At 72.3% G+C, this 56,437-nt stretch carries 56 protein-coding genes and 1 pseudogene (1 of these 57 only partly in view); 49 read left to right on the top strand and 8 right to left on the bottom strand.

Features of this window, described 5'->3' with window-relative positions:
- The first annotated feature begins 39 nt into the window (after positions 1–39).
- Positions 40–999 (top strand): thiamine-phosphate kinase, encoded by a 960-nt coding sequence (locus OG937_15450; protein WUD72992.1) that lies wholly within the window; start codon positions 40–42, stop codon positions 997–999.
- Between the two features lie 23 nt (positions 1,000–1,022).
- Positions 1,023–1,811, top strand: coding sequence for a bifunctional hydroxymethylpyrimidine kinase/phosphomethylpyrimidine kinase (gene thiD, locus OG937_15445; GenBank protein WUD72991.1), 789 nt, complete (start codon positions 1,023–1,025; stop codon positions 1,809–1,811).
- Positions 1,812–1,905: 94 nt separating this feature from the next.
- On the opposite strand, the gene rpmB is transcribed toward thiD, so the two are convergent.
- Positions 1,906–2,091 carry a 50S ribosomal protein L28 gene (gene rpmB, locus OG937_15440; protein ID WUD72990.1) on the bottom strand — a complete coding sequence of 62 codons (186 nt, stop codon included), beginning with the start codon at positions 2,089–2,091 and terminating at the stop codon, positions 1,906–1,908.
- A gap of 268 nt (positions 2,092–2,359) precedes the next feature.
- Here rpmB and OG937_15435 point away from each other — a divergent pair, with 268 nt between their 5' ends.
- The 10 genes from OG937_15435 (at position 2,360) to mutM (ending at position 12,051) form a co-directional block, all read left to right on the top strand.
- Entirely contained in the window at positions 2,360–4,036 is a 1,677-nt protein-coding gene (locus tag OG937_15435) for a DAK2 domain-containing protein (GenBank protein WUD72989.1), read from the top strand.
- A gap of 301 nt (positions 4,037–4,337) precedes the next feature.
- Positions 4,338–6,536 carry an ATP-dependent DNA helicase RecG gene (gene recG / locus OG937_15430; protein WUD72988.1) on the top strand — a complete coding sequence of 733 codons (2,199 nt, stop codon included), beginning with the start codon at positions 4,338–4,340 and terminating at the stop codon, positions 6,534–6,536.
- 95 nt (positions 6,537–6,631) lie between these two features.
- Entirely contained in the window at positions 6,632–7,150 is a 519-nt protein-coding gene (locus OG937_15425) for a hypothetical protein (GenBank protein WUD72987.1), read from the top strand.
- Between the two features lie 69 nt (positions 7,151–7,219).
- Positions 7,220–7,801, top strand: coding sequence for a 16S rRNA (guanine(966)-N(2))-methyltransferase RsmD (gene rsmD, locus OG937_15420; GenBank protein ID WUD72986.1), 582 nt, complete (start codon positions 7,220–7,222; stop codon positions 7,799–7,801).
- 35 nt (positions 7,802–7,836) lie between these two features.
- Positions 7,837–8,316, top strand: coding sequence for a pantetheine-phosphate adenylyltransferase (gene coaD, locus OG937_15415; GenBank protein WUD72985.1), 480 nt, complete (start codon positions 7,837–7,839; stop codon positions 8,314–8,316).
- Between the two features lie 10 nt (positions 8,317–8,326).
- On the top strand, positions 8,327–9,394 hold the full coding sequence (locus tag OG937_15410) for a cell division initiation protein (GenBank protein ID WUD72984.1): 1,068 nt from the start codon (positions 8,327–8,329) through the stop codon (positions 9,392–9,394).
- Positions 9,395–9,572: 178 nt separating this feature from the next.
- On the top strand, positions 9,573–10,112 hold the full coding sequence (locus OG937_15405; GenBank protein ID WUD72983.1) for a DUF177 domain-containing protein: 540 nt from the start codon (positions 9,573–9,575) through the stop codon (positions 10,110–10,112).
- 2 nt (positions 10,113–10,114) lie between these two features.
- Positions 10,115–10,288, top strand: a complete 174-nt coding sequence (gene rpmF, locus OG937_15400) for a 50S ribosomal protein L32 (protein WUD72982.1) — start codon at positions 10,115–10,117, stop codon at positions 10,286–10,288.
- 19 nt (positions 10,289–10,307) lie between these two features.
- Positions 10,308–11,057, top strand: a complete 750-nt coding sequence (gene rnc, locus OG937_15395; protein WUD72981.1) for a ribonuclease III — start codon at positions 10,308–10,310, stop codon at positions 11,055–11,057.
- Between the two features lie 94 nt (positions 11,058–11,151).
- Positions 11,152–12,051, top strand: a complete 900-nt coding sequence (mutM, locus tag OG937_15390) for a bifunctional DNA-formamidopyrimidine glycosylase/DNA-(apurinic or apyrimidinic site) lyase (GenBank protein ID WUD72980.1) — start codon at positions 11,152–11,154, stop codon at positions 12,049–12,051.
- Here the strand turns inward: mutM and OG937_15385 are convergent.
- Entirely contained in the window at positions 11,994–12,452 is a 459-nt protein-coding gene (locus OG937_15385; protein ID WUD72979.1) for a helix-turn-helix transcriptional regulator, read from the bottom strand. The two genes, mutM and OG937_15385, sit on opposite strands and share 58 nt — an antisense overlap.
- Positions 12,453–12,563: 111 nt before the next feature.
- On the opposite strand from OG937_15385, the gene OG937_15380 reads away from it, so the two are divergent.
- Positions 12,564–13,442: an aminoglycoside phosphotransferase family protein gene (locus tag OG937_15380; GenBank protein ID WUD72978.1), complete on the top strand. Its 879-nt coding sequence runs from the start codon at positions 12,564–12,566 to the stop codon at positions 13,440–13,442.
- Positions 13,443–13,648: 206 nt separating this feature from the next.
- On the opposite strand, the gene OG937_15375 is transcribed toward OG937_15380, so the two are convergent.
- On the bottom strand, positions 13,649–14,560 hold the full coding sequence (locus OG937_15375; protein ID WUD72977.1) for a CAP domain-containing protein: 912 nt from the start codon (positions 14,558–14,560) through the stop codon (positions 13,649–13,651).
- 124 nt (positions 14,561–14,684) lie between these two features.
- Here OG937_15375 and OG937_15370 point away from each other — a divergent pair, with 124 nt between their 5' ends.
- The 4 genes and pseudogenes from OG937_15370 to OG937_15355 all read left to right on the top strand — a co-directional run bounded on the left by OG937_15370 (position 14,685) and on the right by OG937_15355 (position 20,757).
- Positions 14,685–14,966, top strand: a complete 282-nt coding sequence (locus tag OG937_15370) for an acylphosphatase (GenBank protein WUD72976.1) — start codon at positions 14,685–14,687, stop codon at positions 14,964–14,966.
- Between the two features lie 412 nt (positions 14,967–15,378).
- Entirely contained in the window at positions 15,379–15,567 is a 189-nt protein-coding gene (locus tag OG937_15365; protein ID WUD72975.1) for a hypothetical protein, read from the top strand.
- 175 nt (positions 15,568–15,742) lie between these two features.
- Positions 15,743–19,300 carry a chromosome segregation protein SMC gene (gene smc, locus OG937_15360; protein ID WUD72974.1) on the top strand — a complete coding sequence of 1,186 codons (3,558 nt, stop codon included), beginning with the start codon at positions 15,743–15,745 and terminating at the stop codon, positions 19,298–19,300.
- A gap of 30 nt (positions 19,301–19,330) precedes the next feature.
- Positions 19,331–20,757 (top strand): annotated as a pseudogene (locus OG937_15355) (sugar porter family MFS transporter).
- Between the two features lie 93 nt (positions 20,758–20,850).
- Here the strand turns inward: OG937_15355 and OG937_15350 are convergent.
- Complete coding sequence (locus tag OG937_15350) at positions 20,851–21,840, bottom strand: LLM class flavin-dependent oxidoreductase (protein ID WUD72973.1); 990 nt, start codon at positions 21,838–21,840, stop codon at positions 20,851–20,853.
- A gap of 100 nt (positions 21,841–21,940) precedes the next feature.
- Between OG937_15350 and ftsY the strand changes: the two genes are divergently transcribed.
- Complete coding sequence (ftsY, locus tag OG937_15345; GenBank protein ID WUD72972.1) at positions 21,941–23,167, top strand: signal recognition particle-docking protein FtsY; 1,227 nt, start codon at positions 21,941–21,943, stop codon at positions 23,165–23,167.
- A gap of 73 nt (positions 23,168–23,240) precedes the next feature.
- On the opposite strand, the gene OG937_15340 is transcribed toward ftsY, so the two are convergent.
- Entirely contained in the window at positions 23,241–23,915 is a 675-nt protein-coding gene (locus OG937_15340; GenBank protein WUD72971.1) for a bifunctional DNA primase/polymerase, read from the bottom strand.
- A 299-nt stretch (positions 23,916–24,214) separates the two neighbouring features.
- Here OG937_15340 and OG937_15335 point away from each other — a divergent pair, with 299 nt between their 5' ends.
- From OG937_15335 to ftsH, 7 genes are all read left to right on the top strand, one after another.
- Entirely contained in the window at positions 24,215–25,663 is a 1,449-nt protein-coding gene (locus OG937_15335; GenBank protein WUD72970.1) for a hypothetical protein, read from the top strand.
- Positions 25,664–26,056: 393 nt separating this feature from the next.
- Entirely contained in the window at positions 26,057–27,415 is a 1,359-nt protein-coding gene (locus OG937_15330) for an ammonium transporter (GenBank protein ID WUD72969.1), read from the top strand.
- Positions 27,412–27,750, top strand: coding sequence for a P-II family nitrogen regulator (locus OG937_15325; protein ID WUD72968.1), 339 nt, complete (start codon positions 27,412–27,414; stop codon positions 27,748–27,750). Before OG937_15330 ends, OG937_15325 begins: the two co-directional genes overlap by 4 nt.
- 91 nt (positions 27,751–27,841) lie before the next feature.
- Positions 27,842–30,322: a [protein-PII] uridylyltransferase gene (locus OG937_15320; GenBank protein WUD72967.1), complete on the top strand. Its 2,481-nt coding sequence runs from the start codon at positions 27,842–27,844 to the stop codon at positions 30,320–30,322.
- Between the two features lie 84 nt (positions 30,323–30,406).
- Positions 30,407–31,948, top strand: a complete 1,542-nt coding sequence (ffh, locus tag OG937_15315) for a signal recognition particle protein (protein WUD72966.1) — start codon at positions 30,407–30,409, stop codon at positions 31,946–31,948.
- 74 nt (positions 31,949–32,022) lie between these two features.
- Positions 32,023–32,538 (top strand): GNAT family N-acetyltransferase, encoded by a 516-nt coding sequence (locus OG937_15310; protein ID WUD72965.1) that lies wholly within the window; start codon positions 32,023–32,025, stop codon positions 32,536–32,538.
- A gap of 36 nt (positions 32,539–32,574) precedes the next feature.
- Entirely contained in the window at positions 32,575–34,509 is a 1,935-nt protein-coding gene (ftsH, locus tag OG937_15305; GenBank protein ID WUD72964.1) for an ATP-dependent zinc metalloprotease FtsH, read from the top strand.
- Between the two features lie 30 nt (positions 34,510–34,539).
- Here the strand turns inward: ftsH and OG937_15300 are convergent, their stop codons facing one another.
- The gene (locus OG937_15300; protein ID WUD72963.1) at positions 34,540–35,370 is read right to left on the bottom strand and encodes an SAM-dependent methyltransferase; all 831 of its coding nucleotides are present in this window, start codon (positions 35,368–35,370) and stop codon (positions 34,540–34,542) included.
- Positions 35,371–35,586: 216 nt separating this feature from the next.
- Here OG937_15300 and proS point away from each other — a divergent pair, with 216 nt between their 5' ends.
- From proS to OG937_15210, 18 genes are all read left to right on the top strand, one after another.
- The gene (proS, locus tag OG937_15295; protein ID WUD72962.1) at positions 35,587–36,999 is read left to right on the top strand and encodes a proline--tRNA ligase; all 1,413 of its coding nucleotides are present in this window, start codon (positions 35,587–35,589) and stop codon (positions 36,997–36,999) included.
- Positions 37,000–37,189: 190 nt separating this feature from the next.
- Positions 37,190–37,780 carry a hypothetical protein gene (locus OG937_15290; protein ID WUD72961.1) on the top strand — a complete coding sequence of 197 codons (591 nt, stop codon included), beginning with the start codon at positions 37,190–37,192 and terminating at the stop codon, positions 37,778–37,780.
- Positions 37,781–38,006: 226 nt separating this feature from the next.
- Positions 38,007–38,438: a 30S ribosomal protein S16 gene (rpsP, locus tag OG937_15285; GenBank protein ID WUD72960.1), complete on the top strand. Its 432-nt coding sequence runs from the start codon at positions 38,007–38,009 to the stop codon at positions 38,436–38,438.
- Between the two features lie 2 nt (positions 38,439–38,440).
- Positions 38,441–38,680: an RNA-binding protein gene (locus OG937_15280; GenBank protein WUD72959.1), complete on the top strand. Its 240-nt coding sequence runs from the start codon at positions 38,441–38,443 to the stop codon at positions 38,678–38,680.
- A 91-nt stretch (positions 38,681–38,771) separates the two neighbouring features.
- Positions 38,772–39,296 carry a ribosome maturation factor RimM gene (rimM, locus tag OG937_15275; GenBank protein ID WUD72958.1) on the top strand — a complete coding sequence of 175 codons (525 nt, stop codon included), beginning with the start codon at positions 38,772–38,774 and terminating at the stop codon, positions 39,294–39,296.
- 4 nt (positions 39,297–39,300) lie between these two features.
- Positions 39,301–40,110 (top strand): tRNA (guanosine(37)-N1)-methyltransferase TrmD, encoded by an 810-nt coding sequence (gene trmD / locus OG937_15270; protein WUD72957.1) that lies wholly within the window; start codon positions 39,301–39,303, stop codon positions 40,108–40,110.
- A gap of 133 nt (positions 40,111–40,243) precedes the next feature.
- Complete coding sequence (gene rplS / locus OG937_15265; protein WUD72956.1) at positions 40,244–40,594, top strand: 50S ribosomal protein L19; 351 nt, start codon at positions 40,244–40,246, stop codon at positions 40,592–40,594.
- 41 nt (positions 40,595–40,635) lie between these two features.
- On the top strand, positions 40,636–41,274 hold the full coding sequence (gene lepB / locus OG937_15260; protein ID WUD72955.1) for a signal peptidase I: 639 nt from the start codon (positions 40,636–40,638) through the stop codon (positions 41,272–41,274).
- Positions 41,267–42,400 carry a signal peptidase I gene (gene lepB / locus OG937_15255; GenBank protein WUD72954.1) on the top strand — a complete coding sequence of 378 codons (1,134 nt, stop codon included), beginning with the start codon at positions 41,267–41,269 and terminating at the stop codon, positions 42,398–42,400. The genes lepB (OG937_15260) and lepB (OG937_15255) overlap by 8 nt, the downstream gene beginning before the upstream one ends.
- 61 nt (positions 42,401–42,461) lie before the next feature.
- On the top strand, positions 42,462–43,199 hold the full coding sequence (lepB, locus tag OG937_15250; GenBank protein WUD78750.1) for a signal peptidase I: 738 nt from the start codon (positions 42,462–42,464) through the stop codon (positions 43,197–43,199).
- 43 nt (positions 43,200–43,242) lie between these two features.
- Positions 43,243–44,007, top strand: a complete 765-nt coding sequence (gene lepB / locus OG937_15245; GenBank protein ID WUD72953.1) for a signal peptidase I — start codon at positions 43,243–43,245, stop codon at positions 44,005–44,007.
- Positions 44,008–44,009: 2 nt separating this feature from the next.
- Positions 44,010–44,489: an NUDIX hydrolase gene (locus tag OG937_15240; protein WUD72952.1), complete on the top strand. Its 480-nt coding sequence runs from the start codon at positions 44,010–44,012 to the stop codon at positions 44,487–44,489.
- A gap of 39 nt (positions 44,490–44,528) precedes the next feature.
- Entirely contained in the window at positions 44,529–44,855 is a 327-nt protein-coding gene (locus tag OG937_15235; GenBank protein ID WUD72951.1) for a DUF2469 domain-containing protein, read from the top strand.
- A 92-nt stretch (positions 44,856–44,947) separates the two neighbouring features.
- Positions 44,948–45,319: a YraN family protein gene (locus tag OG937_15230; GenBank protein ID WUD72950.1), complete on the top strand. Its 372-nt coding sequence runs from the start codon at positions 44,948–44,950 to the stop codon at positions 45,317–45,319.
- Positions 45,319–46,929 (top strand): YifB family Mg chelatase-like AAA ATPase, encoded by a 1,611-nt coding sequence (locus OG937_15225; protein WUD72949.1) that lies wholly within the window; start codon positions 45,319–45,321, stop codon positions 46,927–46,929. The genes OG937_15230 and OG937_15225 overlap by 1 nt, the downstream gene beginning before the upstream one ends.
- Before the next feature lie 17 nt (positions 46,930–46,946).
- Complete coding sequence (gene dprA, locus OG937_15220) at positions 46,947–48,161, top strand: DNA-processing protein DprA (protein ID WUD78749.1); 1,215 nt, start codon at positions 46,947–46,949, stop codon at positions 48,159–48,161.
- Between the two features lie 165 nt (positions 48,162–48,326).
- Complete coding sequence (gene whiG / locus OG937_15215; protein WUD72948.1) at positions 48,327–49,163, top strand: RNA polymerase sigma factor WhiG; 837 nt, start codon at positions 48,327–48,329, stop codon at positions 49,161–49,163.
- 80 nt (positions 49,164–49,243) lie between these two features.
- Positions 49,244–49,801 (top strand): TetR/AcrR family transcriptional regulator, encoded by a 558-nt coding sequence (locus tag OG937_15210; GenBank protein WUD78748.1) that lies wholly within the window; start codon positions 49,244–49,246, stop codon positions 49,799–49,801.
- Here the strand turns inward: OG937_15210 and OG937_15205 are convergent.
- A complete protein-coding gene (locus tag OG937_15205) occupies positions 49,770–50,399 on the bottom strand; it encodes a M23 family metallopeptidase (protein WUD78747.1) in 630 nt (209 codons plus the stop codon). The genes OG937_15210 and OG937_15205 overlap by 32 nt on opposite strands.
- Positions 50,400–50,699: 300 nt before the next feature.
- Between OG937_15205 and rpsB the strand changes: the two genes are divergently transcribed.
- The 5 genes from rpsB to OG937_15180 all read left to right on the top strand — a co-directional run bounded on the left by rpsB (position 50,700) and on the right by OG937_15180 (position 55,318).
- Complete coding sequence (rpsB, locus tag OG937_15200; GenBank protein WUD72947.1) at positions 50,700–51,632, top strand: 30S ribosomal protein S2; 933 nt, start codon at positions 50,700–50,702, stop codon at positions 51,630–51,632.
- 115 nt (positions 51,633–51,747) lie between these two features.
- Positions 51,748–52,584, top strand: coding sequence for a translation elongation factor Ts (gene tsf / locus OG937_15195; protein ID WUD72946.1), 837 nt, complete (start codon positions 51,748–51,750; stop codon positions 52,582–52,584).
- A 160-nt stretch (positions 52,585–52,744) separates the two neighbouring features.
- Entirely contained in the window at positions 52,745–53,509 is a 765-nt protein-coding gene (gene pyrH / locus OG937_15190; protein ID WUD72945.1) for a UMP kinase, read from the top strand.
- A gap of 134 nt (positions 53,510–53,643) precedes the next feature.
- Complete coding sequence (gene frr / locus OG937_15185) at positions 53,644–54,201, top strand: ribosome recycling factor (protein WUD78746.1); 558 nt, start codon at positions 53,644–53,646, stop codon at positions 54,199–54,201.
- A gap of 187 nt (positions 54,202–54,388) precedes the next feature.
- Positions 54,389–55,318: a phosphatidate cytidylyltransferase gene (locus OG937_15180; protein WUD72944.1), complete on the top strand. Its 930-nt coding sequence runs from the start codon at positions 54,389–54,391 to the stop codon at positions 55,316–55,318.
- Between the two features lie 26 nt (positions 55,319–55,344).
- Here the strand turns inward: OG937_15180 and OG937_15175 are convergent, their stop codons facing one another.
- The gene (locus OG937_15175; protein ID WUD72943.1) at positions 55,345–56,184 is read right to left on the bottom strand and encodes a sulfurtransferase; all 840 of its coding nucleotides are present in this window, start codon (positions 56,182–56,184) and stop codon (positions 55,345–55,347) included.
- A gap of 187 nt (positions 56,185–56,371) precedes the next feature.
- On the opposite strand from OG937_15175, the gene OG937_15170 reads away from it, so the two are divergent.
- On the top strand, positions 56,372–56,437 hold the 5' portion of the coding sequence (locus OG937_15170) for a DUF6233 domain-containing protein (protein WUD72942.1). Its footprint extends 300 nt past the window's final position; the window shows 66 of its 366 coding nt (coding positions 1–66); the start codon lies at positions 56,372–56,374; its stop codon lies beyond the right edge, outside the window.

The raw sequence follows: 56,437 nt of genomic DNA, 5'->3' as shown, positions 1-56,437 counted from the left end.
CACACAGAAGGGGACCGGCCAGGTGAAGGGGACAGTCAGATGAAGGGCACCGTGGGCGAACTGGGGGAGTTCGGGCTCATCAGGGAGTTGACCGCCCGGCTCACCTCCAGCCCCGCCGTCCGGCTCGGACCGGGTGACGACGCCGCCGTGGTCGCCGCCCCGGACCGGCGGGTGGTGGCCACCACCGACGCGCTCGTGGAGGGGCGGCACTTCCGCCGTGACTGGTCCACCGCCTACGACGTGGGCCGCAAGGCCGCCGCGCAGAACCTCGCCGACATCGCCGCCATGGGTGCCGTCCCGACCGCGGTGCTGCTCGCCCTGGTCGTCCCGGCCGACCTGCCGGTGACCTGGCCGGTCGAGCTGATGGACGGCATCCGGGACGAGTGCCAGGTGGCCGGCGCGGCCGTGGTCGGCGGCGACGTCGTCCGCGGTGACACGATCATGGTCTCCATCACCGCACTGGGTGACCTGCGCGACCGTGAACCCGTCACCCGATCCGGTGCCCGCCCCGGCGACGTCGTCGCCGTCACCGGCTGGCTGGGCTGGTCCGCGGCGGGACTCGCCGTCCTCTCCCGGGGATTCCGCTCCCCACGGGCCTTCGTCGAGGCCCACCGCCGTCCCGAACCGCCGTACCACGCCGGTCCCGCCGCCGCGGAACTCGGCGCGACGGCCATGACCGACGTCAGCGACGGGCTCGTCGCCGACCTCGGCCACATCGCCGCCGCCAGTGGCGTCGCCATAGACCTGTCCTCCGCCGACATCGACATCCCCGCGCAGATGGCCGACATCGGCCAGGCCGTCGGGGTCGACCCGCTGCACTGGGTGCTGACCGGGGGAGAGGACCACGCGATAGTCGCCGCCTTCCCCCCGGACACGAAGCTGCCCGCCCGCTGGCGGGTCATCGGCCGGGTGGTGAAGGCCACCACGGCACCCCAGGTCACCGTGGACGGCGCCCCCTGGGACAAGGCGGGCGGCTGGGACCACTTCGGATCCGAGTAGCGGACGGCGACTAGATTCGCCGTATGACGATCCCACCGCGTGTGCTCACCGTCGCCGGCTCCGACTCCGGCGGCGGCGCGGGCATCCAGGCCGACCTGAAGACCATGCTCGCCCTCGGCGTCCACGGGATGAGCGTGGTCACGGCCGTCACGGCCCAGAACTCACTGGGTGTCCAGGGCGCCTGGGACCTGCCGGTGGACGCCGTACGGGCCCAGTTCCGCAGCGTCGTGGACGACATCGGCGTCCAGGCGGTCAAGACCGGGATGCTCTCCTCGGCGGAACTCGTCACCGCCGTCGCCGAACTCCTCGCCCCGCTCGACGTCCCCGTGGTCGTCGACCCCGTCGGCGTCTCCAAGCACGGCGACCCGCTGCTCGCCGCCGACGCCGTCGACGTCGTACGGACCCGCCTGCTGCCGCTCGCCACCGTCGCCACCCCCAACCTGGACGAGGTGCGCCAGATCACAGGAGTCGTCGTGGACGGCGAGCCCGCCATGCGCGAGGCCGCGGCGGCCGTCCTCAAGTGCGGCCCCCGCTGGGTCCTGATCAAGGGCGGCCACCTCAGCGGCGCCGCCGTCGACCTGCTCACCGACGGCAGCCGCGAGCACTGGCTGCGCGCCACGCGCCACGACAACCGGCACACCCACGGCACCGGCTGCACCTTGGCGTCCGCCGTCGCCTCGTTCCTGGCGCGAGGTCTGGACGTCCCCGAGGCGGCCCACGCCGCCAAGGAGTACGTCACCGGCGCCATCGCGGCGGGCTTCCCCCTGGGCGGCGGCATCGGCCCCGTGGACCACGCCTGGCGGCAGCGCTGAGGTGAACCGGCGGGAGGGCACAGCAGAAAGCCGGTCCACCACGAGGGTGGACCGGCTCCGGTAGCCGCAAGGCTGCGCTACGACGTCCTATGCGTCAGCGCGCGACCTTGCCGGCCTTGATGCACGAGGTGCAGACGTTGAGGCGCTTCGGCGTCCGACCGACCACAGCACGCACCGTCTGGATGTTGGGGTTCCAACGACGGCGAGTACGGCGGTGCGAGTGCGAGATGTTGTTGCCGAAGCCCGGCCCCTTGCCGCAGACGTCGCAGTTGGCAGCCACGGGTCACTCCAAAGACTTCAGATGCACTAACGGATAAATCCCGACGGCATCCGGCGTCCGTCAAAATGATTGAAGGAAGACCAGTGATGCCGAGGGACGGCCCGGGACAGCCCCAGGCAACCGGAGCAGCATACTACGTCCGCTCCTGTCCCTCGAAATTACCATGGTCAGCGGTACGGGCGGTCGCCCGGAGGGCCCCGGCGCTCAGTACGCTGCGTGCGGACACCTCCCCACCCCAGGTCCCCGGCCGCCCCCGCAGGAGGAACACGTGCCGCCGACGCTCGACCCTCCCGCGGTGCGCGCATGGTGCCGGCTGTCCCTCCAGGCGCTCGGGCGGGCACGCGAGGAGATCGACGCGATCAACGTCTACCCCGTCGCCGACGGGGACACCGGCACGAACCTGTTCCTGACCGTGGAGTCCGCCGCCCAGTCCGTGGACGCCGTCTTCGAGGGCCACGCCGCCTCGGGCGGCATCCCGGACCTCACCTCGTGCCTGCGCTCCATGGCGCACGGCGCGCTCATAGGAGCACGCGGCAACTCCGGCACGATCCTCGCCCAACTGCTGCGCGGCATGGCCGAGGTCCTCGCCGAGGACGCCGGCGACCTGCGGCCGGCCCTGCGCCGGGCCGCGGAGTCCGCGTACCAGGCCGTCGCGCATCCGGTCGAGGGCACGATGCTCACCGTCGCCACGGCGGCGGCGGAGGCGGCCGCCGCCGTGACCGGCGACGTCCACGAGGTCTCCCGGGCCGCGTACGAGGCGGCGCGCCTCGCGCTGGCGGCAACTCCGCGGCAACTGGCCGTCCTCGGCGACGCCGGTGTCGTCGACGCCGGTGGCCGCGGCCTCGTCGCCGTCCTGGGCGCCCTGGCGGACGCGGTCTCGGGACAGGCCCCGATGGGCCCGCTCGACGACGCTGTGCGGGTGCCGTTGCCCAGGGGCGCGTCCCAGGTCGTGCCCTACGGCTGCGCGACCGGCGGCGGGGACGGCGCGGACCCGCACGCGGTGCCCGGCGGTCCGGACTTCGAGGTCATCTACCTCCTGGAGGCACCCGACCGCGCCGTCCCCGCGCTGCGCACCCGGCTGGACCGGCTCGGCGACTCCCTCGTCGTCGTCGGCGGGGACGGGCTGTGGAACGTCCACGTCCACGTCGACGACGTGGGCGCCGCCATCGAGGCCGGGATCGAGGCGGGACGGCCGTACCGCATCAAGGTGACGCACTTCGGCGACCAGGCCCGCGCGCTCGAACAGGGCCGCCGCGGGGGCACCGGAGGGCGGGGCGAGCGCACGCTCCGGGCCGTCGTCGCCGTGGTGCGGGGCGACGGCCTCGCCGAGCTGTGCGCCCAGGCCGGGGCCACCGTGGTCGCCGTCCGGCCCGGGGAGCCGCCCGCGAGCGGCGACATCGCGGAGGCCATCCGCCGTGCGCACGCCCGCGAGGTCGTCCTGCTGCCCAACGACGTCGAACTGCGGCACGCGGTGGGCGCCGCGGCCGAACAGGCGCGCACGGAGGGCGTCCGCGTGGCGCTCATCCCCACCCGGTCCGCGGTGCAGGGCATCGCCGCCCTCGCCGTCCACGAGCCCACCCGGCGCTTCGACGAGGACGTCGTCGCCATGACCTCCGCCGCCGGCGCCACGCGCTACGCCGAGCTCGCCGTCGCGGAGGCCCAGTCCTGGACCATGGCCGGCGTCTGCCAGGCCGGGGACGTCCTCGGCCTCATCGACGGGGACGTCGCGGTGATCGGCGGCAACCTCGTCGAGACCGGGATCATCGTCCTGGACCGCATGCTCGCCGCGGGCGGGGAGATGGTCACGCTCGTCATCGGGTCCGACGCGCCCGCGGACCTGGCGGACCGGCTCGAGGCGCACGTCCGTGACAGTCACCTCGCGGTCGACGCGGTCGTCTACGACGGCGGCCAGGAAACGTGCCCCCTCCTCATCGGCGTCGAGTAGCCGACCCCGTGTCGCCGCGTGCGGCGCCGTTGTGGTTGCTGTTGGGGGTTTCCTCGCCGCCCGCCGCATTGCCCGGCCGAGGTGGGGGTCGCCCCGGCCGAAGGCTGGGGGTGTACCCCGGCGCGGCACCGACCCACAACGTACGCAGCGAGGCGGTCACTGACCGCGCCGGGCAATCGGGCGGGCGGGCGGGGGATGCCCGCCGCAGGCGCAACGGAGCCGCACGCAACGACCCGGGCAGCCCGGCGCAGCCGCAGCACCCCGGGCCGCAACACAAACATTGTCGGCCCCGTGCGCAAAGATGGACGCGATGTCTGCTGCCCTTGACGAACCGCTCGCAAAATCCGTCGGCGGCCGCACCGCAAAGGTGTTCGCCGACCACCTCGACCTGCGCACCGTCGGCGACCTGCTGCACCACTACCCCCGCCGCTACGCGGAACGCGGCGAGCTGACGCGCCTGTCCGACCTCCCGCTGGACGAACACGTCACCGTCGTCGCGCGCGTCGCCAAGGCGACGAAGAAGACCTACGGCCCGGGTAAGTCGCGCCTCGAGGTGGTCGTCACGGACGGCAGCGGCTCGTTGACCCTGGTCTTCTTCGGCCGGGGGGTGTTCAAGCCGGAGCACGACCTCCTCCCGGGCCGCCGCGGCATGTTCGCCGGCAAGGTGTCCGTGTTCAACCGGGCCCTGCAGTTGGCGCACCCCGAGTACCAGTTGCTGGACGCCGAGGACGGCAAGGAGGCCGTGGACGCCTTCGCCGGCCGGCTGATCCCGATCTACCCGGCGTGCAAGCAGGTCAACTCCTGGACGATCGCCAAGACCGTGGACACCGTGCTGACCTCCCTCGGTGCCACGCAGTGGTCCGGCACGGGCGAGCCGCTGCCCGCCGCGCTGCGGGAGTCGCGAGGGCTCGTGGCGCTGCCGGAGGCGCTGGAGAAGATCCACCGCCCGCGGTCCAAGGCCGACATCATGATCGCCAAGGAGCGCCTGAAGTGGGACGAGGCGTTCGTGCTGCAGGTGGCTCTCGCGCGGCGCCGGGCGGCCGACGACGCGCTGCCCGCCGTGCCGCGCGTGCCGGCGGAGGACGGACTGCTGAAGGCCTTCGACGCGCGGCTGCCGTTCACGCTCACCGAGGGCCAGGAGCAGGTGTCGGCCGAGATCTTCGCGGACCTGGCGACGGACCACCCGATGCACCGGCTGCTCCAGGGCGAGGTGGGTTCCGGCAAGACGATGGTGGCGCTGCGCGCCATGCTCGGCGTGGTCGACACGGGCGGCCAGGCCGCGATGCTGGCGCCGACGGAGGTGCTGGCGCAGCAGCACCACCGGTCGATCACGGAGATGATGGGCGACCTCGCCGAGGGCGGCATGCTCGGCGGCTCGGACCTGGGCACGAAGGTCGTGCTGCTGACGGGTTCCATGGGGGCCGCCGCCCGCCGCCAGGCTCTGCTGGACCTGGTGACCGGCGAGGCCGGGATCGTCGTGGGCACGCACGCGCTGATCGAGGACAAGGTGGGGTTCCACGACCTGGGGCTGGTCGTGGTCGACGAGCAGCACCGCTTCGGTGTCGAGCAGCGCGACGCGCTGCGGGGCAAGGCCAAGCAGCCGCCGCACCTGCTGGTGATGACGGCGACGCCGATCCCGCGCACCGTCGCGATGACGGTCTTCGGCGACCTGGAGACCTCCGTGCTGGACCAGTTGCCGGCCGGCCGTTCGCCGATCGCCACGCACGTCGTGCCGGCGAAGGACAAGCCGCACTTCCTGTCGCGCGCCTGGGAGCGGGTGCGCGAGGAGGTCGAGAACGGGCACCAGGCGTACGTGGTGTGCCCGCGGATCGGCGACGAGGAGCCGGACCCGAAGAAGAAGTCCGCGGAGGACGAGGCGGAGCGGCGGCCGCCGCTGGCGGTGCTGGAGATCGCCGAGCAGTTGGTCAAGGGTCCGCTGGCGGGGCTGCGCGTGGAGGTGCTGCACGGGCGGATGCAGGCGGAGGCGAAGGACGACGTGATGCGCCGCTTCGCCGCCGGCGAGGTCGACGTGCTGGTGGCGACCACGGTGATCGAGGTCGGCGTCAACGTGCCGAACGCCACCGCCATGGTGATCATGGACGCGGACCGCTTCGGCGTCTCGCAGCTGCACCAGTTGCGCGGCCGGGTCGGCCGTGGTGCGGCGGCCGGTCTGTGCCTGCTGGTGTCCGAGATGCCGGAGGCGACCTCGGCCCGCGCCCGGCTGGACGCCGTGGCCGGGACGCTGGACGGCTTCGAGCTGTCCCGCATCGACCTGGAACAGCGGCGTGAGGGCGACGTCCTGGGACAGGCCCAGTCCGGGACGCGTTCGTCGCTGCGCATGCTGACGGTGATCGACGACGAGGACGTGATCGCGGCGGCCCGGGAGGAGGCCACCATGCTGGTCGCCGCGGACCCCGGACTGGAGGGTCAGCCGGACCTGCGCAGCGCGCTGGAGAGCCTGGTCGACGCGGACCGCGAGCAGTACCTCGACAAGGGCTGACGGACCGTCATTGTCAGTGCCCCCTGGGAGAATGGACACAGTCCGCGCCGATCCGCTCGGGAATAGGCGTAGTTGGACCTTAGGGGGCTGATTTCATGTCGTTCCGTCATCTCAACGAACTGCCGCTCGGTGAGAAGGTCTTCCGGATCGAGCTCTCCAGCGACGACGACACCACCGTCACCCTGACCCTGGCCGGCTGGTCCGAGGACGACCCGGACACCCTCCTCGCCTCCGGCACGCTCACGCTGCCGCTGACCGACGTCCCGTCCCTGCGCATCGCCCTCAACCGCGCCCTGCGCGCCCTCGCCCTCGTGGCCGACGTGGCCGAGCCCATACCCGACCGCGACGTGCTGCGCGAGCTGTTCCCGGGGCACGGCGCGCCCTGGGTGCCGCAGCACGAGGAGGAACTGGTCCGCCGGTTCCACGACGGCGAGTCCATCGCCCGCGTGGCCGCGCGCTTCGGCCGCACGCCCGACTCCGTCCGGACGAAGCTGCGTGAGCTCGGTCACGACCCGCGCCGCCCCGAGTTCTGCCCGCCCGACGGCTGCCTGTCCTGGTCGCGCTACGCTTCGCCGGCGCTCGTCGGGGCCGTGGAAGAGCAGGGCCGGGACTGACCTACGTATCGTGGGGGAGCGGCGCCGCGCCGGCGCCGTTCCCCCGCCCACGAGACGAATGAGCCGCAGATGACCCGCGTGATCGCCGGAGCCGCCGGTGGCCGTCGCCTGGCGGTGCCGCCGGGCAACGGAACCCGACCCACCTCGGACCGGGCGAAGGAGGGGCTGTTCTCCACCTGGGAGTCGCTGCGCGGCGTTCTGCACGGGGCACGGGTCATCGACCTGTACGGGGGATCGGGCGCCGTCGGCCTGGAGGCGCTCTCACGTGGCGCGGCGCACGTGCTGCTGGTCGAGTCCGACCCCCGCGCCGCCCGCGTCATCCGGGAGAACGTCCGCGTGCTCGGGCTGCCCGGCGCCGAGGTGCGGGCCGGAAAGGCCGAGAAGGTGGTCGCGGGACCGCCTCCGGCGGAACCGTACGACCTGGTGTTCCTGGACCCGCCGTACGCCGTCACCGACGACGAGCTGCGCGAGATCCTGCTCACACTCCGTACGCAGGGCTGGCTCGACGCGGACGCCGTCGCCACCGTGGAGAGGAGCACCCGAGGCGGGGAATTCCGCTGGCCCGAGGGGTACGAAGGGATCAGGGCCCGGCGGTACGGCGAAGGGACGCTTTGGTACGGTCGCGCCGCCGACGTCACCGACGCGTCATGAACCACCCGCAGAACCCTCAGAGCGAGGAGTCACCGTTGCGCCGCGCAGTCTGTCCGGGGTCCTTCGACCCCGTCACCAATGGACACCTCGACATCATCGCCCGAGCCTCGCGCCTGTACGACGAGGTCTATGTGGCCGTGATGATCAACAAGTCGAAGAAGGGCCTCTTCTCGATCGAGGAGCGCATCGCCCTCATCGAGGAGGTCACCGCCGGGTACGGCAACGTGCGCGTGGAGGCCTTCCACGGCCTGCTGGTGGACTTCTGCAAGCAGCGCGACATCCCCGCCATCGTGAAGGGCCTGCGCGCGGTCAGCGACTTCGACTACGAGCTGCAGATGGCTCAGATGAACAACGGGCTGTCCGGCGTGGAGACCCTTTTCGTCCCCACCAACCCCACCTACAGCTTCCTGTCCTCCAGCCTCGTCAAGGAGGTGGCGCAATGGGGCGGCGACGTCGCGCACTTGCTGCCCCCCGTCGTGCTGGAGGCCCTCAAGAAGAAGCTCGCGCAGCAGTAGAGTCTGGAACGTGGACGTCCAGAAGAAGCTCGACGAGATCGTGGCCGCCGTGGAGGCCGCCCGGTCCATGCCGATGTCGGCCTCCTGCGTGGTCAACCGTGCCGAGTTGCTCGCCATGCTCGAAGACGTACGGTCGGCGCTGCCCGACTCGCTCTCCCAGGCCCAGCAGCTGCTGGGCGGGCGGGAGCAGATGGTCGAGGAGGCCCGGGCCGAGGCCGGCCGGATCATCGGCGCCGCGCACGCGGAACGCGGTTCGCTGATCTCCGACACCGAGATCGCGCGCCGCTCGCAGCAGGAGGCCGAGCGCATCGTCACGGAGGCGCAGCGCGAGGCCACCGAGATCCGGGCCGAGGCCGACGACTACGTCGACAGCAAGCTCGCCAACTTCGAGGTCGTGCTGACCAAGACCATCGGCTCGGTGGACCGCGGCCGCGAGAAGCTGCTGGGCCACGGCCCGGCCCTCGACGAGAACGGCTACCCGTACGCGGACGAGGACGACGCGCCGGAGCGCAGCGCCGACCCCGAGACTCTGCGCCGCCGCGCGGACGAGTACGTGGACGCCAAGCTGGGCGCCTTCGAGGCGGTGCTCAGCAAGACCCTGGAGGCCGTCGGACGGGGCCGTCTGAAGCTGACCGGCCACCGCCCCATGGACGAGCTGGGCGCCCACGACGCGGACCCCGAGGGCCAGGTCCCCGGGCAGTCCGACGCCGAGTACCTCGCGGGCCTGGCCGCCCCCGTGGCCCCCGGCGACTACCAGTACGACCCGAACGCGGTCCAGCAGCCCGACTACGGCTACCAGCAGCACGACCCGTACCAGCAGCAGGCCCAGCAGCCGGACCCGTACCAGCAGCAGGGCCAGTACGCCGACCCGTACGCCGCCCAGCCGCAGCAGGCGTACTACGACCCGAACTACGGCTGGCAGCAGCCGCAGCAGACCGGTTACGAGCAGCAGCAGTACATCCCGCAGCAGCACGAGCAGGGTCAGGGCGCGGCGCTGGACGAGACGAGCTTCTTCGACACCAGCATGATCGACCTGAACCGGCTGCGTGAGCTGGAGCAGGAGCGCGGTTTGGGCTGAGCCCGGGGGACCGGTATCCTGATCCCTCAGCCGTGTGATCCCCGGCGCTTTGGCGTGCCCGCCGTCGTGGCGACGGGCACGCGCCGAACCGAAGAAAGCAGGAGCCCTGAACACCCGCCTCGACCACCGCAACCCGCTCGTGTTCGACACGCATGAGCTGGGTCGTCGTCCTGGGGCGATGAAGAAGGTCTCCCGTTCGGTGCCGGCCCCCAAGGACATGGGCATCGAGGTCATCGGTGTCCGCGAGGGCACGGAGATCGAGCTGGACCTCCGCCTGGAGTCGGTGATGGAGGGGGTGCTCGTCACGGGCACCGCCCGCGCACCGCTCTCGGGGGAGTGCGTAAGGTGTCTGGAGCCGCTCGAGCGCGAGCTCGAGACGGAGTTCCAGGAGTTGTACTCCTACCCCGACGCCGACACCCGGACCGGTGGGCACCACGGTGCCGCCGATGCCGGTGACGACGCCGAGGAGGAGGACACTCTCTTCCTCGAGGGCGACTTGTTCGACCTCGAGCCCGTGCTGCGCGACGCGGTGGTTCTCGAACTGCCGCTGCAGCCGGTGTGCCAGGACGACTGTGCCGGTCTGTGCTCCGATTGTGGGGCGCGGCTGGCGGACGACCCGGACCACCACCACGAGGTCACCGACATCCGTTGGGCGGCCCTGCAGGAAATCCAGCTGAGCGGTGCCGAGGACGGCGCCGACGAGAACCAGGAGAAGTAGCCGTGGCTGTTCCCAAGCGGAAGATGTCGCGCAGCAACACGCGCCACCGCCGTTCGCAGTGGAAGGCTGCGCCCGTGAGCCTGGTGGCGTGCGAGCGCTGCCACGAGCCGAAGCAGCAGCACATCGCGTGCCCGAGCTGCGGCACCTACAACCGTCGTCAGGTCCTCGAGGTCTGATCGGCGGGTGAGGGGCTCCATGTCGTCAGACGGCGCAACGTCGACGGACGCCGGTAAGGCAGCCTCGTCCCCCGCGGTTCTGGAAGGGCGGCTCGGGTACACACTCGAACCCGCCCTTCTGGTGCGTGCGCTGACCCATCGCTCGTACGCGTACGAGAACGGCGGTCTGCCCACCAACGAGCGTCTGGAGTTCCTCGGGGACTCCGTGCTCGGCCTGGTGGTCACGGACACGCTCTACCGCACCCACCCGGACCTCCCGGAGGGCACGCTCGCCAAGCTGCGGGCCGCGGTGGTCAACTCCCGAGCCCTGGCCGATGTCGGCCGTGGCCTCGACCTGGGCAGCTTCGTCCGCCTCGGCCGGGGCGAGGAGGGCACGGGAGGCCGGGACAAGGCGTCGATCCTCGCGGACACCCTCGAGGCGGTGATCGGGGCGGTCTACCTGGACCAGGGCCTGGACGCCGCGTCGGAGTTGGTGCACCGGCTCTTCGATCCACTGATCGAGAAGTCCTCCAACCTCGGGGCGGGACTGGACTGGAAGACCAGCCTCCAGGAACTCACCGCGGGCGAGGGCCTCGGTGTCCCGGAGTACGTGGTCTCCGAGACCGGACCGGACCACGAGAAGACCTTCACGGCTGCCGCCCGCGTCGGTGGTGTCGAGTACGGCACCGGCACCGGCCGCAGCAAGAAGGAAGCAGAGCAGCAGGCCGCCGAGGCCGCTTGGCGCGGGATCCGCGCCAAGCGCGACGCGAACGGCACTGTCGCGAGCTGAACCCGTCAGGCCCGTCCGGCCGGCCCCCGAGGCCGACCGGGCGGGCCTTCCGGTTCCCCGGGCGGGGAACCGTCTTCCGAGAGGAGCGCACCGCGTGCCGGAGCTGCCCGAGGTCGAAGTCGTACGCCGTGGTCTGGACCGCTGGGTCAGCGGCCGCACCGTCGCCCGGGCCGAGGTGCTGCACGCCCGTGCCGTGCGCCGCCACCTCGCCGGCGGCGCGGACTTCGCCGACCGGCTGGAGGCGCAGACCTTCGGTCCCGCCCTGCGCCGCGGCAAGTACCTGTGGCTGCCGCTCCAGGACTCCCCGCTCGCGCTCCTCGGGCACCTCGGCATGAGCGGCCAGCTGCTCGTCCAGCCGGAGGACGCGCCCGCCGAGACCCACCTGCGGATCCGGATCCGCTTCGAGGACGACCTCGGCACGGAGCTGCGCTTCGTCGACCAGCGCACCTTCGGCGGCCTGTCGCTGCACGAGTGCGTGCCCGGCGACCCCGAGCGGCTGCCGGTACCCCTGTCGCACATCGCCCGCGACCCGCTCGACCCCCGCTTCGACGACGCGGCCTTCCACACCGCGCTGCGCCGCCGCCGCACCACGATCAAGCGGGCGCTGCTCGACCAGTCGCTGATCAGCGGGGTCGGCAACATCTACGCGGACGAGGCGCTGTGGCGCACCAGGCTGCACTACGAGCGGCCGACCGCGACCCTGACCCGGCCGGTCACCACCGAACTGCTCACCCACGTCCGCGAGGTCATGACCGACGCCCTCGCCGCCGGCGGCACGAGCTTCGACAGCCTGTACGTCAACGTCAACGGGGAGTCCGGCTACTTCGACCGCTCCCTGGACGCCTACGGCCGCGAGGACGAGCCCTGCCGCCGCTGCGGCACCCCGATCCGCCGCCGTCCCTGGATGAACCGGTCGAGCTACTTCTGCCCGCGCTGTCAGCGACCGCCGCGCGGGCCGGGCGGCACGTCCGCCGTCACCGTCCGCTCGTCGTAGCGCCGCTGCGCCGCCAGCACCTCCGGCATCCGCGACTCCACGAGCCCGATCAGGGCGAGCAGCCGATCGGCCGTGTCCCGGCCCAGCGGTGTGAGGCTGTAGTCGACCCGCGGCGGGTTGGTGGGCCGCGCCTCGCGGTGCACCAGCCCGTCCCGTTCCAGCGCGTGCAGGGTCTGGGAGAGCATCTTCTCGCTCACTCCGTCGACGCGGCGGCGCAGCTCGTTGAACCGCAGTGCCCCGTCGACCAGCGCGCCCAGCGTCAGCGAGCCCCAGCGGCCGGTCACGTGCTCCAGCGTGGGGCGCGACGGGCACGAGCGGGCGAACACGTCGAACTCCCGGGTCGCCGCCCCGGCACCACCGCTGCCGCCGGTGGCGTCGCCGGCACGCGCGGACGTCTCCATGGGCGTGAGCGTACTCGTCCACAGCGCCACCCGCGGGGTTGCGCTTTCCCTCGGTGAGTTCCGGCCCCGAACCCCCGGCGTGGTGGGGCCCGTACGGCGCACAATGGGCGAATGCTTCCCGACGGCCCGCCCGCTCCGCCCGCCCCCGCCGCCACGTACGCCGAGACCGCCGAGCCGCAGCCGGAGATCTCCCTGATCGGCGGTGACGTGACCGAGGGCGTCGTCCGCGTCGGCGACACGGTCCGCCGTCCGACCGGCGCCCACAGCCCCCTGGTGCACGCCCTGCTCCGTCACCTGGAGGACGTCGGTTTCCCCGGTGCGCCGCGCCTCCTCGGCATCGACGCCGCCGGCCGGGAGGTGCTGACCTACGTGGCGGGGGAGGTCGCCGGACGGCCGCGGCCCGCCTGGATCGCGGACGAGGACCGCCTCGTCTCGGTCGGCCGCCTGGTCCGTGCCTACGACGACGCGGTCGCCGGCTTCACCCCACCCGACGGCGTCCAGGCCCCTGCCGGTCCCGCCCCGCACCCGGACACGCCTCCCGCGCCCGCGCATCCCGCCGAGGTGATCGGGCACATGGACTTCACGCCCGACAACATCGTCTTCCGGGCCGGCCGGGCCGCGGCGCTCATCGACTTCGACCTGGCCAGGCCGGTCCCCAGGGTCGAGGAGATCCACAACGCGATGCTCTACTGGGCCCCCATCGGCGACCCCGCCGACGCCGACCCCCGCCTGCGCGACGTGGACGTCCCCCGGCGCTGCCGCCTCCTCGCCGACGCGTACGGCATGTCCGGCAGGGACCGCGGCCGCCTGCTGGAGGTCGCCGTGCTCCGCACCCGCCGCGCGTGGTTCTCCATGAAGGGGATGGCCGAGACCGAGGGCGGCGGCTGGGCCCGCATGTGGCACGAGGGGGTCGGCGACCAGATCAAACGCCGCGAGGCCTGGCTGGAGCGCCACGGCTCCTCGATCGAGGGGGCACTCACCGCTCCTTAGGACGGGAGGAGCGCTGCTCGGTCCTTCCCGCCCCCCGGCCCCCGCTTGCGGCCGGGCAGGACGCGCACCGCGCGTGAATCGCGGGTTTTGCCTGCTCCGGGAGGCTGCCGGGCCGCCCTCCGGCGGCGTGTCCTTCTCGACCACGCCCACCTGTACGTGCCACCGTCCGTCGGCGCTCAACGGAGCGCCGACGGACGGTGGCCGGCTCAGTAGCCGAAGTCCTGCGTCCACCAGGGGCCGCCGTCGCCGAAGACGGCGCCGACACCGATCGTCTTGTAGTCGCAGTTGAGGATGTTGGCGCGGTGCCCCTCGCTGTTCATCCAGGCGTCCATGACCTCCTGGGCCGTGGCCTGGCCGCGGGCGATGTTCTCGCCGCCGAGGTCCTTGACGCCGGCCTGCGCGGCGCGGTCCCAGGGGTCGTCGCCGTCGGGGTCGGTGTGGTCGAAGAAGGCCCGGGCGGCCATGTCGGCGCTGAAGTCGGAGGCGAGCTCGGAGAGCTTCTTGTCGTCGCGCAGCGGCTGGCAGCCGGCGGTGGCCCGGACGGTGTTCACCAGGGCGAGGACGGAGACCTCGGCGACGCTCTGGTCGCCGTCCTGCGCCTTGTCGCCGCCGCCCGGCACGAGGGTGGCCGCGGGCGGGGAGGGGACGGTGGCCGGCGCGGAGGACGCGGAGGGCTGCGGAGCGGTGGGGGTCGCAGCGCCGTCGTCCGGGGCGGAGGTGGAGGCGGAGGGGGTCGGCGTCGCGGTGGTCGCCGGTGCCGAGGGGGCCGCGGGGGGCGCGGTCGTACGGGCGTTGCCGCGGCTGGCGGGTGCGGAGGTGTCCCGGTCGGCGGGGATGGCGCCGACGTCCTGGGGGCTCGCGGTGTTCGGCAGCCCGGCGGCCTGGACCTGGCCGGGAGCGTCGTCGTGGTACGAGAACCCGCCGGAGCCGTCCGGCGAGGGCAGCAGCCCGCTGGAGACGCCGATCGCACCCACGGCCAGCGCGGCGGACGAGGCCAGCAGCCCGGTGCGCACCGGGTTCTGCTTGCGCCGCCGGGCCCTGCTGCTCTGCCCGCGGTGGCGCGGCGCCTCCTCCGAGAACGGCGCCGGCTCAAAGGCTTTACGGCTGTGGCGGCCCATCCGGTGCAGTCCTTTATGTCGACGGTGTTCACCCGAACGGGTGAGTCCTGTTGCGGCGCGACTGTACCGAAAGACAGGCGGGGCAGGTGTGAACCCTGGGCAACTGACGGGTTAGCGTGCTTTCATGAACGACGCTGTCCGACTCACCGCCTGGGTGCGAGGCCGTGTGCACCAAGTGGGTTTCCGCTGGTGGACGCGGGTGAACGCACTGGAGATCGGCGGACTCGACGGGTATGTGAGCAATCTCTCGGACGGCCGCGTGCAGATCGTGGCCGAAGGCGAGCGGTCGCGCTGCGACGGTCTGCTCGACTGGCTGCGGACCGGCGACACGCCCGGACGCGTCGACGGCGTCACCGAAATCTGGGGCGAGCCGCGCGGCGGTTACGACGGCTTCGCGATCCGCTGATCCACCGACCCGCACACCGCCCCGTCCTCGCAGGTGAGGGGTGAGGTGACAGATCAACGGCAATCTCACGTGGCAAGAGCGACAAGGAGGTTGCCATTTCGCGCACCGCGTGCGAGGCTGCCGACATCGAGGACGCGGTGATCTTCGGGGAGCGGTCGACGGCCCCGTCCTCCACGCCACGCGGGACGCCCGCGGCGCCCTCTCGCGCCGTGTTTTCTTAGGCGCACCCGACGACCGGGCTGTGATCGTGTTGACCGTCTAACTATTTGGTGAGACGCTGGAAGCCCCGCGCACCGCAGCTGTAGGCATGGCAAAGGGCAGCTTCGGCGCACACGGCGCGGGTGCCTATAACCCCTCACTCACGACCCACACCGCTCCCCGGTCGGTCACTCAGCGTGGAGGACCATCCATCATGGCAAAGGCGCTTCTCGGTTACGTCGGCGGCCCCGACCCTCGACTCCTCGCCGAGATGCGAAGGCTGCAGCAGCGTGTCCAGGACCTGGAAACCGAGCTCGTACGGATCCAGGCCGAGAACGATGCGCTGGCCGCTGCCTCGCACGAGCTCGTCGACGTACCTCACGCGGAGCCGGTTCTCGCCTGACCCGGCCTTTCGGCCGGTCAGGGGAAACGACTCCGTTTGGGAATGTGCAAGGGACGCCCCGGCGTCCCTTCGTCGTTTGCCGCCCCGTTCGCCCTCCCATGATCTCCGCCCTTGCATTGCATGTGCCCCCCGCATTCCTCGGTGAAACCGGGAGCGGGAGGTAGAGTCCAGCGGCGTGCACCTGAAGAGCCTGACCCTGCGCGGGTTCAAGTCATTCGCCTCGGCGACGACCCTGCGATTCGAACCCGGAATCACCTGTGTCGTCGGCCCGAACGGTTCCGGCAAGTCCAACGTCGTGGACGCGCTGTCCTGGGTCATGGGCGAACAGGGCGCCAAGTCGCTGCGCGGCGGCAAGATGGAGGACGTCATCTTCGCCGGCACGACGGGACGGCCGCCGCTCGGCCGGGCCGAGGTGTCGCTCACGATCGACAACAGCGACGGTGCCCTCCCGATCGATTACGCCGAGGTCACCATCACGCGGATCATGTTCCGCAACGGCGGCAGCGAATACCAGATCAACGGCGACACCTGCCGGTTGCTGGACATCCAGGAACTGCTCTCCGACTCCGGTATCGGCCGTGAAATGCACGTCATCGTCGGCCAGGGACAACTGGATTCGGTGCTGCACGCCGATCCGATGGGCCGCCGTGCCTTCATCGAGGAGGCGGCCGGGGTCCTCAAGCACCGCAAGCGCAAGGAAAAGGCGCTGCGCAAGCTGGACGCCATGCAGGCGAACCTGGCCCGCGTCCAGGACCTGACCGGTGAGCTGCGCCGTCAGCTCAAACCGCTGGGCCGGCAGGCACAAGTCGCCCGCCGGGCGGTGGTCATCCAGGCCGACCTGCGCGACGCCCGGCTGCGACTGCTCGCCGACGACCTGGTCACCCTGCGGAAGGCGTTGCACGCCGAGGTCGCCGACGAGGCCGCGCTCAAGGAGCGCCGCGACGCCGTCGAGTCGGAGCTGGCGGCCGCGGTACAACGCGAGGCGCGCCTGGAGGAGCAGGTCAGGGCTCTCGCGCCGCGGCTCGCCGACGCCCGGGCCACCTGGTACGGGCTGTCGCAACTGGCCGAGCGGGTGCGCGGCACCATCGGCCTGGCCGAGCAGCGCGTACGTCATGCCACCGCGCAGCCCGCCGAGGAGCGGCGCGGCCGCGACCCGGAGGACATGGAGCGCGAGGCCGCCCGCATCCGCGAACAGGAGGCGGAACTCACCGACGCCCTGGAGGCCGCCCAGCGCGCCCTGGACGACACGGTCGACCACCGGGCCGAGCTGGAACGCCGCCTCGCGGAGGAGGACAAGGCGCTCAAGGCCGCCGCCCGCGCCATCGCCGACCGCCGCGAGGGCCTGGCCCGGCTGCAGGGTCAGGTCAACGCCGCCCGCTCCAAGGCCGGATCCGCCGAGGCCGAGATCGGCCGGCTGACCGCCGCCCGCGACGAGGCGCGCGAGCGTGCCGAGTCCGCGCAGGAGGAGTACGAGGAACTCCGCGCCCGGGTCGAGGACCTGGACGCCGACGACTCCGAGCTCGACGAGCGCCTCGAGGCGGCCAAGGACGAGCAGGCCCGCGCCGACGAGGCCCACTCCGCCGCCCGCGAGGCCGCCACCACCGCCGAACGCCGGCGGGCCGCCCTCGCCGCGCGCCACGACGCACTCGCCCTCGGCCTGCGCCGCAAGGACGGCACCGGTGCCCTGCTCGCCGCGGGCGACCGCCTGGCCGGGCTGCTCGGGCCCGCCGCCGAACTCCTCACCGTCGCCCCGGGCCACGAGGTGCCGGTCGCGGCCGCGCTGGGTGCCGCCGCCGACGCGGTCGCCGTCTCGGGCCCGTCCGCCGCCGCCGAGGCGCTGCGGCTGCTGCGCAAGGACGACGCGGGACGCGCGGCGCTGCTCGTCGCCGGTGACGCCGCCCCGCAGGAGACCGCCGAGGTGCCCCCGGGCGCGCGTGCGGCGGCCGCGCTCGTCGGCGGCCCCGACGAACTACTCCCGGCCGTGCGCCGTCTGCTGCGGGACTACGTCGTCGTGGAGAGCCTCGCCGACGCCGAGTCACTGGTCGCCGCCCACCCGCGGTTGACCGCGGTGACCGCGGAAGGCGACGTCCTCGGTGCCCACTTCGCGCACGGCGGCTCGGCCGGTGCCCCCAGCCTGCTGGAGGTGCAGGCCGCCGTCGACGAGGCCGCCGCGGAGCTGGAGGCACTGGCCGGGCGCTGCGAGGCGCTGGCGGAGGAGCAGGCCGCCGCCAGGGAACGCCGGTCGGCCGCCGCCCGGGTGGTCGACGAGCTGACGCAGCGTCGGCGGGCCGCGGAGAAGGAGAAGTCGGCCGTGGCCCAGCAGCTGGGCCGGCTGGGCGGCCAGGCACGGGCCGCGGCGGGGGAGGCGGAACGTTCTGCCGCCGCCGTGGGCCGCGCCGAGGAGTCCCTGGCGGCCGCCATAGAGGAGTTCGAGGAGCTCTCGTTCCGGCTGAGCGAGGCGGAGGCCGCCCCCGCCGAGGAGGAGCCGGACACCTCCGTGCGGGACCGGCTGGCCGCCGACGGCGCCAACGCCCGTCAGACCGAGATGGAGGCGCGGCTCCAGGTCCGTACCCACGAGGAGCGGGTCAAGGGCCTGGCCGGCCGCGCCGACGGCCTGGACCGTGCCGCCCGCGCCGAGCGCGAGGCCAGGCAGCGGGCCGCCCGGCGCAAGGCACGTCTGGAGTACGAGGCGCAGGTCGCCTCGGCGGTGCTGAAGGGCTCGCACGGCCTGCTGGCCTGCGTCCAGGTCTCGCTGGGGCGCGCGGACGAGGAACGCGGCGCGGCCGAGCGCGCCAAGGCCGAGCGCGAGGCGGAGCTGGACACCGCGCGCCGTCAGGGCCGGGAGCTGAAGTCCGAACGGGACCGGCTGACCGACTCCGTCCACAAGGGCGAGGTGCTGGGCGCCGAGAAGCGGATGCGGGTCGAGCAACTGGAGGGCAAGGCGCTGGAGGAGTACGGCGTCGAGCCCGAGGGCCTGGTCGCGGAGTACGGGCCGGACCAGCTCGTGCCGCCGTCCCCGCCCGCCGAGGGCGAGGTGCTGCCGGAGGACCCGGAGCACCCGCGCAACACGCCGCGCCCGTACCACCGGGGCGAGCAGGAGAAGCGGCTGAAGGCGGCGGAGAGGGCGTACCAGCAGCTGGGCAAGGTCAACCCGCTGGCGCTGGAGGAGTTCGCGGCGCTGGAGGAGCGGCACAAGTTCCTCTCGGAACAGCTGGAGGACCTGAGGAAGACCCGGGCCGACCTGCTGCAGGTGGTGAAGGAGGTGGACGAGCGGGTCGAGCAGGTCTTCACCTCCGCGTACCACGACACGGCGCGCGAGTTCGAGGGCGTGTTCTCCCGGCTCTTCCCCGGCGGCGAGGGCCGGCTGATCCTCACCGACCCCGAGAACATGCTCACCACCGGTGTGGAGGTGGAGGCCCGGCCGCCGGGCAAGAAGGTCAAGCGGCTGTCGCTGCTGTCGGGCGGCGAGCGCTCGCTGACCGCCGTGGCGATGCTGGTGTCGATCTTCAAGGCCCGGCCGAGCCCGTTCTACGTGATGGACGAGGTCGAGGCCGCGCTGGACGACACCAACCTGCAGCGGCTCATCCGCATCATGCGTGAGCTGCAGGAGAGCTCGCAGCTGATCGTCATCACCCACCAGAAGCGGACCATGGAGGTCGCCGACGCGCTGTACGGCGTGTCCATGCAGGGCGACGGTGTGTCGAAGGTCATCAGTCAGCGCCTCAAAGACTGACTGCAAGTTGTGAACGAGTAGAGGGGATCCCTGGGGGATCCTCTGCTTCGTTGCGCCAACGGCCGCTCCGGCGGCCATGCCGACCACCTCGGGCACGTCATCTTCATCACCGCGGCCGCCGCCATGGGCGGCTTCCTCTTCGGCTACGACAGCTCCGTCATCAACGGCGCCGTCGAGGGCATCCGCGGGAAGTACGACATCGGCTCGGCCGTGCTCGCCCAGGTCGTCGCCATCGCGCTGATCGGCTGTGCGATCGGCGCCGCCACCGCGGGCCGCGTCGCCGACCGCATCGGGCGCATCCGCGTCATGCGGATCGCCGCCGCGCTCTTCACGGTCAGCGCCGTGGGCTCCGCCCTTCCCTTCAGCCTCTGGGACCTGGCGCTGTGGCGCGTGGTGGCGGCTTCGCCATCGGCATGGCGTCGGTGATCGGCCCCGCCTACATCGCCGAGGTCGCGCCCGCCGCGTACCGCGGCCGGCTCGGCTCCTTCCAGCAGGCCGCGATCGTGATCGGCATCGCCGTCTCCCAGCTCGTCAACTGGGGCCTGCTCCAGGCCGCCGACGGCGACCAGCGCGGTGACCTGCTGGGCGTCGAGGCGTGGCAGGTCATGCTCGGCGTGATGGTCGTGCCCGCCGTCCTGTACGGCCTGCTGTCCTTCGCGATCCCCGAGTCGCCCCGCTTCCTGATCTCCGCCGGCCGGATCCCCGACGCCGAGAAGGTGCTGCGCGACGTCGAGGGCGAGCACACCGACGCGGACGCACGGGTCGCCGAGATCCGCGAGCACATGCGCAGCGAGCACCGCTCCCGCTTCAAGGACCTGCTCGGCGGGCGCTTCGGCTTCGCCCCGATCGTGTGGGTCGGCATCGGGCTGTCGGTGTTCCAGCAGCTCGTCGGCATCAACGTGATCTTCTACTATTCGGCCACCCTCTGGCAGTCCGTGGGCGTCGACCCGAGCAGCTCGTTCTTCCACTCCTTCACCACGTCGATCATCAACATCATCGGCACCGTGATCGCGATGCTGTTCGTCGACAGGATCGGCCGCAAGCCTCTCGCCCTCGTCGGTTCCTTCGGCATGGCGGTCTCGCTGGGCCTGGTCGCCTGGGCCTTCTCCCACAAGACCGGCACCGGCGGCCACATCAGCCTCCCCGGCACCGAGGGCGCCGTGGCACTCGTCGGCGCGCACGCCTTCGTGCTCTTCTTCGCCCTGTCGTGGGGCGTCGTGGTGTGGGTCTTCCTCGGCGAGATGTTCCCGAGCCGGATCCGCGCCGCCGCGCTCGGCGTCGCCGCCCGCGCGCGGTGGATCGCCAACTGGGTGATCACGGCCGGCTTCCCCAGCCTGTCGGACTGGAACCTGTCGCTGACCTACGTGATCTACACGGCCTTCGCCGCGCTCTCCATCCCCTTCGTCGTGACGTTCGTCCCGGAGACGAAGGGCAAGACCCTGGAGGAGATGGGCTGACCGGCCCCACCCGCTTCCGCAGCGCCGCCCCCGTGGTGCCCCTCCGGGCCCGGGGGCGGCGCCGTGCGCCGGGCCGCTCGCGGCCGGGCCCGGTCAGTCCTTGAGCCGGGGCAGCACCTGCTCCGCGAACAGGCGCAGGCTCCGCCAGCCCTCCTCGACCGGCATGCCCCCGCACAACGGGTGCAGCACGAGGGCGGCGGCCGGGTCGGTGCTCGCCTCCGCGAAGGCGACGCACTCGTCGGGGGTGACCACGCGGTAGACGCCCTCGCGGCGCAGTTCGTCCGGGGAGGCCGCGCTGGAGCGCACCGCCGAGCGGATGCCGGCGGACTGCCAGGAGGCGTAGGTGGCGGCCTCGTGGAACAGGTGCCGCCCGTACTCGGCCCAGGTGCGGTCGGGGTCCTTCGACAGGTGGAGCAGCGGCACCTGCGGCGGGGGCATCAGGCACCAGCCCTCGGTGCCGTGCTCGGCGAGCTGCTCCCGGTAGTACGTCTCCAGTTCCGGGAGGTGGGCGCTGGGGAAGAACGGCAGGCCGAACCGTGCCGCCCGGCGCGCCGCGGCGCGCGAGCTGCCGCCGACGATCAGCAGCGGGTGCGGGGAGCTGTGGGGGCGGGGCGTGACCCGGACGGTCCGGCCGCGGAAGACGAAGGGCTCACCGGTCCACGCCGTGAGCAGCGTCTCCAGCAGCTCGTCCTGGAGGGCGCCGCGCCGGTGCCAGTCCACCCCGAGGGCCTCGTACTCCTCCGGGCGGTAGCCGATGCCGGCGACGGTGACCAGCCGGCCGCCGCCGACGTGGTCGAGCACCGCGAGGTCCTCCGCCAGCCGCAGCGGGTCGTACAGCGGCCCGATCAGCGCGGAGACGGTGACCGCGATGCGGCGGGTCGCGCCGAGGACGGCCCCCGCGAAGGTCAGGGGCGAGGGCAGCCAGCCGTCGGGGGAGCCGTGGTGCTCCTCGGTCTGGAGGGTGGCGACGCCGTGTTCGTCGGCGTACGCGGCCATCTCCAGGGCGGCCCGGTAGCGGTGGCTCAGCGCCCCGGGCGCGGCCGCGGGGTCGACGAGGTTGAAACGTACGACAGTGGCGGGCATGCGCCGACGTTAGCTGACGAACCGTCAGATGAACAGAGTCGCGGACGCCCGCCGGGTGGCTCCCGGGAGGGCGCGCCGCGTGACCGATACTGGACGGGTTATGGAAACCGTCATTCTTGCCGTAGTCATCGCCCTGGTCGTGATCCTGGCGGCCGGCGGGCTGGTGGTGGGCAGCCGCCGCAGGAAGCAGCTGCCCCCCGCACCGCCCACCGAGCAGCCGACGATCACCGCGCCCCCCGCCGAACCGCAGATCGGCGACGAGGCGGAGGCCCCGCGGGACGAACCCCGCCGGACCATCGAAGAGGTCGAGCTCCCCGAGTCGGAAGACGCCTCCGCCGGCGGCGTCCTCGTCGAGGAGCGCCCGGCCGCCCCCGAGATCGAGCGGCCCGAGCCCACCGCCGGCCGTCTGGTGCGGCTGCGCTCCCGGCTGTCGCGCTCGCAGAACGCGCTCGGCAAGGGGCTGCTCACGCTGCTCGCGCGCGAGCACCTCGACGAGGACACGTGGGAGGAGGTCGAGGACACCCTGCTCACCGCGGACGTCGGGGTCGCCCCCACCCAGGAACTCGTGGAGCGGCTGCGCACCCGGGTGAAGGTGCTCGGCACCCGCACCCCCGCCGACCTGCGGCAGCTGCTGCGCGAGGAACTCCTGGCCCTGATCGGCACGGATCTGGACCGCACGCTCCACACGGACGGGCTGCCGAACGGGGACGGGGCCGACCAGCCGGCCGTGCTGATGGTCGTCGGCGTCAACGGCACCGGCAAGACCACCACCACCGGCAAGCTCGCCCGTGTCCTGGTGGCCGACGGCCGCAGCGTCGTGCTGGGCGCCGCCGACACCTTCCGTGCCGCCGCCGCGGACCAGCTGCAGACCTGGGGCGAGCGGGTCGGCGCCCGCACCGTGCGCGGTCCCGAGGGCGGCGACCCGGCGTCGGTCGCCTTCGACGCGGTGAAGGAGGGCATCGCCGAGGGTGCGGACGTCGTGCTCATCGACACCGCGGGCCGGCTGCACACCAAGACCGGCCTGATGGACGAGCTCGGCAAGGTCAAGCGCGTCGTGGAGAAGCACGGCCCGGTGGACGAGGTCCTGCTGGTCCTGGACGCCACGACGGGTCAGAACGGACTGGTCCAGGCCCGGGTCTTCGCCGAGGTCGTCGACATCACCGGCATCGTGCTCACCAAGCTCGACGGCACCGCCAAGGGCGGCATCGTCGTCGCCGTCCAGCGCGAGCTGGGCGTTCCGGTCAAGCTGATCGGCCTGGGCGAGGGGGCGGACGACCTCGCGCCGTTCGAGCCCGAGGCCTTCGTGGACGCGCTGATCGGCTCGTAGCCGGCGGCGTCCGCGGACAAGCGGACACGTGGACAAGGGGCGCACTCCCACGAGTGCGCCCCTTGCTCGTCGTTCACGCGTACGCGCGGTCCCGGTGGCAGACGTACGCCAGCGTGCCGAGCAGCAGCCGGGCCTCCGGCGGCTGGCGGGCGGCGTCCAGCGCCGGCGGCCGCAGCCAGCGGACCGGGCCGAGGCCGCCGAGGTCGGAGGGCGGGGCGGTCACGTGGTCGCCCGGCCCGAGGCAGCGCAGGTCGAGGTCGGCGTCGTCCCAGCCCATGCGGTACAGCAGGTGCGGGAGCTCGGCGGCGGCACCCGGTGCGACGAAGAACTGCGCCCTGCCGTCCGGGGTGGCGATGACCGGCCCGAGACGCAGCCCCATGCGCTCCAGGCGCACCAGGGCGCGTACGCCGGATCGTTCCGCCACGTCGATCACGTCGAAGGCGCGGCCCACGGGGAGCATCAGCGCCGCGCCCGGCACGCGCTCCCAGGCGGCCACGGCCTCCTCGAGGGTGGCCCCGGCCGGCACCTCGCCGGCGAACTCCAGTGCGTGGGCGCCCGGTGCCTTGCACCCCGGGTCACCGCAGGAGCACTGCCCGCCCCCGCGCGTGGCGCGCGCACCCGGCGCCACCGCCCATCCGCACAACCCGGTGTACTCCGCCACGGTGGTGCACGCCGAGGCGTGCGTCCGGCGGCGCGCGCCGGAGCGGATGTGTCGCATCTCCCGCATGCTGCCGATCGTGAAGCCCATGACACCCCCAACGGGTCGTAGTTGCCGATGGTTACGCCCGTGCCTGATCGGCATGTGTCAAGTGAATCGCGCCGTGTGCACATGTAGTTCATTCGAAGGGGTGGCGAATGGTGGCGTTTTCGCTGGAGGCATCGCCGGATGGGTGATCGTAGGATTACTTTCGGTTTGCAAGCCCCGGAAGTGTGCGGGCCGGCGGGTATGCCGGAGGCAAGACTCGTAGGACACTGAGGCACATGGGGGCCAGGCAGGCAACGGCCCTCATCCCCGGAGGTGTTGGGCGACGGAATGGGGGCGTCACGGTGGGCGGCACACAGGACAAGCAGCCCAACGCGCAGTTGACCTCTTGGTTTGTGCGCAGCGGCTGGTCCAAGGGCGAACTCGCCCGTCAGGTGAACCGCAGAGCACGCCAGATGGGCGCGCTGCACGTCAGCACGGACACCTCACGGGTGCGCCGCTGGCTGGACGGCGAGCAGCCGCGCGAACCCATCCCGCGCATCCTGTCCGAGCTGTTCTCCGAACGCTTCGGCACCGTCGTCCCGGTGGAGGACCTCGGCCTGCGCCCCGCCCACCAGCCGCCCGCCGCGACCGGCGTGGACCTGCCGTGGGCCGGGCCGCAGACGGTCCAGCTGATCAACGAGTTCTCCCGCAGCGACCTGATGCTCGGCCGTCGCGGCTTCCTCGGGACCTCCCTGGCGCTGGCCGCCGGCCCCGCCCTCGTCGAGCCGATGCAGCGCTGGCTGGTGCCCACCCCCGCGTCCGGCGCCGACGTCCCCCCGCCGCGCGAGTCCGGGGGCAGGGTCCGGCTCTCCGAGCCCGAGCTGGAGCTGCTGGAGGCCACCACGGTGATGTTCCGGCAGTGGGACAACCAGTGCGGCGGCGGCCTGCGCCGCAAGGCCGTGGTGGGCCAGCTGCACGAGGTCACCGACCTGCTCCAGGAGTCCCATCCGCAGTCCGTCGCCAAGCGGCTCTACCGCGTCACCGCCGAGCTCGCCGCGCTCGCCGGCTGGATGTCCTACGACGTCGGCCTGCACCCCACGGCGCAGAAGTACCTGGTCCTGGCCCTGCACGCGGCCAAGGAGGCGGACGACCGCCCGCTGGGTGCCTTCGTCCTGTCCAGCATGAGCCGCCAGATGATCCACCTGGACCGGCCCGACGACGCACTGGAACTCATCCACCTGGCGCAGTACGGCAGCAGGGACAGCGCGACCGCCACCACCCAGGCGATGCTGTACGCGATGGAGGCCCGCGCCTACGCCAACATGGGCCAGGTCAGCAAGTGCCACCGCGCCGTGCGGATGGCCGAGGACTCCTACACCGACTCCCGCCCCACCGAGGACCCGGACTGGATCAGCTTCTTCAACGAGGCCGAGCTCAACGCCGAGAACGCCCACTCCTACCGCGACCTGGCGTACGTGGCCGGCCGCAGCCCCACGTACGCCTCGCTGGCCCACCCGGTGATGCAGCGGGCCGTCGAGCTCTTCTCCAAGGACACCGTCCACCAGCGCGCCTACGCCCTCAACCTGATCGGCATGGCCACCGTGCACCTGCTCCAGCGCAGCCCGGAGGAGGCCGCGGGCCTCACCGTCCAGGCCATCGACGTCGCCAAGCACGTGCGCTCCGAGCGGGTGAACACCCGCATCCGCAAGACCGCCGACACCGCGCTGCGCGACTACGGCAAGGTCGCCGAGGTCGCCCAGCTCAGCGAGCGCCTGGCGTCCGACCTCCCCGAGGTCGCCGGGACCGCCTGACCCGGCGGTCCACCCCGCACCCCGGCCGCGGCCGGCCATCCCGACAGCCCGACTCGGCTCCCCCATGCCAGGTCAACCGGGTGGCCCGCCGCGGCCGGTCCTCGTTCACCGACCCGTCCGTTCGACGGCGTGGCGAGGTTTGTACACCCCGGCCCGCGCGGCACGTATACAGCTCGTCGGCCCGCCCGAGGGGTCACGGAGTCGTGACGGCGTCGTCATGGCGGCGCCCGCTGGGGTGGCGGTTCATCCCGACGTAACACGGACGACTTCTTCGTCACGGTTCCGAAACACCCGATGGCGTCGACGGAAACCCGGCTGGGACAACCTCATGGCGAAAACCGGCCCATCGAGCCCGCTTCCCGCACGGGCCGTTCGGATGACGAGGAGACGCCGATGGCAGCAGGCTTCTTGACGCTTGCCGCAGATACGCCCACGCTCGACAGCGGTAGCACGGCGTTCATGCTGCTGAGCGCAGCGTTGGTGCTCGTGATGACCCCCGGCCTCGCCTTCTTCTACGGCGGCATGGTGCGGGTCAAGAGCGTGCTGAACATGCTGATGATGAGCTTCATCGCCATCGGCATCGTCACCGTGCTGTGGACGCTCTACGGCTTCACCGTCGCATTCGACTCCGGCAACGCCTTCTTCGGCGGCTTCGACTGGGCCGGCATGCGCAACATCGGGATCTCCCAGCTGTGGGACGGCTACACCATCCCGGTCTACGTCTTCGCCGTCTTCCAGCTGATGTTCGCGATCATCACGCCCGCCCTGATCAGCGGCGCCCTGGCGGACCGGGTGAAGTTCACCGCCTGGTCGCTCTTCGTGGCCCTGTGGGCGACGGTCGTGTACTTCCCGGTCGCCCACATGGTCTGGGCGTCGGACGGCTTCCTCTTCACCCGCGGCGTGATCGACTTCGCCGGCGGTACGGCGGTGCACATCAACGCCGGTGCCGCGGCGCTCGGCGTGATCCTCGTCATCCGCAAGCGCGTGGGCTTCAAGAAGGACCCGTTCCGCCCGCACAACCTGCCGCTGGTCATGCTCGGCGCCGGCCTGCTGTGGTTCGGCTGGTTCGGGTTCAACGCCGGCTCCTGGCTCGCCTCCGACGGCGTCGCGGCCGTGGCCTTCACCAACACCCAGGTCGCCACCGCCTCCGCGATGCTCGGCTGGCTCGCCTACGAGAAGATCAAGCACGGCTCCTTCACCACCCTGGGCGCCGCCTCCGGCGCGGTCGCCGGTCTGGTCGCCATCACCCCGGCCTGCGGTTCGGTCAGCCCGCTCGGCGCGATCGCGGTCGGTGTCATCGCCGGTGTGGCCTGCGCCGCGGCGGTCGGTCTGAAGTACAAGTTCGGCTACGACGACTCCCTCGACGTGGTCGGCGTCCACATGGTCGGCGGCATCGTCGGCTCCCTGCTCATCGGCTTCTTCGCCACCGGCGGGGTCGGCCAGACCGCCAAGGGCGTCTTCTACGGCGGCGGCTTCGACCAGCTGTGGAAGCAGTTCCTGGGCGTCGGCGTGGTCCTGTTCTACTCGCTGATCGCCTCGGCGATCCTTGCCAAGCTCATCGACCTGGTGATCGGATTCACCGTCAGCGAGGACACCGAGGTCGCGGGCATCGACCAGGCCGAGCACGCGGAGACCGGCTACGACTTCGCGGGCGTGGCCGGCGCGGTCCGCTCCGCCCTCTCCTCCCTGGACAGCAGCAGTGGCAGCGGCACCCAGGTGACCGACGCCCCGTCGAAGAAGGTGGACGCGTGAAGCTCATCACCGCGGTCGTGAAGCCGCACCGGCTGGACGAGATCAAGGAGGCGCTGCAGGCCTTCGGCGTCCAGGGCCTGACGGTCACCGAGGCCAGTGGCTACGGCCGTCAGCGGGGCCACACCGAGGTCTACCGTGGTGCCGAGTACACCGTGGACCTGGTGCCCAAGATCCGCATCGAGGTGCTCGTCGAGGACGGCGACGCCGACCAGCTGATCGACGTCATCGTCAAGGCCGCCCGCACCGGCAAGATCGGTGACGGCAAGGTCTGGAGCATCCCGGTCGAGACCGCCGTACGGGTCAGGACCGGGGAGCGCGGCCCGGACGCGCTCTGAGGACGCGGGGGCGCGGCCGGTACTCCGGCCGCGCCCTTTCGCACCACCGAACCCGAGCAGTTCCACCGCACGGCCTGCGACTGGAGACAGTGTGACGGAGAACGTCGACGCGAAAGCCCACGACGGACACGCCCCTGCAGGCTATGCGGCGGCCCGGCTGGCCCTCCTGAACGGCGAGGGTCCGTCCGGGCCGCCGCGGCGCAAGGCGCTGGCCTCCCTGACCGACGCCTGGCTCGCCGACCTCGCCCGCGGTGCGGCCGACCGGACCGGGGCGCGGGGCTGGTCGCTGGTCGCCGTCGGCGGCTACGGCAGGGGGGAGCTCTCCCCGCGCAGCGACCTGGACCTGCTGCTGCTCCACGACGGCTCCGCCGGGCCCGCGGACGTCGCCGGCCTCGCCGACGGGATCTGGTACCCGGTCTGGGACCTGGGCGTCGCCCTCGACCACTCCGTCCGCACCCCCGCGGAGGCCCGCAGGACCGCCGCCGAGGACCTCAAGGTCCAGCTCGGCCTCCTCGACGCCCGCCACATCGTCGGCGACGCCGCCCTCACGGCCTCCCTGCGCACCGCGGTCCTCGCCGACTGGCGCAACCAGGCGCCCAAGCGGCTCCCCGCGCTCCACGAGCTGTGCCTGGAGCGCGCCGAGCGCCACGGCGAGCTCTCGTACCTGCTGGAGCCCGACCTCAAGGAGGCCCGCGGCGGGCTGCGCGACGCCACCGCCCTGCGCGCCGTCGCCGCCTCCTGGCTCGCCGACGCGCCCCGCGAGGGCCTGGAGGACGCCAGGACCCGGCTGCTCGACGCCCGGGACGCCCTCCACCTGGTGACCGGCCGCGCCACCGACCGGCTGGCCCTGCAGGAGCAGGACCAGGTGGCCGGCGCACTCGGCCTGCTCGACGCCGACACGCTGCTGCGCCAGGTGTACGAGGCCGCCCGGACCGTCGGCTACGCCTTCGACGTCACCTGGCGCGAGGTCGGCCGGGTCCTGCGCTCCCGCCAGATGCGGCCCCGCCGCCGCGGGCTGCTCGGCCGCTCCCGCCCGGAGCAGGGCGCGAACGCGCCCGAGCGCACCCCGCTCGCCGACGGCGTCGTGGAGCACGAGGGCGAGGCCGTCCTCGCGCTCACGGCCAGGCCCGAGCGCGACCCGGTGCTGCCGCTGCGCGCCGCCGCGGCCGCCGCCGAGCACGGTGTACCGCTGTCGCTGCACGCGGTCCGCCGGCTGAGCGTGGCCCAGGCCACCCGGCCGCTGCCGGTGCCGTGGCCCGCCGAGGCCCGCGAACAACTCGTGACGCTGCTCGGCGCGGGGGAGTCCACCGTGCAGGTGTGGGAGGCACTGGAGGCCGCGGGCATGATCACGCGGCTGCTCCCCGACTGGGAACGGGTCCGCTGCCGCCCGCAGCGCAACGCCGTGCACATCTGGACCGTCGACCGGCACCTCATCGAGTGCGCGGTGCGCGCCTCGCGCCTGACCCGCCGGGTGGGCCGCCCCGACCTGCTGCTCATCGCCGCCCTGCTGCACGACATCGGCAAGGGCTGGCCCGGCGACCACTCCGAGGCCGGCGAGGTCATCGCCCGCGACGTCGCGGCCCGCTTCGGCTTCGGCCGCGCCGACGTGGAGACGCTGGCCCTGCTGGTCCGGCACCACCTGCTGCTGATCGAGACCGCGACCCGGCGCGACCTGGACGACCCCGCCACCGTGCAGAGCGTCGCCGAGGCCGTCCGCGACTCCGAGACGCTGGAGCTGCTCCACGCGCTGACCGAGGCGGACGCCCTCGCCACCGGTCCGGCCGCCTGGAGCGCCTGGCGGTCCTCACTCGTCGGCGACCTGGTCAAGCGGGTCGCCGCCGTGCTGGTGAGCGGGGCGGTGCCCGGGCCCGCCGACCCCGAGCCCACCGCCGAGGAGGAGCGTCTGGCGGTCGAGGCGGCGCGCACCGGGGGCCCGGTCATCGCGCTGCACGCCCACGCCGAGCCCGACCCCGACGGGGCCGCCCCGCGGACCGCGGACGACGAACCCGAGCCCGTCGGCGTGGAGCTGCTGCTCGCCGTCCCCGACCGGCCAGGGCTGCTGGCGGCGGCGGCGGGCGTGCTCGCCCTGCACCGGCTCACCGTCCGGGCCGCCGACCTGCGCGCGGTCGACCCCATCCACCAGGGCCCGGTGACCCTCCTGCGCTGGCGGGTGGCCGCCGAATACGGCTCGCTGCCCGAGGCGGCACGCCTGCGCAACGACTTCGCCCGGGCCTTCGCGGGCTCCCTCGACATCGAGGCACGGCTGGCGGAGCGGGAGTCCGCGTACCCCCGCCGTCGCGGGGTCACGCCTCCGCCGCCCCGTGTCACCGTCGCCCCCGGCAGCTCCAGCGCCGCGACCGTCATCGAGGTCCGCGCCCACGACGCCCCGGGGCTGCTGCACCGCATCGGCCGGGCCCTGGAGTCCACCGGCGTGAACGTCAGGTCCGCCCGGATCAGTACGCTCGGCGCCAACGCGGTGGACGCGTTCTACGTCACGGACACCGCGGGCGATCCGCTTCCCGACGTACGGGCGGCCGAGGTCGCCGACGAGGTGGAGCGGGCCCTGCGCTGACGCGGTGGAGACCATTCGCGGCCCGGGCGGATACCCTTGAGGACGACCTATCACCCGCCCCCGACCTGAGGATCCGCGACCGACGTGTTCGACACCCTTTCCGACCGCCTCGCAGCGACGTTCAAGAACCTCCGGGGCAAGGGCCGCCTTTCCGAGGCGGACATCGACGCCACCGCGCGCGAGATCCGCATCGCGCTGCTGGAGGCGGACGTCGCGCTGCCGGTGGTGCGCGCCTTCATCAAGCAGGTCAAGGAGCGGGCGTCCGGGGCCGAGGTCTCCCAGGCGCTGAACCCCGCCCAGCAGGTCATCAAGATCGTCAACGACGAGCTCGTCGGCATCCTCGGCGGTGAGACCCGCCGGCTGCGGTTCGCCAAGCAGCCGCCGACCGTGATCATGCTCGCCGGTCTGCAGGGTGCCGGCAAGACGACGCTGGCCGGCAAGCTCGGCCGCTGGCTGCAGGGCCAGGGCCACGCCCCGCTGCTGGTCGCCGCGGACCTCCAGCGTCCCAACGCCGTCAACCAGCTGCAGGTCGTCGCGGAGCGGGCGGGCGTCGCGGTCTTCGCGCCGGAGCCCGGCAACGGCGTGGGCGATCCGGTCCAGGTCGCCAAGGACTCCCTCGACCACGCCCGTACCAAGCAGTACGACGTCGTCATCGTCGACACCGCCGGCCGCCTCGGCATCGACGCCGAGATGATGCAGCAGGCCGCGGACATCCGCGACGCCGTGCAGCCCGACGAGATCCTCTTCGTCGTCGACGCCATGATCGGCCAGGACGCGGTCAACACCGCCGAGGCCTTCCGCGACGGCGTCGGCTTCGACGGCGTGGTGCTCTCCAAGCTCGACGGCGACGCCCGCGGTGGTGCGGCGCTCTCCATCGCGCACGTCACCGGCCGTCAGATCATGTTCGCCTCCAACGGCGAGAAGCTGGACGACTTCGACGCCTTCCACCCCGACCGGATGGCCTCGCGCATCCTGGGCATGGGTGACGTCCTCAGCCTGATCGAGAAGGCCGAGCAGACCTTCAGCCAGGCCGAGGCCCAGAAGATGGCCGAGAAGCTGGCCAAGGGTCCCAAGGAGTTCACCCTCGACGACTTCCTCCAGCAGATGGAGCAGGTCCGCAAGATGGGCTCGATCTCCAAGCTGCTCGGCATGCTCCCGGGCATGGGCCAGATCAAGGACCAGATCAACAACCTCGACGAGCGCGACGTGGACCGCACGGCCGCGATCATCAAGTCGATGACCCCGGGTGAGCGCCAGGACCCCACGATCATCAACGGCTCCCGCCGCGCCCGCATCGCCCGCGGTTCCGGTGTGGACGTCAGCGCCGTGAAGAGCCTGGTGGAGCGGTTCTTCGAGGCCCGCAAGATGATGTCGCGGATGGCCCAGGGCGGTATCCCGGGGATGCCCGGCATGCCGGGCATGGGCGGCGGCGCACGTCAGAAGAAGCAGCAGAAGAAGGCCAAGGGCAAGCGGCAGAGCGGCAACCCGCTCAAGCGCGCCGAGCAGGAGAAGGCCGACGCCGCCCGTCGCGAGCAGCAGCAGGCCGGTGGCGCCTTCGGCCTGCCGGCCGGCCAGGAGGGTCAGAACTTCGAACTGCCCGACGAGTTCAAGAAGTTCATGGGCTGACCCAGGTCCGCGTCCGTACGGCGGCGGCGCCCCCCGCGCAGGGGGCGCCGCCGCCGCGCGTGCATCATGGACCCATGCGCGTACACATCCGTCCCCCGGAGCCGGCCGACGCCCCCGCCTACCGGGAGGCGGTGCTGCGCTCCGCCGAGCACGTCGGCCGGTGGAACCCGGTCGAACCGGACGGGCTGCCCGAACTGCTGCGGCGCCAGGGGCCCGTGCTGCGGACGTTCCTGATCCTCGACGAGGAGAGCGGCGGGATCGTCGGCAAGTGCAACGTGGCCAACATCGTCATGGGGCGCTTCCGCAACGGCAGCCTGGGCTACGACAGCTACGTGCCCTTCGCCGGGACCGGGCGGATGAGCGAGGGACTGCGGCTGGTCGTCGACCGCTGCTTCGCCCCCGAGCCGCGGGGCCTGGGCCTGCACCGGCTGGAGATCAACGTGCAGCCGGAGAACGAACGGTCCGTCGCCATGGCCAAGCGCCTCGGTTTCCGCCACGAGGGCTTCACGCCCCGGATGCTCTACCTGAACGACGCCTGGCGCGACCACGAGCGCTTCGCGCTCACCGCCGAGGAGTGGCCGGGAGTCTGAGGGGCGCCGGAGCGGCACTGTCCTTATTGTCAGGATATGGGCAATCCCGTACCGCCCCGGCAGAATCCGGACGACCCATGGCGGACGGAGGGCGCGCCAGCCTCGCCGCCCACTCGGCGACGGCGCCGCATGGGCGGCTGGGGCGGCATGATCCTGACGGCGCTCGTCGTCTTCCTCATCACCGACCTGGTGCTCTCGTTCTTCACCGGGTCCCGGCCGACCACGATCTCGTACACCGAGTTCAACCGGCAGCTGGCCACGGACAACATCTCGAAGATCTACTCCAAGGGCGACTCCATCGAGGGGCAGCTCAAGAAGAAGCAGGACGTGCCGGGGGCGGACGAGGGCACGTACATGCAGTTCAAGACCCAGCGGCCGGTCTTCGCCGACGACGACCTGTGGGCGACCCTGACGAAGAACAAGGTCACCGTCACCGCCGAACCCGTGGTCCAGCAGCGCGGCCTGCTCTACAACCTGCTGCTCTCGCTCGCCCCGGTGCTGCTGCTGGTCCTGCTCTGGCTCTACGTCTCCCGCCGGATGAGCAAGCTCGCGGGCGGGCTCGGCGGCCTGGGCGGCCTCGGCCGCAGGGCCCCGCCGACGCCGGTCGTCCCGGAGGCGGGCCGCCGCACCACCTTCGCCGACGTGGCGGGCATCGACGAGGTGGAGGCCGAGCTCAACGAGGTCGTCGACTTCCTCAAGCGCCCGCAGGCCTACCGGGCGCTCGGGGCGCGGATGCCGCGCGGCGTGCTGCTCGCCGGACCGCCCGGCACGGGCAAGACCCTGCTCGCCCGGGCCGTGGCCGGCGAGGCCGACGTGCCGTTCTTCTCCGCCTCCGCCTCCGAGTTCATCGAGATGATCGTCGGCGTCGGCGCCGGCCGGGTGCGCGAGCTGTTCGCCGAGGCCCGCAAGGTCGCCCCGGCGATCATCTTCATCGACGAGATCGACACCATCGGCCGTGCCCGCGGCGCCGCGGGCGGCATCGGCGGCCACGACGAGCGGGAGCAGACCCTCAACCAGATCCTCACCGAGATGGACGGCTTCTCCGGCTCCGAGGGCGTCGTCGTCACGGCCGCCACCAACCGGCCCGACGTCCTCGACCCCGCCCTGACCCGGCCCGGCCGCTTCGACCGCGTCGTCCACGTCAGCCCGCCCGACCGTACGGGCCGTGAGGCGATCCTCCGCATCCACCTGCGCCAGGTCCCCCTGGAGGGCGGCATCGACCTGACCGCCGTGGCCCGTGCGACGCCGGGGATGACGGGCGCGGAACTCGCCAACCTCGCCAACGAGGCCGCGCTGCTCGCCGTCAAGCGCGGCAAGGGCGCCGTCGGGCAGGGCGAGCTCTCCGACGCCCTGGAGAAGGTGCAGCTGGGCGCGGCACGCCCGCTCGTGATCCCCATCGAGGAGCGTCGCCGTACCGCCTACCACGAGTCCGGGCACGCCCTGCTCGGGATGCTGCACCCGGGCGCCGACCCGGTACGCAAGATCACCATCGTCCCGCGCGGCCGCGCCCTCGGGGTCACCCTCTCCACCCCCGACTCCGACCGCTACGCGTACACCGAGGAGTACCTGCGCGGCCGGATCATCGGCGCGCTCGGCGGCATGGCCGCCGAGCACGTCGTCTTCGGGGTGATCACCACCGGCGCCGAGAACGACCTGGAGCAGGTCACCAACGTCGTCCGGGGCATGGTCGGCCGCTGGGGCATGAGCGAGAAGGTCGGCCCGCTCTCCGCGATCCCGGCCGACTCCCAGCAGCCCTACGGACTGTCCGCAGCCCCCGCCACCCTCGACGTGATCGACGCCGAGATGCGCAGGATCGTGGACGAGTGCTACGGAACGGCCTGCCGGCTGCTGGGCCGGCACCGCGAGCAACTGGACGCCCTCGCGGAGCGGCTGCTGGAGGCCGAGACGCTGGAGGAGGACGAGGCCTACGAGGCGGCGGGCATCCCGCGGCTCGCGAAGGCCGTCGAGTAGCCGCCGTACGGCCGCGCGGGAACGCTGCGGCTACACCCGGGCCACCAGGTAACGGAACACGTTCTCCATCCGGACCGTGCCGTCGCCGCGCCGGTACGCGTGCAGCGCCTCGCGCAGCTCCTTGCGCACCTGGTCCTCGTCGGTGGCCGCCACGGCGGCGTCGAAGAGCCCGGTCGACACCAGGCCGCGTACCGCGCTGTCCATGTCGGGGTAGCCGAACGGGCAGGACACCCGCCCCGAGCCGTCCGGACGCAGCCTCGCCTCCCGCGCCAGCTCCTCCAGGTCGTCACGGCCGCTGAGCCGGACCGCGGCGGTGGTGCCGCGCGGCTCGGCCAGCCGGGCCGCGACCCGCAGCACCCGCCCGGTGGCGCAGCGCTCGGGCGGCCCCCAGCCGGCCAGCACGACCGGGGTGCCCCGCTCGGCCAGACCCGCCGCGGCGCCGAGCGCGGGGACCAGCGCCGCCGGTGCCGTCCCCGGGTCGAGGGCGGTGATCATCGTGAACGGCGCCCCCTCCGGTACGGGGACCTCCGCCGGGCCGCCCGGCACGAGCCGGGTGCGCCCGCCGCGCGACCGTGCCGGCGCGCCCCACTGCGGCTCGGGCAGCAGCCGCTGCCGGGCCAGTTCGAGGCGCCGTTCGTCCGGATCGCACCCCGTGACCGCCGCGCCCCGGGCCGAGGCCATGAGCAGCGCGAGTCCCGATCCGCAGCCGATGCCGAGCAGCCGGGTGCGGGGGCCGACCTCCAACCGCTCGTGCACCGCCTCGTAGAGCGGTACGAGCATCCGCTCCTGGATCTCCGCCCAGTCACGCGCCCTGCCGTCGGTCCGGTGTGTCCGTGGGTGCCGTGCGAGCGTAGGTGTCATCGAGCGCCCCAATCAGCCGCGTCGCCGTCTCGCCGAAAGCCTTCCTCGTACGCCCCCCGGTTACGCCGCGCACCGTCATCGTCACGCCGCGCATGCCCCCGGAGTCAGCCAACTCCCCTTCCGGGCCGTAGTCCAGAGGTTTGAAGGTGAGGATTGGGCCGATTCCCGACCCCGCCGATTCACGTCCGGTGCCGCTGTCCCCGTACCATCTGCGGCATGGCAAAGGCTCCCGTACTCACACCCCAGGCGGACGATTTCCCGCGCTGGTACCAGGACCTGATCAACAAGGCCGAGCTGGCCGACAACGGCCCGGTGCGCGGCACCATGGTCATCCGGCCGTACGGGTACTCGCTGTGGGAGCGGATGCAGCAGGAGATGGACGCGCGGATCAAGGAGGCGGGCGCCCAGAACGCGTACTTCCCGCTCTTCATCCCGCAGTCCTACCTGACCCGGGAGGCCGAGCACGTCGAGGGCTTCGCGCCGGAGCTGGCCGTGGTCACCCACGGCGGCGGCAAGGAGCTGGAGGAGCCGGTCGTCGTCCGGCCCACCTCCGAGACGATCATCAACGAGTACTTCTCCAAGTGGGTGCAGAGCTACCGCGACCTGCCCCTGCTCATCAACCAGTGGGCCAACGTGGTCCGTTGGGAGATGCGCTCGCGGCTCTTCCTCCGTACGAGTGAGTTCCTGTGGCAGGAGGGCCACACCGCGCACGCCACCTACGAGGACGCCCGCGACTACGCCGCGATGATCCACCGCGACGTGTACGGCGACTTCATGACCGGCGTCCTCGGCATCGACGTGGTCCTCGGCCGCAAGACCGCCCGCGAGCGCTTCGCCGGCGCCATCAACACCCTCACCCTCGAGGGCATGATGGGCGACGGCAAGGCGCTGCAGCTGGGCACCAGCCACGAGCTGGGCACCAACTTCGCCAAGGCCTTCAACACCTCCTACCTGTCGAAGGAGGGGCAGCAGGAACTGGTCTGGCAGACCTCCTGGGGCGTGTCGACCCGCATGGTCGGCGGCCTGATCATGTCCCACGGCGACGACAACGGACTGCGTGTGCCGCCGCGGCTGGCGCCGGTGCAGGCCGTCGTCCTGGCGATCAAGGGCGACGACGCGGTCGTCGCCAAGGTCCGCGAGATCGGCGACCGGCTCAAGGCCGCCGGCGTGCGCGTCCAGGTCGACGTGCGCACCGACACCCCGTTCGGCCGCCGCGCCGTGGACTGGGAGCTCAAGGGCGTCCCCGTCCGCGTGGAGGTCGGCCCGCGCGACCTGGAGAACGGCACCGCGATGCTCGCCCGCCGCATCCCCGGGGGCAAGGAGCCGGTGGCGATCGACGAGCTGACCGCGCTGGTGCCCAAGGCGCTGGAGGAGGACCAGGCCACGCTGCTGCGCCAGTCCCGCGAGCGCCGCGAGTCCCGCACCGTGGACGTCAAGACGATCGCCGAGGCCGCCGAGGCCGCGGCCACCGGCTGGGCCCGCATCCCCTGGGCCGACCTCGGCCCGGAGGGCGAGGCCAGGCTGGCCGAGCAGGGCGTGTCCGTGCGCTGCCTGCTGACCGAGGACGGCCAGGTTCCGGAAACGGACGACGCGCCGGGTACCGCGGCGATCGTCGCGCGGGCATACTGACCGTCAACTGACTGAAAAGCGACGTACGTAATCGGCAGTACGTCCACGCTTGAGGCGGGTGCGTGACTTCTCCACTGTCCTCCGCACCCGCCCTCAGCCGTACGCATCATCCGGAACTGACTAGTACGTGCAAAATATTTGGGATGGCCCGGTATCGGAACACAGGGCGCCCCCGGCTCGTTGTCACGACGTGAGCACGACACCACCAGTCCTCGCCGCCGAGCTGGCAGTCGCATGGGCCGACATTCAACGGCACCATCCCGAACTGCCCGACCTGGCCGCCCCCGAGTCCCTGATCGGAGAGTCCTCGTCCGCGTGCGGCACGGAGCTCTCCTTCGAGCGCCTGCTGCACGAGGCCGTCCACGGAGTCGCCGCCGCGCGCGGCGTCCGGGACACCTCGCGGGCAGGCCGCTACCACAACCGTCGATTCCTGGCCATCGCCGACGAGCTCGGCCTGGACCACTCCGAGGAGCCGCACCCCAGCAGCGGCTTCTCCCTGGTCCAGCTGCGCCCGGACACCAAGAAGCGCTACCGGGCGACGATCGACCGCCTGCAGCGCGCGCTCAGAGCGCACACCGTGGCGACCGCCGCCGACACCGCCCGCAGTTTCCGCGGGCCCGCCGCCCGGCACGGGTCCTCGGGCGGAGGCGTACGGGTGAAGGCGGTCTGCGACTGCGGACGCAACGTCCGGGTCGTGCCGTCCGTCCTCGCGCAGGCGCCGATCGTCTGCGGGGCGTGCGGTACGCCGTTCCGGATTCCGGAGGCCGCGGCGGTCGCGTGAGCGCCCGCCGCGGCACGGGGGCGGCACCGTACGGGGGACGGCGCCGGTGGGGTCACCGGCGTACGGCGGCATGCCCGCCGTATGGCAGAATGGTCAGCTGAGCACTCGGCAGCCGTGCAGGACCCCTCTCTCCTTCGGCTGACGCGTCCGTCGGGCAACCGGCTCCACAACCCCACGTGGTGGTCCGGCCTGCCCAACCACGTCAACTCCAGGAGAACCCACTCCCGTGGCAGTCAAGATCAAGCTGAAGCGTCTGGGCAAGATCCGTTCGCCTCACTACCGCATCGTCGTCGCCGACTCCCGTACCCGCCGTGACGGCCGGGCCATCGAGGAGATCGGTCTGTACCACCCCGTCCAGAACCCGTCGCGCATCGAGGTCAACGCCGAGCGCGTCGCGTACTGGCTGGGTGTCGGCGCGCAGCCGACCGAGCCCGTGCTCGCCATCCTGAAGAAGACCGGCGACTGGCAGAAGTACAAGGGCGAGCCGGCTCCGGCCCCGCTCCTGGTCGCCGAGCCCAAGGCCGACAAGCGCGCCCTCTTCGAGGCCGCCGCCAAGGACGCCGGTGACGAGTCCAAGGGTGAGGCCATCACCCAGAAGGCCAAGAAGTCCGACAAGAAGGACGAGGCCGCCGAGGCGGCCGAGTCGACCGAGGCCTGATCGTGCTCGAGGAGGCCCTCGAACACCTGGTCAAGGGCATCGTCGACAACCCCGACGACGTGCAGGTCGCCGAGCGCACCCTGCGTCGGGGGAAGGTCCTGGAGGTCCGGGTGCACCCCGACGACCTCGGCAAGGTGATCGGCCGCAACGGCCGCACCGCCCGCGCCCTGCGCACGGTCGTGGGCGCGATCGGCGGACGAGGTGTCCGCGTCGACCTCGTCGACGTGGACCACGTCCGCTGAGGTACGCAGCACCGGCACGGGCCGGGGGTGGCACTTGGGCCGCCCCCGGCCCGTGGCCGTATCCGACACGTGAGCACAGGAGCGCGATCAAGTGCAGCTGGTAGTGGGACGCATCGGTCGCGCCCATGGCATCAAGGGCGAGGTCTCGGTGGAGGTGCGCACCGACGAGCCGGAACTGCGGCTCGCCCCGGGCACCGTGCTCGTCACGGACCCGGCGTCGGCCGGCCCGCTCACCATCGAGACGGGCCGGGTGCACAGCGGCCGGCTGATGGTGCGCTTCGCCGGCGTGAAGGACCGCACCGGTGCCGAGGCGCTGCGCAACGTCCTGCTGATCGCCGACGTCGACCCGGACGAGACGCCGGAGGACCCCGAGGAGTACTACGACCACCAGCTGGTCGACCTCGACGTGGTCACCGCCGACGGGACCGAGGTCGGCCGGATCAAGGAGATCTCGCACCTGCCGTACCACGACCTGCTGGTCGTCGAACGGCCGGACGGCAGCGAGGTCATGGTGCCCTTCGTCGCCGAGATCGTCCCCGAGATCGACCTGGAGCAGCAGCGCGCGGTCATCACGCCCCCGCCCGGCTTGCTGGACGAGGCCGAGGCGGAGCAGTAGGCCCATGCGCATCGACGTCGTCACGATCTTCCCCGAGTACCTGGAGCCGCTGAACGTCTCCCTGGTCGGCAAGGCCCGCGCACGCGGGCAGCTGGACGTGCGCGTCCACGACCTGCGCCAGTGGACCCACGACCGGCACAACACGGTCGACGACACCCCGTACGGCGGTGGCCCGGGCATGGTCATGAAGCCCGAGCCGTGGGGCGAGGCCCTGGACGCGGTCCTGGAGTCGGGGGAGGGCGATCCCGTGCTGGTGGTCCCCGCCCCGAGCGGCCGCCCCTTCACCCAGGAGCTCGCGGTCGAGCTGTCCGGGAAGCCCTGGCTGGTCTTCACCCCGGCCCGGTACGAGGGCATCGACCGGCGGGTCATCGAGGAGTACGGGGAGCGGCTGGACGTCCGCGAGGTCTCCATCGGCGACTACGTCCTGGCCGGCGGCGAGGCCCCGGTGCTGGTGATGGTGGAGGCCGTGGCCCGGCTGCTGCCGGGCGTGCTGGGCAACGCCGAGTCGCACCGCGACGACTCCTTCGCCCCCGGTGCCATGGCCGACCTGCTGGAGGGCCCGGTCTTCACCAAGCCCCCGGTCTGGCGGGACCGCGGAGTGCCGGAGGTGCTGCTCAGCGGCCACCACGGCAAGGTCGCCCGCTGGCGCCGCGACGAGGCCTTCCGCCGTACGACGGAGAACCGCCCCGACCTGATCGAGCGTTGCGACCCGGCCGCCCTGGACAAGAAGGACCGCGCGATGCTCGCGGCCCTCGGCTGGGTGCAGGGCGAGGACGGCCGATTTGGGCGACTCCCGGAGTCCGTGGAAGAATAGGCGGCTGCTGCCTTGCGTCCGGTGTGCGCCCCTGCCACAGGGGGACATGACGCCCGTCCGACGCGGAGGCAGTCGGATCACCACCACTACTCCCGCCGATGACCTGTGGCATGGGCGAAGAAAGCAGACGAACATGTCTCACCTGCTCGACTCCGTCGACGCCGCGTCGCTGCGCAGCGACGTCCCGGCCTTCCGTCCCGGTGACACCGTCAACGTCCACGTCCGCGTGATCGAGGGCAACCGCTCCCGTATCCAGCAGTTCAAGGGCGTTGTCATCCGTCGCCAGGGCGCCGGCGTCCGTGAGACCTTCACGGTCCGCAAGGTCTCCTTCAGCGTCGGCGTCGAGCGTACCTTCCCGGTGCACAGCCCGATCTTCGAGAAGATCGAGCTCGTGACCCGCGGTGACGTCCGTCGCGCCAAGCTGTACTACCTCCGTGAGCTGCGCGGCAAGGCCGCGAAGATCAAGGAGAAGCGCGACAACTGAGTCCGCCCGGCATATGCGGGGCCCTATAGGCTCTGCGCCTGATGGACACAGAGGTGCACCTCCCGGAGCGCGACCGCGCCGATCCCGCCGAACAGCGGGTTGAGCGGTCGCGCTTCGGCGTACGTACACAGCGGTATGCGCTGCTCGCCGTGGCGGCCGCCGCCGTGATCGCGCTGGTCAACGTCTTCGTGGCCCAGCCCTTCGAGATCCCCAGCGGGTCGATGGAGAACACCCTGCGGGCCGGGGACCGCGTGCTGGTCAACAAACTGGCGTACCGTTTCGGCAAGGTGCCCGCCAGAGGCGATGTCGTGGTGTTCGACGGCGAGGGATCGTTCGTGCAGGACTCCGGCGGGACCGACTACGTCAAGCGGGTCATCGGTGTCGGTGGGGACCGGGTGACCTGCTGCGACGAGCGGGGCAGGATCACCGTCAACGGGCGCCCGCTGGACGAGACCTATCTTTACCCCGGGGACACGCCGTCCCGGGTAGCGTTCGACATCGAGGTTCCGAAGGGGAGGCTGTGGGTGATGGGTGACCACCGTGCCGACAGCCGGGATTCCCGTGACCATCTGGGCGACCCCGGAGGGGGCACCGTCCCGGTGGACAAGGTGATCGGCCGGGCCGAGGCGACCTTCTGGCCGCTGGGCCGCCGCCGCTCCCTGGACGGCGCCCATGGGTAACCGCGGGCGGGCGAACGCCGGCCAGCCGAGCCGTGCCGAGTACCTGGGCGAGGAGCCCGCGGGCCCGCGCAGGGGCGGCGGCCGGGCCGAGCGGCGCAAGCTGGCGCGGAAGGTCAAGCGCAGGCGGCGGCGTTCCGCGGCCAGGGAGATACCCCTGCTCATCGGGGTCGCGCTGCTGATCGCGCTGGTGCTCAAGACCTTCCTGCTGCAGGCCTTTGTCATCCCGTCGGGCTCGATGGAGCAGACGATCAGGATCGGCGACCGCGTCGTCGTCGACAAGCTCACGCCGTGGTTCGGCTCGCGGCCGCAGCGCGGCGACGTGGTGGTCTTCAAGGACCCCGGCAACTGGCTGGAGGGCGAGCAGGCCCAGTCCGGCGAGGACCCGGTGGTCGTGAAGCAGGTCAAGGAGTTCTTCACCTTCATCGGGCTGCTGCCGTCCGCGGACGAGCAGGACCTGATCAAGCGGGTGGTCGCGGTCGGCGGCGACACGGTGAAGTGCTGCGACGCCCAGGGGAAGATCACCGTCAACGGGACCCCGCTGAACGAGCCCTACATCCATCCGGGCAATCCGCCGTCGGAGATCAAGTTCACGGTCAAGGTCCCGCCGAACCGGCTCTTCGTGATGGGTGACCACCGGTCCAACTCCGCGGACTCCCGCTTCCACCTCAAGGACGCCGGCGACGGCACCGTGCCGGAGAACCTGGTGGTGGGCAGGGCCTTCGCCGTGGCCTGGCCGATGGGGCACTGGGCGGGGCTGAAGGAACCGGCGACGTACTCCGGCGTCGCCGCGCCGGGGGGTTCGGGCGCGTCTGCCGCGAGGGCGGGCCCGGGAGTGGCAACATCCAACAATCGGCAAGGAATGACCCCGCTCCCGACTCCTGCGGAACTCCCGCTCGTTATGGGGGTGGTGGGCTTGCGCCGCATATGGCGCGGGCGGCAGCGCGCAGCAAGCGGAGTAAGCGGAGTAAGGAGTGGATGTGGGGGACCTGGTGGTCGGCGCAAGGTCCGGACGCGGAGAGCCGGAGGATCGGGACCCCACGTCGGGCGGCTCGGCGGGCGATGGCGAGGCGCCGCTCGGAAAGAAAGGCCCGGACGCGGGCGCGGAAACCTCCGAAGAGGCGAGTGACACGAAGGGCCGTGACGGCGACGCGGGGAAGAAGCAGCAGCAACGTTCGTTCTGGAAGGAACTGCCGCTGCTGATCGTCATCGCGCTCGCGCTGGCCTGGCTGATCAAGACCTTCCTGCTGCAGGCCTTCTCCATCCCCTCGGCGTCGATGGAGAACACCCTCAGGATCGGCGACCGGGTCCTGGTCGACAAGCTCACGCCCTGGTTCGGCTCCGAGCCCGAGCGCGGCGAGGTCGTCGTCTTCCACGACCCGGGCGGCTGGCTCGGCGAGACCGTCCCGGTGGACACCAACCCGGTGACGAACGCGATCCAGAAGGGTCTGAGCTTCGTCGGCCTCATGCCGTCCGCGGAGGAGAAGGACCTGATCAAGCGGGTCATCGCGGTCGGCGGGGACACGGTGGAGTGCAAGGGCACCGGCCCGGTCAAGGTGAACGGCAAGGCGCTGGACGAGCCGTACATCTACCCGGGGAACACCCCCTGCGGTGACCGTCCCTTCGGCCCGATCAAGGTTCCGGACGGCCGCATCTGGGTGATGGGCGACCACCGGCAGGACTCCCTGGACTCCCGTTACCACCAGAACCTGCCGGGCAACGGCACGGTCTCCGTGGACGAGGTCGTCGGCCGCGCGGTCGTCGTGGCCTGGCCGATCAGCAACTGGTCCACCCTCCCCGTGCCCAGCACCTTCGACCAGCCCGGCATCAACGCGGCGGCAGCGGGTCTGCCGGCCGCGGGCGGACTGGCCGGTGCGGCCCCGCTGGTGCTGTGGCGGCGGCGCCGTCTGATCAACCGGGCCGGGTGAGAGGGCTGCCCCCGGTCCGTACCGCCGGGTAGGGTGCGGACGCATGAGCACGAGCACACGCACGGGCACGCGGACGGCGACGGGGCGAGCAGGCGAACAGGGCGGCGGGCGGACCGGACGGATAGTCTCCGGTCTGGCCGTCGCCCTCGGCTGCGTGCTCTTCCTGGGGGGTTTCGTCTGGGGGGCGCTGGTCTACCGGCCGTACACCGTCCCCACCGGATCCATGACCCCGACCGTCGACGCGGGCGACAAGATCCTCGCCCAGCGGATCGACGGCTCCGAGGTGCGACGCGGGGACATCGTGGTCTTCACCGACCCGCTGTGGGGCGACGTCCCCATGGTGAAGCGGGTCGTGGCGGTCGGCGGTGACAAGGTGGCCTGCTGCGACAAGCAGGGGCGGCTCACGGTCGACGGCAAGCCGGTCGACGAGCCGTTCCGGCTCGACCCCGAGGGACCGGCGTCGCCGACCTCCTTCTCGGCCACCGTGCCCCGGGGCAACCTGTTCATGATGGGCGACAACCGGGCGACGTCCGAGGACTCCCGCTTCCGCCTCGGCGACGCCGACAACGGCTCCGTGCCGCGCAGCACGGTGTCCGCGCGGGTCGACGGCGTGGTCTGGCCGCTCGGCCGCGCGGGCATGGTCGCCCGGACCGGCGCGTTCGCCGCCCTGCCGGGCGACGGGCCCTCCGGCCCAGGCCCTTTGCGCACGGTGGGCGTGGCGCTCGCGGCCGGAGTGGTCCTGATCTTCGCTGGTGCGGCCTACGGTCCGGTCGCGGACCGGGCCCGGCGGCGGAGGGCGGCGCGATAACGATGCGACGGCGCGCGGCCCGGCTCGTCCTCCTGGACCCCTCCGACCGGATCCTGCTGCTCCACGGGTACGAGCCGGACGACCCGTCCGTCACCTGGTGGTTCACGCCGGGCGGCGGCGTCGAGGAGGGCGAGAGCCTGGACGTCGCGGCGCGCCGCGAGCTGGCGGAGGAGACCGGGATCACCACGGCCCTGCTCGGGCCGGTGCTGTGGGAGCGCTCGTGCGCCTTCGACTTCGACGGCCGGCGCTGGGAGCAGGACGAGTGGTACTACCTGGCCCGCACCGACGACGTCCGGGTGCACACGGCCGGTCTGACCGAGCTGGAGCAGCGCAGCGTCGACGGCCTGCGATGGTGGACCTGTGAGGAACTGCTGGCCTCGCATGAGACGGTGTACCCGACCAGGCTCGCCGAGCTGCTGCGCGCATTGCTCGACGAAGGTCCCCCATTGTCCCCGATTCACCTGGGGACGGAGCGTGACTGACGCACAATGGGGGGACGTACGGCTGAAGGGGAACATGCCATGAGCGCCGAGGACCTCGAGAAGTACGAGACCGAGATGGAGCTGAAGCTCTACAGGGAGTACCGGGATGTCGTCGGCCTGTTCAAGTACGTGATCGAGACGGAGCGTCGTTTCTACCTCACCAACGACTACGAGATGCAGGTGCACTCGGTCCAGGGCGAGGTGTTCTTCGAGGTCTCCATGGCCGACGCGTGGGTGTGGGACATGTACCGGCCGGCGCGCTTCGTGAAGCAGGTGCGCGTGCTGACGTTCAAGGACGTGAACATCGAGGAGCTGAACAAGGCCGACCTCGACCTACCCTCGGACGACTCCGGCTTCAACGGCTGAGCCGGCCGGGGCCGGCGGGTTGTCCACAGGCCCCGATCAAGATCATCTCTCGGGCGCCACCTCCCTCACAGTGAGTGACGGAGGTGGTACCGATGAATGCCCGAGGAGCTTTCGGACGCTACGGCGAGGAACTGGCGGCACGGTCTCTGACCGAGGCCGGGATGACCGTGCTGGAGCGGAACTGGCGGTGCAGGCACCGCGAACGGCACGGCGAGATCGACATCGTGGCGGCGGACGGCGACGCGCTCGTGGTGTGCGAGGTGAAGTCGCGCGCGGAGTCCTGCGGTGAGCACCCGATGGCAGCCGTCACCCCGCGCAAGGCGGAGCGGCTGCGGCTGCTCGCCGAATGTTGGCTCGCCGACCACGGCGGACCGCCCCCGGGCGGGGTGCGGATCGACGTGGTCGGTGTGGTGCTGCCGCCCCGGGGCGCCGCCCGCGTCGAGCACGTGCGGGGGGTGGAGTGATGGGCTTCGCCCGGACGTGTTCGGTGGCGCTGCTGGGTGTGGAGGGCGTCGTCGTCGAGGTCCAGGCGGACCTGGAGGCGGGAGTGGCCGCGTTCACGCTGGTGGGGCTGCCGGACAAGAGCCTGAGCGAGAGCCGCGACCGGGTCCGCGCCGCCATCGTGAACAGTGGCGAGACCTGGCCGCAGAAGAAGCTCACGGTCGGCCTCAGCCCGGCCTCCGTCCCCAAGGGCGGCAGCGGCTTCGACCTGGCGGTCGCGTGCGCCGTCCTCGCCGCGAACGACCGCGTCGCCCCGCGCGACATCGCCGACCTGATGATGATCGGCGAGCTCGGCCTCGACGGCCGGGTCCGCCCGGTCCGCGGGGTGCTGCCCGCGGTCCTCGCCGCCGCCGACGCCGGATACCGCCACGTCGTGGTGCCCGAGCGCACGGTCGCCGAGGCCTCGCTCGTACCGGGGGTCTCCGTGCTCGGGGTCCGCAGCCTGCGGCAGCTGATCGCACTTCTCAACGACGAGCTCGCCCCGGAGGAGGACGAGGAGCCCACCGACGGGAGGCCCGACCCGATGCTGGCCGGCCTGACCCTGCCGGGCGCCGGCCACGGCACGGGGCTCGCCGACACCGGCACCCCGGATCTGGCCGAGGTCGCGGGACAGGGCACCGCCAGGACGGCCCTGGAGGTCGCCGCCGCCGGCGGTCACCACATCTACCTGAAGGGGCCGCCGGGCGCGGGCAAGACAATGCTGGCCGAGCGGCTGCCCGGGCTGCTGCCGCCGCTCACCCGGCAGGAGGCGGTGGAGGTCACCGCCGTGCACTCGGTCGCCGGGATGCTGCCGCCGGGCCGGCACATGGTGGACCAGCCGCCGTACTGCGCGCCGCACCACTCGGCGACCATGCAGTCGCTGGTCGGCGGCGGAAACGGGCTGCCGCGGCCGGGTGCCGTCTCGCTCTCCCACAAAGGTGTGCTTTTTCTGGACGAAGCACCCGAATTCACTGGTCAGGCCCTGGACGCGCTGCGCCAGCCCCTGGAGTCCGGCCACGTGGTGATCGCCAGGGCGGCCGGAGTCGTCCGCCTTCCCGCGCGGTTCCTGCTCGTCCTCGCCGCCAACCCCTGCCCCTGCGGGCGGTACGGCTCACCCGGCGGTATGTGCGACTGCACGCCGAGCATGATCCGCCGTTACCAGGGGCGGCTCTCCGGGCCCCTCCTGGACAGGGTCGACCTGCGGGTCGAGGTGGAAGCCGTCAGCCGCTCCGAGCTGATCGGGGGCGCCGGCTCCGCGGAGTCCACCGCGGTGGTCGCCACGCGGGTGCGGGAGGCCCGCGAGCGCGCCGCCGCCCGGTACGCGGACACGCCGTGGCGGCTCAACAGCGAGGTCCCCGGCCATGAGTTGCGCACCCGCTGGGCGATGGCGCCCGGGGCGCTGCGCTCCGCGGAGCGGGACATGGAGCGCGGGCTCCTCACCGCGCGCGGACTCGACCGGGTCCTGCGCGTGGCCTGGACGGTCGCCGACCTCGCGGGCCGTGACCGTCCCGATGGCGTCGACATGGAGCGCGCCCTGGAGCTGCGCACCGGTGTGCGCCGCGGCATGGCGGCGGCGACGGGGGCCGCGCGATGACGCAGATGCCGCCCGGCATGGACGGGGACGCCGGGCCGGACCTGGAGGAGGAGCCGCCACCGACGCCCGAGGAGCGTCTGGCCCGCGCCGCCGTGACGCGGATCGCCGATCCCGGCGACGGCCTCGTCGGCGCCTGGCTGCGGGAGCTCGGCCCCGTCGAGACCGTACGGGCCCTCACCGCCGGTGAGGAGCTGCCCGGGGCGGGCGAGCAGCGGGCGGCCGGATACGCCCTGCGGGCCCGCCGGACCCGGCCGGAGCGGGATCTGGCGGCGGCCCGGGCCATGGGGGCCCGTTTCCTGTGCCCCGGTGACCCGGACTGGCCGCGGCAGCTCGACGACCTGGGCGGCGAGCGCCCGTACGGACTGTGGGTGCGCGGCGGCGCCTCGCTGCGGATGTGGGCGCTGCGGTCGGTCGCCGTCGTGGGTGCCCGTGCCTGCACCGACTACGGCTCCCACATGGCGGCGTCCCTCGGCGCCGACCTGGCGGAGGCCGGCTGGGTCACCGTCTCCGGGGCCGCCTACGGCGTCGACGGCGCCGCGCACCGGGGAGCGCTGTCCGCGACGGGGGCGACCGTGGGGGTCGTCGCCTCCGGAGTGGACGTGCCGTATCCGCCGGGTCATGCCGAGTTGATCGGACGCATCGCCGAACAGGGGCTGCTCATCGGTGAATTGCCACCCGGATCGCATCCCACCCGCAGCCGCTTCGTGCTCCGCAACCGTGTGATCGCCGCGCTCACCCGGGGCACCGTCGTCATCGAGGCCCAGTACCGCAGCGGCTCCCTGATCACCGCCCGCCGGGCCCGCAAGCTGGGCCGTTTCGTCATGGGCGTGCCGGGACCCTGCACCTCGGCGCTGTCCCAGGGGGTCCACGAGCTGCTGCGCGCGGACGGGGTCCTGGTCACCGGCGCCGCCGACGTCATCGAACTCGTCGGCCGCATCGGCGAGGACCTCGCCCCCGAGCGCCGCGGGCCGGTCCTGCCGCGGGATCTGCTCCCGCCCGCAGCCGCCCGGGTCCTGGAGGCCCTGCCGGCCCGGGGCGGGGCCGGCGTAGCGGAGCTCGCGGTCGCCGCCGCGAGCACCCCCGACGACACCCTCGCCAGGCTCCATGAGCTGCACGCCCTCGGTTTCGTCGAACGGGACGGCCCGCGCTGGAAGTTGCCGCAAGGCCGCGAGGCGGCTCCCACGGCTCCCACGACGGAGGGGGGTCGCCAAGCCGACACGCTCTCCCGGTGAACACACCATCAGGTGACAGGACGGTTCTTGACCTGGGACCCCCTGGATGGCGAGGTTATGGGGACGCCCGAACGTCGCCCTGAGCGACGGTATGGTCACGCTACGCTCAAGGGGGTTCGAGTCCCGCCCGTCCCTCAGGTCACGCAGAACGGCTCAGATCGACGCATGCACCGGCACACTCCCGGGCACGAAGGCAGCACGGCGGCGACCGCCGTCACCGGAAACCCCCGGCCGCCCGCCCCCACCTCGCTCGACGCGCTGTGGCGGACCTACAAGTCCACGGGGGACGCACGCCTGCGCGAGCAGCTGATCCTGCACTACTCACCCCTGGTGAAGTACGTCGCGGGACGGGTGAGCGTCGGCCTGCCCGCCAACGTGGAACAGGCGGACTTCGTCTCCTCCGGGGTCTTCGGGCTCATCGACGCCATCGAGAAGTTCGACCCCGAGCGTGCGATCAAGTTCGAGACCTACGCGATCACCAGGATCCGCGGGGCCATGATCGACGAGCTGCGCGCCCTGGACTGGATCCCGCGCTCGGTGCGCCAGAAGGCCCGCGCCGTGGAGCGCGCCTACGCCACCCTCGAGGCCTCCCTGCGGCGGACCCCGAGCGAGTCCGAGGTCGCCGCCGAGATGGGCATCGCCCTGGAGGAGCTGCACGGCGTCTTCAGCCAGCTCTCCCTGGCCAACGTCGTCGCCCTGGAGGAACTGCTCCACGCGGGCACCGACGGCGGTGACCGGCTCACCCTGGTCGACACCCTGGAGGACACCGGCGCCGACAACCCCGTCGAGGTCGCCGAGGACCGTGAGCTGCGCCGCCTGCTGGCCCGCGCCGTCAACACGCTGCCCGAGCGCGAGAAGACCGTGGTCACCCTCTACTACTACGAGGGGCTCACCCTCGCGGAGATCGGCCAGGTGCTCGGGGTCACCGAGAGCAGGGTCAGCCAGATCCACACCAAGTCCGTACTGCAATTGCGCGCGAAACTGGCCGACGTCGGCCGTTGACGCCGCTTTGCCGACGGGTGCGCCCGACGGCCGCGCCGCTTCCGTACAGTGGTGAGGTGCCCAAGATTCGAGCGGCCTCGGTGGCCGAGCACCGGTCGATGCAGCGCGACGCCCTGCTGGACGCCGCGCGCAGTCTGCTCTCCGAAGGCGGGACGGAGGCCCTGACCTTCCCCGCCCTCGCGGAGCGCACCGGGCTCGCCCGGTCCTCCGTCTACGAGTACTTCCGCTCCCGGGCCGCAGTCGTCGAGGAGCTGTGCGCCGTCGACTTCCCCGTCTGGGCGGCCGAGGTCGAGGCGGCCATGGAGGCCGCCCCCACCGCCGAAGCCAAGATCGAGGCGTACGTCCGCAGCCAGCTCACGCTCGTCGGTGACCGCCGGCACCGGGCCGTGGTCGCGATCTCCGCGGGCGAACTCGACTCGGGCGCCCGTGAGAAGATCCGCGCCGCCCACGGCGGCCTGGTCGCCATGGTCGTCGAGGCGCTCGCCGCGCTCGGCCACCATGAGCCGAGGCTCACCGCGATGCTGCTCCAGGGCATCGTCGACTCCGCGGTCCGCCGGATCGAGCTCGGTGCCGCCGAGGAGCCGGACGCCATCGCCGACGCGGCCGTCACCATGGCGCTGCGCGGCGTCCTGGGCTGACCGGCGGGACCTTCCCGACCGCCTCGATCGCTCCGGCCGTCGTTCCGGCCACCCCTTCCGGCAAGGGCACCCCGAAGACCGGCAGGAGTCGTGACGGCCCGCCGCGCAGCAGCCCGTCCGGCAGCAGCGACAGCGGGTCGAGGTAGACCTCCCCGCGCAGCAGCCCCCAGTGCAGGCAGCCGCCGGGGCAATGCCACGGGCCTTCCGTGAGCACCCCCACCTCCTGCCCCGCTCCGACCTCGTCGCCCACCGCGACCGAGGCCCGCACCGGCTGGTACGTGATGCGCAGCCCGCCGGTGAGCTCGATCGCCACGACCCCGCGCCCCGCCACCTGACCGGTGTACGACACCCTGCCGGGCGCCGCCGCGCGCACCGGTGCGCCGGGCCCCGCGCGCAGGTCCACCCCACGGTGCCCCGCCGCCCACGGCACCGCCGGCGGATCGAACCCCCGCTCCACGACCGGTCGCCGGCCCCCGCCGGACGGATCCACAGGCCAGGCCCGGTCCGCGTCCTCGCCTCCCGGGACGACCGGCGTCCGGGCAGCGGCCCCCACCGGGTGCACGAGCCCGAGCCACGTCAGTACCGCCAACACCACCACCGCGTATGTCCTCATGGTCCAACGGTGACGTGTTCCGCCGTCGCCGGTTGATCATGGAAGCGGCCTGTGGACAACCCCGTACGGCCCCCGCCCCCAGGCACGATGTCGCCCGCCGCTCCGGCGGTCCCGTACACTTTCCATGGCGATCCGGGTCACCGGGTCGACTTCGCACGCCCCGCCACCGCCCTACAGCGAGCGGTGGACGCGCTCCTCGGTCCCTCGTGGCACGGCGCGTTCGGGGCGTCAGGCGCGGCCGCCGTCCGGCGACCGCGAAAACCGAGTACCCCTAGGAGTACGGCCATGGCCGTCGTCACGATGCGGGAGCTGCTGGAGAGCGGCGTCCACTTCGGGCACCAGACCCGCCGCTGGAACCCGAAGATGAAGCGCTTCATCTTCACCGAGCGCAACGGCATCTACATCATCGACCTGCTCCAGTCGCTGTCGTACATCGACCGCGCCTACGAGTTCGTCAAGGAGACCGTCGCACACGGCGGCACCATCCTCTTCGTCGGTACGAAGAAGCAGGCCCAGGAGGCCATCGCCGAGCAGGCGACCCGCGTCGGCATGCCCTACGTGAACCAGCGCTGGCTGGGCGGCATGCTCACCAACTTCTCGACCGTCTACAAGCGCCTGCAGCGCCTGAAGGAGCTCGAGGAGATCGACTTCGAGGACGTGGCCGCCTCCGGCCTCACCAAGAAGGAGCTCCTGGTCCTCTCCCGTGAGAAGGAGAAGCTGGAGAAGACCCTGGGCGGCATCCGCGAGATGCAGAAGGTGCCGAGCGCCGTCTGGATCGTGGACACCAAGAAGGAGCACATCGCCGTCGGTGAGGCGCGCAAGCTCCGCATCCCGGTCGTCGCGATCCTCGACACCAACTGCGACCCCGACGAGGTCGACTACAAGATCCCGGGCAACGACGACGCGATCCGCTCCGTCACCCTGCTGACCCGTGTGATCGCCGATGCCGTCGCCGAGGGCCTCATCGCCCGCTCCGGTGCCGCCACCGCCGGTGACAAGGCCGAGGGCGAGCCGCTGGCCGCCTGGGAGCGCGAGCTGCTCGAGGGCGACAAGGCGAAGGCCGATGAGACCGCCGCCGAGGCTGCTCCGGCCGCCGAGTCCGCTGAGGCGCCCGCCGCGGAGGCCGCTCCGGCCGAGACCGCCGAGGAGACCGCCGCCGAGGCTGCTCCGGCCGCCGAGACCGCCGAGGCGCCCGCCGCCGACGCCGAGCAGGCCTGAGCCTCAGCCCGCCTTCCGATGCGTGTGAGGACGGCGGGGGCTCCGGCCCCCGCCGTTCGTCCGTAGAACCACCGCTCACCGGATCCACCGACTTCCGAGAAGAGACTGACAGACCATGGCGAACTTCACCGCCGCCGACGTCAAGAAGCTCCGCGAGCTGACCGCCGCGGGCATGATGGACTGCAAGAAGGCGCTCGAGGAGGCCGAGGGCGACCTGGACAAGGCCGTCGAGATCCTCCGCGTCAAGGGCCAGAAGGGCGTCACCAAGCGCGAGGGCCGCTCCGCCTCCAACGGCGCCGTCGTGTCCCTGATCGCCGGTGACAACAGCGAGGGTGTCCTCGTCGAGCTCAAGTGCGAGACCGACTTCGTCGCCAAGGGCGACAAGTTCATCGCCGCCGCCGACGCCCTCGCGGCCCACGTCGCCGCCAGCAAGCCGGCCGACCTGGAGGCGCTGCTCGCCTCCGAGATCAAGGACGGCCAGACCGTCCAGGCCTTCGTCGACGAGGCCAACGCCACCCTCGGCGAGAAGATCGTCCTGGACCGCTTCGCCCAGTTCACCGACGGCTACGTCGCCTCCTACCTGCACCGCACCAGCCCGGACCTGCCCCCGCAGGTCGGTGTCCTGGTCGAGCTGGACAAGGCCGACGCCCAGGTCGCCAAGGACGTCGCGCAGCACATCGCCGCCTTCGCCCCCACCTTCCTGTCCCGCGAGGAGGTGCCGGCCGAGACCGTCGAGAACGAGCGTCGTGTCGCCGAGGCCACCGCCCGCGAGGAGGGCAAGCCCGAGGCCGCCCTGACGAAGATCGTCGAGGGTCGCGTCAACGGCTTCTTCAAGGAGAACGTCGTTCTCGAGCAGGCCTTCGCCAAGGACAACAAGAAGACCGTCCAGAAGGTCCTGGACGAGGCCGGCGTCTCGCTGAAGCGCTTCGCCCGCTTCCGCGTCGGCGTCTGAGCGACCACCGCGCAAGCGATTGACCGACGGCCCCGCTAGGGTCGTACGCAGCCGGCCGCTCACCGGCGGGCCGCAGTTGTGACGAGGAGGCCATTGCCCACAGGGAACCATCACGGACCCTCGGCAATGGCCTTCTTCGTACGTGTACGAGGAGATCTCCATGGAACAGGACGCCGACAAGGCACCCACCGCCACCGGCAGCACGCACAAGGGCCGGTACCTGCTCAAGCTCTCCGGCGAGGCCTTCGCCGGCGGAGGGGGACTCGGAGTCGACCCCGACGTCGTGCACACGATGGCCCGTGAGATCGCCGCCGTCGTCCGCGACGGATACGAGATCGCCGTGGTCATCGGCGGGGGCAACTTCTTCCGCGGTGCCCAGCTCCAGCAGCGCGGCATGGACCGTGCCCGCTCCGACTACATGGGCATGCTCGGCACGGTCATGAACTGCCTCGCCCTCCAGGACTTCCTGGAGAAGGAGGGCATCCAGTCGCGGGTGCAGACGGCGATCACGATGGGCCAGGTCGCAGAGCCCTACATCCCGTTGCGCGCCGTGCGCCACCTGGAGAAGGGCCGTGTGGTGATCTTCGGCGCCGGTATGGGCATGCCGTACTTCTCCACCGACACCACCGCCGCGCAGCGCGCCCTGGAGATCCACGCCGAGGCGCTGCTGATGGGCAAGAACGGGGTCGACGGGGTCTACGACGCCGACCCCCGCTCGAACCCCGACGCGGTGATGTTCGACGCCCTGGAGTACGCCGACGTCATCGCCCGCGACCTGCGCGTCGCGGACCTGACGGCGATCACGCTGTGCCAGGACAACAAGCTCCCGATCCTCGTCTTCGAGCTGCTCGCGGAGGGCAACATCGCGCGGGCCGTGAAGGGTGAGAAGATCGGCACGCTCGTCAACGACACGGGTGCCCGCTGACGGACGGCGCCGGCCGCAACCCGGCCTGCGATCCGCCCGGAACGGGGATGGACAAGACGCTGCCGGTCGGACACCGTGCAGGAAAGACGCGCGCAAGGGCCGAGGCTCTGCCTTCTGAATACCAGGAGCACATGGTGATTGAAGAGACCCTCCTCGAAGCCGAGGAGAAGATGGAGAAGGCCGTCGTCGTCGCCAAGGAGGACTTCGCCGCGATCCGCACCGGCCGCGCCCACCCGGCGATGTTCAACAAGATCGTGGCGGACTACTACGGCGCCCCGACCCCGATCAACCAGCTCGCCTCCTTCGCGGTGCCCGAGGCACGGATGGCCGTGATCACCCCGTTCGACAACTCGGCGCTGCGCAACATCGAGCAGGCGATCCGGGACTCGGACCTGGGTGTCAACCCGACCAACGACGGCCGTATCATCCGGGTGGTCTTCCCGCAGCTCACCGAGGAGCGGCGCAAGGAGTACATCAAGGTCGCCCGCGGCAAGGCGGAGGACGCGCGGATCTCGATCCGCAGCGTGCGCCGCAAGGCCAAGGAGACCCTCGACAAGCTCGTCAAGGACGGCGAGACGGGCGAGGACGAGGTGCGCCGCGCGGAGAAGGAGCTCGACGACACGACCCACAAGTACGTGGCGCAGGTCGACGAGCTGCTCAAGCACAAGGAAGCCGAGCTGCTGGAGGTCTGATCCGGCACACCGCCGGACCGGATCCTCGGCTCGGCAGGCCCGCGGCTGAGCGACCCATCCACCCGACCACCCATCCGACCGACCCGGACCGGACGAAAACGCGAGGCGAAACTCCGTGAACGACTCTTCTTGGGGGCCCTCGCCACATGCCGGTTCCTGGGGAGGCGAGGATGAAGGGGCCACCCGGATGGGCGGCCCCTTGTTCCGCGACGACGCCCCCGAACCGGAGCGGCACTCCGCCCGGCCCGACCGTTCCGTGCCGCAGCCCTCGGCAGCGGGTGGGAACGGCGGCCGGGCGAAGAAGAGCGCGGGGCGCAACCTGCGCGCCGCGATAGGGGTGGGTGTCGGCCTCGGGGTCGTCATCATCGCCTCGCTCTTCATCGTCAAGGCCGTCTTCGTGGGCGTCGTCGCCGCGGCGGTCGTGGTGGGCCTGTGGGAGCTCACCTCGCGCCTGGCCGAACGCAAGGAGATCCGGGCTCCCCTGGTGCCGCTCGCCGTCGGCGGCGCCGCCATGGTCGTCGCGGGCTACGTGCGCGGTGCCGAGGGCGCGTGGGTGGCGATGGCGCTCACCGCGCTCGCCGTACTGGTGTGGCGCATGACGGAGCCTCCGGAGAACTACCTCCGCGACGTCACGGCGGGCGTGTTCGCCGCCTTCTACGTGCCGTTCCTGGCCACGTTCGTGGTGATGATGCTCGCTGCGGGCGACGGCCCGTGGCGGGTCTTCGTCTTCCTGCTGCTCACGGTGATCAGCGACACCGGTGCCTACGCCGTCGGTTGGCGCTTCGGCACGCACAAGCTCGCTCCCCGCATCAGCCCCGGCAAGACCCGTGAGGGCCTGGTCGGCGCGATCACCTTCGCGATGGCGGCGGGCGCCCTGTCCATGCAGTTCCTGATCGACGACGGCCGGTGGTGGCAGGGTCTGCTGCTGGGCCTCGCGGTGGCCGCCAGCGCGACCCTCGGTGACCTCGGCGAGTCCATGATCAAGCGGGACCTCGGCATCAAGGACATGGGCAAGCTGCTGCCCGGCCACGGCGGCATCATGGACCGCCTCGACTCGCTGCTGCCGACCGCCCCCGTGGTGTGGCTGCTGCTGGTCGTCTTCGTCGGCTCGGGCTGATCCCCGGGCAGCCGGCCGTCAGCAGCTCAGCCCGGCTGCGGCCCCGGCGCCACGGGCCGGGCGGGGTCGGCGCTCCACTCGCTCCACGAGCCGACGTACAGCGCGGCGTCGATCCCCGCGACGGCCAGGGCCAGCACCTGCTGCGCGGCCGAGACCCCCGAACCGCAGTACACGCCGACCCTGCCGCCGTCCGCCGTGACCCCCAGGGCGGCGAAACGGGCGGCCAGTTCGCGGGCGGGACGGAAGGTGCCGTCGGCGGTGACGTTCCCGGACGTCGGAGCCGACACGGCCCCCGGGATGTGACCGCCCACCGGATCCAGCGGCTCGACCTCGCCCCGGTAGCGCTCGGCCGCCCGCGCGTCCAGCAGCACCCCCGTACGGGCCAGTGCCGCAGCGTCGTCGGCGCTCAGCACCGGCAGCGCGCCCGGTACGGCCTCGAAGTCGCCGGGCTCCGGTGCGGTGGCCCGTGTGGTCAGTCCGCCGCCGGCGGCCGTCCAGGCGGGCAGTCCGCCGTCCAGCACGCGTACGTCGTCGTGGCCCGCCCAGCGCAGCGTCCACCAGGCCCGTGCCGCGGCCCAGCCCTGGCCGCCGTCGTGGACGACGACCCGGCTGCCCCTGCCCACCCCGGCCCGCCGCATCGCGGCCGCGAACACCCCGGCGTCCGGCAGTGGATGCCGGCCGGCCGGGCCCGCCGGTCCGACGATTTCCGCCTCCAGGTCGACGTACACCGCGCCCGCGATGTGGCCCGCCTCGTGCGTCGCGAGCCCGGACGGGCCTCCGCGTTCGTAGCGGACGTCCAGGAGCACGGGGGCGGTACCGTCGCGCAGGGTGGTGGCGAGCTCCGCGGCGCTGATGATCGTGTTCACCGGCCCATCCTGGCGCAGCCCGGCCGGGCCGGGAAGCCGGCCGTGCGTGTGGCGGCCTGCCGCTGAGCGGTCCACGGCCGACACCCCTCCCTGACCTGCGCCGTCGCCGCTCGTCGTGACGGCGGTCGCAGGGTGCGGCGGCCCGTGACGCTGGTCGGCGGTCGGTCCGCCGCTTACACTCGAACGTGTGTACGAGCTTCCTCCGGATCCGCAGCGCCTGCGGGTGATACGCCTCTATCTGCAGATGCAGATC

Source organism: Streptomyces sp. NBC_00510 (genome assembly GCA_036013505.1).
Taxonomy (GTDB): domain Bacteria; phylum Actinomycetota; class Actinomycetes; order Streptomycetales; family Streptomycetaceae; genus Actinacidiphila.
The sequence above is the reverse complement of the archived record's forward strand: the minus strand, read 5'-3'. Positions and strand labels throughout refer to the sequence as shown.

What these genes read in the sequence shown, in the direction of transcription:
- OG937_15450 (WUD72992.1), top strand. Translation starts at nt 40, where the DNA reads ATGAAGGGCACCGTGGGCGAACTGGGGGAGTTCGGGCTCATCAGGGAG.
- thiD (WUD72991.1), top strand. Translation starts at nt 1,023, where the DNA reads ATGACGATCCCACCGCGTGTGCTCACCGTCGCCGGCTCCGACTCCGGC.
- recG (WUD72988.1), top strand. Translation starts at nt 4,338, where the DNA reads ATGGACGCGATGTCTGCTGCCCTTGACGAACCGCTCGCAAAATCCGTC.
- OG937_15425 (WUD72987.1), top strand. Translation starts at nt 6,632, where the DNA reads ATGTCGTTCCGTCATCTCAACGAACTGCCGCTCGGTGAGAAGGTCTTC.
- rsmD (WUD72986.1), top strand. Translation starts at nt 7,220, where the DNA reads ATGACCCGCGTGATCGCCGGAGCCGCCGGTGGCCGTCGCCTGGCGGTG.
- OG937_15405 (WUD72983.1), top strand. Translation starts at nt 9,573, where the DNA reads ATGAAGAAGGTCTCCCGTTCGGTGCCGGCCCCCAAGGACATGGGCATC.
- rnc (WUD72981.1), top strand. Translation starts at nt 10,308, where the DNA reads ATGTCGTCAGACGGCGCAACGTCGACGGACGCCGGTAAGGCAGCCTCG.
- OG937_15385 (WUD72979.1), bottom strand. Translation starts at nt 12,452, where the DNA reads ATGGAGACGTCCGCGCGTGCCGGCGACGCCACCGGCGGCAGCGGTGGT.
- OG937_15380 (WUD72978.1), top strand. Translation starts at nt 12,564, where the DNA reads ATGCTTCCCGACGGCCCGCCCGCTCCGCCCGCCCCCGCCGCCACGTAC.
- OG937_15375 (WUD72977.1), bottom strand. Translation starts at nt 14,560, where the DNA reads ATGGGCCGCCACAGCCGTAAAGCCTTTGAGCCGGCGCCGTTCTCGGAG.
- OG937_15370 (WUD72976.1), top strand. Translation starts at nt 14,685, where the DNA reads ATGAACGACGCTGTCCGACTCACCGCCTGGGTGCGAGGCCGTGTGCAC.
- OG937_15365 (WUD72975.1), top strand. Translation starts at nt 15,379, where the DNA reads ATGGCAAAGGCGCTTCTCGGTTACGTCGGCGGCCCCGACCCTCGACTC.
- OG937_15350 (WUD72973.1), bottom strand. Translation starts at nt 21,840, where the DNA reads ATGCCCGCCACTGTCGTACGTTTCAACCTCGTCGACCCCGCGGCCGCG.
- ftsY (WUD72972.1), top strand. Translation starts at nt 21,941, where the DNA reads ATGGAAACCGTCATTCTTGCCGTAGTCATCGCCCTGGTCGTGATCCTG.
- OG937_15340 (WUD72971.1), bottom strand. Translation starts at nt 23,915, where the DNA reads ATGGGCTTCACGATCGGCAGCATGCGGGAGATGCGACACATCCGCTCC.
- OG937_15330 (WUD72969.1), top strand. Translation starts at nt 26,057, where the DNA reads ATGGCAGCAGGCTTCTTGACGCTTGCCGCAGATACGCCCACGCTCGAC.
- OG937_15310 (WUD72965.1), top strand. Translation starts at nt 32,023, where the DNA reads ATGCGCGTACACATCCGTCCCCCGGAGCCGGCCGACGCCCCCGCCTAC.
- ftsH (WUD72964.1), top strand. Translation starts at nt 32,575, where the DNA reads ATGGGCAATCCCGTACCGCCCCGGCAGAATCCGGACGACCCATGGCGG.
- OG937_15300 (WUD72963.1), bottom strand. Translation starts at nt 35,370, where the DNA reads ATGACACCTACGCTCGCACGGCACCCACGGACACACCGGACCGACGGC.
- proS (WUD72962.1), top strand. Translation starts at nt 35,587, where the DNA reads ATGGCAAAGGCTCCCGTACTCACACCCCAGGCGGACGATTTCCCGCGC.
- trmD (WUD72957.1), top strand. Translation starts at nt 39,301, where the DNA reads ATGCGCATCGACGTCGTCACGATCTTCCCCGAGTACCTGGAGCCGCTG.
- rplS (WUD72956.1), top strand. Translation starts at nt 40,244, where the DNA reads ATGTCTCACCTGCTCGACTCCGTCGACGCCGCGTCGCTGCGCAGCGAC.
- lepB (WUD72955.1), top strand. Translation starts at nt 40,636, where the DNA reads ATGGACACAGAGGTGCACCTCCCGGAGCGCGACCGCGCCGATCCCGCC.
- lepB (WUD72954.1), top strand. Translation starts at nt 41,267, where the DNA reads ATGGGTAACCGCGGGCGGGCGAACGCCGGCCAGCCGAGCCGTGCCGAG.
- lepB (WUD72953.1), top strand. Translation starts at nt 43,243, where the DNA reads ATGAGCACGAGCACACGCACGGGCACGCGGACGGCGACGGGGCGAGCA.
- OG937_15240 (WUD72952.1), top strand. Translation starts at nt 44,010, where the DNA reads ATGCGACGGCGCGCGGCCCGGCTCGTCCTCCTGGACCCCTCCGACCGG.
- OG937_15235 (WUD72951.1), top strand. Translation starts at nt 44,529, where the DNA reads ATGAGCGCCGAGGACCTCGAGAAGTACGAGACCGAGATGGAGCTGAAG.
- OG937_15230 (WUD72950.1), top strand. Translation starts at nt 44,948, where the DNA reads ATGAATGCCCGAGGAGCTTTCGGACGCTACGGCGAGGAACTGGCGGCA.
- OG937_15225 (WUD72949.1), top strand. Translation starts at nt 45,319, where the DNA reads ATGGGCTTCGCCCGGACGTGTTCGGTGGCGCTGCTGGGTGTGGAGGGC.
- dprA (WUD78749.1), top strand. Translation starts at nt 46,947, where the DNA reads ATGGACGGGGACGCCGGGCCGGACCTGGAGGAGGAGCCGCCACCGACG.
- whiG (WUD72948.1), top strand. Translation starts at nt 48,327, where the DNA reads ATGCACCGGCACACTCCCGGGCACGAAGGCAGCACGGCGGCGACCGCC.
- rpsB (WUD72947.1), top strand. Translation starts at nt 50,700, where the DNA reads ATGGCCGTCGTCACGATGCGGGAGCTGCTGGAGAGCGGCGTCCACTTC.
- tsf (WUD72946.1), top strand. Translation starts at nt 51,748, where the DNA reads ATGGCGAACTTCACCGCCGCCGACGTCAAGAAGCTCCGCGAGCTGACC.
- pyrH (WUD72945.1), top strand. Translation starts at nt 52,745, where the DNA reads ATGGAACAGGACGCCGACAAGGCACCCACCGCCACCGGCAGCACGCAC.
- OG937_15180 (WUD72944.1), top strand. Translation starts at nt 54,389, where the DNA reads ATGGGCGGCCCCTTGTTCCGCGACGACGCCCCCGAACCGGAGCGGCAC.